The sequence below is a fragment of the Citrobacter sp. GW821-FHT02E08 genome (genome assembly GCF_059421685.1).
In genome coordinates this window covers 115344-163302 of sequence record NZ_JBWKVL010000011.1, presented here as the reverse complement: position 1 = coordinate 163302, position 47959 = coordinate 115344, and the positions used below count along the sequence as shown (strand labels likewise).

The 47959-nt window shown below is 52.8% G+C and carries 35 protein-coding genes (1 of these 35 running past the window's edge); 19 read left to right on the top strand and 16 right to left on the bottom strand.

Annotated elements, in window-relative coordinates; all coding sequences use genetic code 11:
• The 8 genes from AC07UY_RS15315 to AC07UY_RS15280 form a co-directional block, all read right to left on the bottom strand.
• The coding region (locus tag AC07UY_RS15315) for a DUF6531 domain-containing protein (protein ID WP_494701483.1) at positions 1–773 on the bottom strand (773 nt) is incomplete at its 3' end.
• Between the two features lie 819 nt (positions 774–1592).
• Positions 1593–3248, bottom strand: a complete 1656-nt coding sequence (gene mqo, locus AC07UY_RS15310) for a malate dehydrogenase (quinone) (RefSeq protein WP_494660665.1) — start codon at positions 3246–3248, stop codon at positions 1593–1595.
• A 154-nt stretch (positions 3249–3402) separates the two neighbouring features.
• Positions 3403–4839, bottom strand: coding sequence for a magnesium transporter (gene mgtE, locus AC07UY_RS15305; RefSeq protein ID WP_203360615.1), 1437 nt, complete (start codon positions 4837–4839; stop codon positions 3403–3405).
• Positions 4840–5019: 180 nt separating this feature from the next.
• The gene (locus tag AC07UY_RS15300) at positions 5020–6663 is read right to left on the bottom strand and encodes a multidrug ABC transporter permease/ATP-binding protein (RefSeq protein ID WP_494660613.1); all 1644 of its coding nucleotides are present in this window, start codon (positions 6661–6663) and stop codon (positions 5020–5022) included.
• Between the two features lie 69 nt (positions 6664–6732).
• Positions 6733–7389, bottom strand: a complete 657-nt coding sequence (alkB, locus tag AC07UY_RS15295) for a DNA oxidative demethylase AlkB (RefSeq protein WP_494660666.1) — start codon at positions 7387–7389, stop codon at positions 6733–6735.
• Positions 7389–8453: a bifunctional DNA-binding transcriptional regulator/O6-methylguanine-DNA methyltransferase Ada gene (gene ada, locus AC07UY_RS15290; protein ID WP_494660667.1), complete on the bottom strand. Its 1065-nt coding sequence runs from the start codon at positions 8451–8453 to the stop codon at positions 7389–7391. Before ada ends, alkB begins: the two co-directional genes overlap by 1 nt.
• Before the next feature lie 73 nt (positions 8454–8526).
• The gene (apbE, locus tag AC07UY_RS15285; RefSeq protein WP_494701482.1) at positions 8527–9579 is read right to left on the bottom strand and encodes an FAD:protein FMN transferase ApbE; all 1053 of its coding nucleotides are present in this window, start codon (positions 9577–9579) and stop codon (positions 8527–8529) included.
• A gap of 115 nt (positions 9580–9694) precedes the next feature.
• A complete protein-coding gene (locus AC07UY_RS15280; RefSeq protein WP_494660615.1) occupies positions 9695–10789 on the bottom strand; it encodes a porin OmpC in 1095 nt (364 codons plus the stop codon).
• Positions 10790–11532: 743 nt separating this feature from the next.
• Between AC07UY_RS15280 and rcsD the strand changes: the two genes are divergently transcribed.
• On the top strand, positions 11533–14202 hold the full coding sequence (gene rcsD / locus AC07UY_RS15275) for a phosphotransferase RcsD (protein WP_494660616.1): 2670 nt from the start codon (positions 11533–11535) through the stop codon (positions 14200–14202).
• A gap of 16 nt (positions 14203–14218) precedes the next feature.
• Entirely contained in the window at positions 14219–14869 is a 651-nt protein-coding gene (gene rcsB / locus AC07UY_RS15270) for a response regulator transcription factor RcsB (protein ID WP_203360610.1), read from the top strand.
• Positions 14870–14974: 105 nt separating this feature from the next.
• Here rcsB and rcsC read toward each other — a convergent pair whose 3' ends face one another.
• Complete coding sequence (rcsC, locus tag AC07UY_RS15265) at positions 14975–17821, bottom strand: two-component system sensor histidine kinase RcsC (RefSeq protein ID WP_494660617.1); 2847 nt, start codon at positions 17819–17821, stop codon at positions 14975–14977.
• A 168-nt stretch (positions 17822–17989) separates the two neighbouring features.
• On the opposite strand from rcsC, the gene atoS reads away from it, so the two are divergent.
• The 6 genes from atoS (at position 17990) to AC07UY_RS15235 (ending at position 25253) form a co-directional block, all read left to right on the top strand.
• Positions 17990–19828: a two-component system sensor histidine kinase AtoS gene (atoS, locus tag AC07UY_RS15260; RefSeq protein WP_494660618.1), complete on the top strand. Its 1839-nt coding sequence runs from the start codon at positions 17990–17992 to the stop codon at positions 19826–19828.
• Complete coding sequence (gene atoC, locus AC07UY_RS15255) at positions 19825–21210, top strand: acetoacetate metabolism transcriptional regulator AtoC (RefSeq protein ID WP_494660619.1); 1386 nt, start codon at positions 19825–19827, stop codon at positions 21208–21210. Before atoS ends, atoC begins: the two co-directional genes overlap by 4 nt.
• Before the next feature lie 197 nt (positions 21211–21407).
• The gene (atoD, locus tag AC07UY_RS15250; protein WP_203360606.1) at positions 21408–22067 is read left to right on the top strand and encodes an acetate CoA-transferase subunit alpha; all 660 of its coding nucleotides are present in this window, start codon (positions 21408–21410) and stop codon (positions 22065–22067) included.
• Positions 22068–22069: 2 nt separating this feature from the next.
• Positions 22070–22720, top strand: coding sequence for a 3-oxoacid CoA-transferase subunit B (locus AC07UY_RS15245; RefSeq protein ID WP_494701481.1), 651 nt, complete (start codon positions 22070–22072; stop codon positions 22718–22720).
• Positions 22717–24039 carry a TIGR00366 family protein gene (locus AC07UY_RS15240; RefSeq protein ID WP_203360604.1) on the top strand — a complete coding sequence of 441 codons (1323 nt, stop codon included), beginning with the start codon at positions 22717–22719 and terminating at the stop codon, positions 24037–24039. Before AC07UY_RS15245 ends, AC07UY_RS15240 begins: the two co-directional genes overlap by 4 nt.
• 29 nt (positions 24040–24068) lie before the next feature.
• A complete protein-coding gene (locus tag AC07UY_RS15235; protein WP_494701480.1) occupies positions 24069–25253 on the top strand; it encodes an acetyl-CoA C-acetyltransferase in 1185 nt (394 codons plus the stop codon).
• Between the two features lie 43 nt (positions 25254–25296).
• Here AC07UY_RS15235 and gyrA read toward each other — a convergent pair whose 3' ends face one another.
• Positions 25297–27954, bottom strand: coding sequence for a DNA topoisomerase (ATP-hydrolyzing) subunit A (gene gyrA / locus AC07UY_RS15230; RefSeq protein WP_490470258.1), 2658 nt, complete (start codon positions 27952–27954; stop codon positions 25297–25299).
• A gap of 158 nt (positions 27955–28112) precedes the next feature.
• Here gyrA and ubiG point away from each other — a divergent pair, with 158 nt between their 5' ends.
• From ubiG to yfaE, 4 genes are all read left to right on the top strand, one after another.
• On the top strand, positions 28113–28841 hold the full coding sequence (ubiG, locus tag AC07UY_RS15225) for a bifunctional 2-polyprenyl-6-hydroxyphenol methylase/3-demethylubiquinol 3-O-methyltransferase UbiG (protein WP_203360601.1): 729 nt from the start codon (positions 28113–28115) through the stop codon (positions 28839–28841).
• Between the two features lie 334 nt (positions 28842–29175).
• Positions 29176–31461 carry a class 1a ribonucleoside-diphosphate reductase subunit alpha gene (nrdA, locus tag AC07UY_RS15220; protein ID WP_203360600.1) on the top strand — a complete coding sequence of 762 codons (2286 nt, stop codon included), beginning with the start codon at positions 29176–29178 and terminating at the stop codon, positions 31459–31461.
• Positions 31462–31582: 121 nt separating this feature from the next.
• Positions 31583–32713 (top strand): class Ia ribonucleoside-diphosphate reductase subunit beta, encoded by a 1131-nt coding sequence (gene nrdB, locus AC07UY_RS15215; protein ID WP_203360599.1) that lies wholly within the window; start codon positions 31583–31585, stop codon positions 32711–32713.
• On the top strand, positions 32713–32967 hold the full coding sequence (gene yfaE / locus AC07UY_RS15210) for a class I ribonucleotide reductase maintenance protein YfaE (RefSeq protein WP_162379175.1): 255 nt from the start codon (positions 32713–32715) through the stop codon (positions 32965–32967). The genes nrdB and yfaE overlap by 1 nt, the downstream gene beginning before the upstream one ends.
• A 6-nt stretch (positions 32968–32973) precedes the next feature.
• Here the strand turns inward: yfaE and inaA are convergent, their stop codons facing one another.
• The 3 genes from inaA to glpT all read right to left on the bottom strand — a co-directional run bounded on the left by inaA (position 32974) and on the right by glpT (position 36349).
• Positions 32974–33624 carry a lipopolysaccharide kinase InaA gene (gene inaA / locus AC07UY_RS15205; protein ID WP_494660622.1) on the bottom strand — a complete coding sequence of 217 codons (651 nt, stop codon included), beginning with the start codon at positions 33622–33624 and terminating at the stop codon, positions 32974–32976.
• Positions 33625–33909: 285 nt separating this feature from the next.
• The gene (gene glpQ, locus AC07UY_RS15200) at positions 33910–34986 is read right to left on the bottom strand and encodes a glycerophosphodiester phosphodiesterase (RefSeq protein ID WP_494701479.1); all 1077 of its coding nucleotides are present in this window, start codon (positions 34984–34986) and stop codon (positions 33910–33912) included.
• A gap of 4 nt (positions 34987–34990) precedes the next feature.
• Entirely contained in the window at positions 34991–36349 is a 1359-nt protein-coding gene (gene glpT, locus AC07UY_RS15195; RefSeq protein ID WP_494660624.1) for a glycerol-3-phosphate transporter, read from the bottom strand.
• 270 nt (positions 36350–36619) lie between these two features.
• Between glpT and glpA the strand changes: the two genes are divergently transcribed.
• The 3 genes from glpA to glpC are packed head-to-tail and all read left to right on the top strand — an operon-like array spanning position 36620 to position 40684.
• On the top strand, positions 36620–38248 hold the full coding sequence (glpA, locus tag AC07UY_RS15190; protein WP_494701478.1) for an anaerobic glycerol-3-phosphate dehydrogenase subunit A: 1629 nt from the start codon (positions 36620–36622) through the stop codon (positions 38246–38248).
• A complete protein-coding gene (gene glpB / locus AC07UY_RS15185) occupies positions 38238–39497 on the top strand; it encodes a glycerol-3-phosphate dehydrogenase subunit GlpB (RefSeq protein WP_494701477.1) in 1260 nt (419 codons plus the stop codon). Before glpA ends, glpB begins: the two co-directional genes overlap by 11 nt.
• Positions 39494–40684 carry an anaerobic glycerol-3-phosphate dehydrogenase subunit GlpC gene (glpC, locus tag AC07UY_RS15180; RefSeq protein WP_192612870.1) on the top strand — a complete coding sequence of 397 codons (1191 nt, stop codon included), beginning with the start codon at positions 39494–39496 and terminating at the stop codon, positions 40682–40684. Before glpB ends, glpC begins: the two co-directional genes overlap by 4 nt.
• 43 nt (positions 40685–40727) lie before the next feature.
• Here glpC and AC07UY_RS15175 read toward each other — a convergent pair whose 3' ends face one another.
• Both AC07UY_RS15175 and AC07UY_RS15170 read right to left on the bottom strand, forming a co-directional pair.
• Positions 40728–41924, bottom strand: a complete 1197-nt coding sequence (locus tag AC07UY_RS15175; RefSeq protein WP_494701476.1) for a nicotinamide mononucleotide deamidase-related protein YfaY — start codon at positions 41922–41924, stop codon at positions 40728–40730.
• A gap of 128 nt (positions 41925–42052) precedes the next feature.
• Positions 42053–42595, bottom strand: coding sequence for a YfaZ family outer membrane protein (locus tag AC07UY_RS15170; RefSeq protein WP_192612876.1), 543 nt, complete (start codon positions 42593–42595; stop codon positions 42053–42055).
• 273 nt (positions 42596–42868) lie between these two features.
• On the opposite strand from AC07UY_RS15170, the gene nudI reads away from it, so the two are divergent.
• The gene (nudI, locus tag AC07UY_RS15165) at positions 42869–43294 is read left to right on the top strand and encodes a nucleoside triphosphatase NudI (RefSeq protein ID WP_192614381.1); all 426 of its coding nucleotides are present in this window, start codon (positions 42869–42871) and stop codon (positions 43292–43294) included.
• A gap of 72 nt (positions 43295–43366) precedes the next feature.
• On the opposite strand, the gene AC07UY_RS15160 is transcribed toward nudI, so the two are convergent.
• Complete coding sequence (locus tag AC07UY_RS15160) at positions 43367–43972, bottom strand: histidine phosphatase family protein (protein WP_494660628.1); 606 nt, start codon at positions 43970–43972, stop codon at positions 43367–43369.
• A gap of 281 nt (positions 43973–44253) precedes the next feature.
• On the opposite strand from AC07UY_RS15160, the gene arnB reads away from it, so the two are divergent.
• The 3 genes in view from arnB to arnA are tightly spaced (at most 2 nt apart) and all read left to right on the top strand, a layout consistent with a single transcriptional unit that may run on beyond the window.
• Positions 44254–45393, top strand: coding sequence for a UDP-4-amino-4-deoxy-L-arabinose aminotransferase (gene arnB, locus AC07UY_RS15155; RefSeq protein ID WP_494701487.1), 1140 nt, complete (start codon positions 44254–44256; stop codon positions 45391–45393).
• A gap of 2 nt (positions 45394–45395) precedes the next feature.
• Entirely contained in the window at positions 45396–46379 is a 984-nt protein-coding gene (arnC, locus tag AC07UY_RS15150; RefSeq protein WP_494660629.1) for an undecaprenyl-phosphate 4-deoxy-4-formamido-L-arabinose transferase, read from the top strand.
• On the top strand, positions 46376–47959 hold the 5' portion of the coding sequence (arnA, locus tag AC07UY_RS15145) for a bifunctional UDP-4-amino-4-deoxy-L-arabinose formyltransferase/UDP-glucuronic acid oxidase ArnA (protein ID WP_494701475.1). It continues 402 nt past the right edge of the window; 1584 of the gene's 1986 nt are visible here — the first part of the coding sequence; its start codon is at positions 46376–46378; its stop codon lies off the right edge, out of view. The genes arnC and arnA overlap by 4 nt, the downstream gene beginning before the upstream one ends.

Genomic DNA, 47959 nt, shown 5'->3' with positions numbered 1-47959 from the left:
ACGGCCGTCAGCCGGACGCCGCTGTCCTGTTCCGTGGCGGCAACCGCCTGTATCAGCACCAGCCGGTAATGCCGGCCACTGCCGTCGGTGACGCCAGTGATGCGCCCCGTAAACTCACCCTCCTGCGCCCGTTCCAGCACCATGCTGCGCCCGAAACGGTCACGCTGCATCTGCAGCAGCTGGCGGCCCGGCTGCGTCGCTCCCGCGTGATTGAATATCCACCAGGGCCCCAGCGGGTCACCGGTCACAAAGTAAAACTCAGGGTGATGCCGTGCCTCTTCCGGGAGCGTCTGCCACAGCGGTTGCAGTACGTCCGACTGCCCGCCTTCCAGGACGGCAGCCCCGCCACGGACTATCCATAATTTCTCACTGCGGCTGTAGGTCAGCTCGCCTGTGCTGAGCGGGTCGAAGGTGATGCTGCGGCCTTTATCGTCGTTGAGGATAAGCGTGTCTGGCGTGGTGAGCAGGCTGACTTCTGCCGCCTGGCTCCAGCCGGGGCCAAACAACCCCACCGGCGCCGGTGTCGGCGTCTGATAACTGGAGTAGCTGCGGCTGATAACAAAGGGCACCGGACCGGGTAGCGCAATGTCCACCTCACCGGGCAGGACTTTGGCACCGAGAACGGGGTTAACCGGGTCGCCTTCGGTGACGCCGTCCGGGCACACAGAACAGGCAATGCCGCCCTGACTGCCTATCAGAACGGTCAGCGACCCCTGCACAATCTGACCATTCGCCACGCCGTCGCTTATCCGGCTCGCGGGTTTTCCACTCATTACTGATATCCTTTTATTGTGGCGCATCTGTCCATAACTGACTGCGCTGGTCAGAATGATAAATTCTGTTCCTGTATAAAACGGATACTCTCCTTTAGAGTTTACTTTTTTGACGAATATCAATGGGGCAGGTTAATAAGAAGAATATTTAATAAAAATTAACTGTGTGGCGCTCAATATATTTTGGGATAAAATAAATACTCCTTCAGTATTCATGACGTAATTATATTTAATCTGCATAATTATTATATTCAGTGCCGACTTCCGGTAAAACTGCCTGTTGATTTTAATCCATCGTTGTATCAGTTTATTGCTGACTCTCACTGTTACTGGTTCAGGCCGCCTTAAGCTACCGCATATAAATATAGGTTGCTGTATCCTCCTCACAGCACGTATTGAAATATTCCGACCACCAGCGCATATCGCACACATCAGTTTTTGTGTCAGAGCTCATCGAACGCCGAACCAGATTGCATTCGGTGAGTCCCTACTGGGTGGCATAGTGAATAGTATTATTGAGTCCTGCGCTTCAGCCCAGAATAGAACCAAACCGCCGCCAAATCTCGTGGGTGTGGAGAAAAATGACCTTCAGCAGATCAGAGAAAAGTTGTCAGCGAATCGCTCCCGTGGCTGTTTGCAGCAACAGTCACCATTGGGATACGAACGAATGAAGCCCGCGAAAGAAAGCAAAAAAGTTCATCCTGCCGGAAAAGAGAAAACGACCCAAAGATAGGGCCGTTCGGATCTCAAAAATCCAGCATCCCGTTCACTCAAAACATATTAAGTGAACGGTGTTATGCCGAGGCAGGTTTTTTTATTTTACAGCGCGATATCCGCAACTTCTTTACGCTCTGGCTGAGCCTGAGGTTTCAGTTGCGGTTGTGGCGCAGCGTCCGCCACCTGCGGCTTGTCATATTTCAGACCCAGCACTTCGCTGGTGTACTGCAACTCTTGTTCCGTCGCCTCAACGTTACCGTTCAGTTTTGTTCCGTATGACGGCACAATCGTTTTCAGTTTCGCCTGCCATTGCGGACTGGCGACTTTATCTTTAAACACTTTTTCCATCAGATGCAGCATGATCGGTGCCGCTGTTGATGCACCCGGTGACGCGCCCAGCAGCGCCGCAATGGTGCCGTCTTTGTCGCTTACCACTTCGGTGCCCAGACGCAATACGCCGCCTTTGTCTGCATCACGCTTGATGATCTGCACACGCTGACCCGCCTGCCACAGACGCCAGTCTTCTTTCTTCGCTTGCGGATAGTACTCTTTCAGCGCCTCAAAACGGTCGTCATCGCTCAGCATGACCTGGCTCATCAAGTATTTCACCAAATCAAAGTTGTCCAGCCCCACGTTAACCATCGGCATAAAGTTCGATGTTGTGGTTGAACTCATCAGATCCCACAGCGAACCGTTTTTCAGGAATTTGGTCGAGAAGGTCGCAAATGGCCCAAACAGCACGACACGTTTGCCGTCCAGAACACGGGTATCGATATGAGGTACGGACATCGGCGGCGCGCCGACAGAAGCCTGACCGTACACTTTCGCCAGGTGGCGATTCACCACATCCGGGTTATCCGAGACGAGGAACTGACCGCCCACCGGGAATCCGGCATAGCCATCGGCTTCCGGAATACCGGACTCCTGCATCAGTTTCAGCGCCGCACCACCCGCGCCGATAAAGACAAACTTCGCTTTGATGTCGTGCTCTGCTTCACCGTTTTTCAAATCGGCAACGGTCACAGTCCAGGAGTTATCCGCGTTACGCTTAAAGCCACGAACTTCCGTGTTCACTTGCAGCGCAAAGTTTGGTTTTTTCTGTAAAGAGGCGATCATCTGACGGGTAATTTCACCGTAGTTCACGTCAGTACCGATTTCAGTACGCGTGGCGGCCACTTTCTGTTTCGGGTCGCGCCCTTCCATCACCAGCGGTGCCCACTCTTTGATCTGCGCGTGATCTTCGGAGTAACGCATACCGCGGAACAAGGTGCTCTGCTGGAGCGCCGCATAGCGGGCGCGCAGGAAGTTCACGTTCTCGTCGCCCCAGACGAAGCTCATGTGCGGAACGGTCGTGATAAAGGAACGCGGATCGTGGAGTACGCCGCTGTTGACCTGATGCGCCCAGAACTGGCGAGAAATCTGGAAGGATTCGTTGATGTCGACGGCTTTTTCAATGCTGATGGATCCATCGGCTTTCTTCGGCGTGTAGTTCAGCTCCATGAGTGCGGAGTGCCCTGTCCCGGCGTTGTTCCAGCCGTTTGAACTCTCCTGCGCAACGCCATCCAGTCGCTCGACCATGGTCATGGACCATTCCGGCTCCAGCTCCTGTAGATACGTTCCAAGGGTGGCGCTCATAATACCGCCGCCAATTAACAGTACATCCGTTTCTTGCTCTTCGGCCGCTTTCGCTTGTGCTGCCACAGAGACAACATTCAGCCCCACGGCCAGGGTGAAGAGCATGGCCGTCGCTTTTTTCATCATGTTAATGCCTTACTTTGAGTATCGCTTTTGCTTTTCGCAGGTGAAAATCAATCGGCATTAACGTTAACATTTAAGTCATAAAATTTAAATATTGTTTATAAATTATATTAAAATTTTAAAGTTATTGTTGAATATTTGAATGTTTATCAACCTAAAGGAGGAAAATCGTCGCCAGTCCCAGAAAAATGAAGAAGCCACCAGTGTCCGTTAGCGCCGTGATCATCACGCTGGAACCCACCGCCGGATCGCGGCCAAACTTCAGCATCGTCATGGGTATGATGACCCCCATCAACGCGGCGACCAGCAGATTGAGCACCATGGCTAAGGTCATCACCGCCCCCAGCGCCATATCGTCATACAGCCACCAGGTCACGCCCCCCATGATCCCGCCCCAGACCAGCCCATTGATCAACGCGACGCCCATCTCGCGCAGGATCAGGAAGGTTAAATTCCCCGGCTGAATATGCTGCAACGCCAGCGCCCGCACGATCATCGTGATGGTCTGATTCCCGGTATTCCCCCCGATCCCGGCGACAATCGGCATCAGAGAGGCCAGCGCGACCAGTTGCGAAATGGTGTGTTCAAAACCATCAATCACGCGGGAGGCGATAAACGCAGTACACAGATTGATCGCCAGCCACGCCCAGCGGGTTTTCACCGCTTTCGTGACCGGGGCAAAGACGTCTTCCTCCGCGCTTAATCCCCCCATGCGCCGCAGGTCGGTATCCGTTTCTTCATACACCACATCGACAATTTCATCGATGGTTAAGCGGCCCATTAACTTACCGGACGTATCCACCACCGCGGCGCTGACCAGGTTGTCACGCTCGAAGGTACGCGCCGCGTTCTCGGCTTTGTCTTCCGGGGCGAAGGTCATGGGGTCATCATCCATGACCTCACTCACCTTTTTCTGCGCATCATTGAGCAAAATACAGGTTAACGTCAGCTCGCCGACAAGCGTTTTTTTCCGATTGATAACAAAGAGTTTATCGGTGTTTTCCGGCATTTTTCCCAAACGGCGTAAATAGCGCTGCACCACTTCTAAGGTCACGTCCGGGCGCACCGTAATGACTTCGAATTCCATGATCGCGCCAACGCGATTTTTCTCGTAGTGCATGACCTGGCGAACGCGGGCGCGTTCTTCCGGCGGCAAGGTCGCCAGCAGCCGCCCGGTGAGATTACGCGGCAAATGCTGCACCAGATAAATCTGTTCATCGATGTCGAGATACTGCAACGCATCCAGCAGCGCGCGGTCGGTCATTTCGTCAATCAAATCGTCCCAGACGTTTTCTGAGGCTTCAATCAACACTTTGCCGCGTTTTTCACTTTCAACCAGTCGCCACAGCGCGTGACGCTCTTCGGAAGGCAACGCCTCCAGGGTATCGGCGAGATCGGCAGGCGGCAGGTGAGCGACCAACGCCCCTACCTCAGCAATATCGTCGGATAACGTACCGACGTCATATTGCTCAGCCAGGGTGAGTTTGCCTAACAGGGTGGAAATAACGGCTTTATCAGTGGTCAGCAACCAGATGAGGCGGGCACGCTCTTCATCACGTTGCCTGGCGGTATTTTTCGTTGTTACGGTCATTAGTTATAAATCCAGATTATGGAATGCCAGTAAGGATGGCCCCCAAAAATGTAAATAACAATAAACGGTCAACGTGGTTGGATAAAAAAGCGGCGTTATACAGGGGATAGACGGCCCGATACGCGTAGCGCTATCGGGCAATTAGGCCGGATGAGGCTACGCCTCATCCGGCCTTGGTGGTCAGGCGGTACGCGCTACCGCATCGCGTGACGCGGCATCACGCTCATCACCCACCAGCTCGCTAAGCTGTCCATTGCGCATTTCGAGCAGACGGTCGGCGTGAATAAAGTAGTGATCATCGTGGCTGATGGCAAAAATGGTTTTTCCCATTTCCTGCATTAGCGGCAGCAGCACCTGGTAGAATTCGCGGCGGAAATGCGGATCCTGATCGGCGGCCCACTCATCCAGCAGGATGATGTCACGCTCTTCCGCCAGCGCCAGCAGCAGCGCCACGCGTTTTTTCTGCCCTTTTGACAGCTTCAGGTTCAGAATACGCCCATCGCTTAACTCAAGTTTGTGCGCCATTTTCAGGTGCTCAAGCCACTTCTGCACCAGCGCGGGATCGGCGGGTTTTCCTTCCGGCCCCAGCAACTGATCAAACAGCCAGACATCGGTAAATACGGCGGAAAAGAGCTTACGATAGTCTTCAGGTTTATCCACCGGGACCGCTTCGCCATCCAGCAGAATTTCGCCGGATTGCGGCTGGTATAACCCGGTCAACAACATCGCCAGCGTTGATTTTCCGCTCCCGTTACCGCCAATCAGGAACAGCAACTCCCCCCGATGAATAGTCAGATTGACTGGCCCCACCGAAAACGCATTGTCCTGGTAGTGGAACATGACATTACGCAACTCCAGCGTTTTCCAGTTCGGAAATGCGTTGGGGCGTGGGAACTCGGCTTTAAACGGCGCCAGAGAAAATTTATTGAGCTTATTGAACGCCACCTGAGCGGTGAGCAAGGTCGGGAGCGCCCCCACCGCAGATAACAGCGGCGTGCGCAGGAAAAGCAGCGTCAGAGAGTAGGTTGCGGCCACGTTAGTGTCTGCCCAACCGAGGCTATTTGCCATCCAAAAGACCAGCCCAATCGCCCCCAACATCATGATATTCGACCAGTTGACGGCACTGAGATGGAAGGTGTCAGCGCGAATAATGTGATGACGGTACTCTTTGGCATCCGGCACATACAACTGATTAAAAATATGTTCCGCGCGCTCACGGTTCAGGGTCAGTTCTTTACGCCCTTCCAGCACGGTCTGATAGTCGTTATACAGTTTGTCTTCCGTTTCGCGCAGCGTCGCCATATGCCGGTAAACACGCGCCACCAGCACGAATCCGCCCCAGATGGTTACCGCCACCCAGATTGCAGTGACCAACAACATTTTGGTTGAGAGCATGGCGAGATAGGCCGCAGACCCGAGGGTCAGGATGATGCCCTGCACCAGTTCAGGCAGGCGCACAAACGCAATGGTGATGTTGCGGATGTCGCTGGTTAAACCGGCGAGTAACGAAGCGCTGCCCAGTTGTTCGATACGTTCAACACGAGTATCCAGAATACGTTTGATAAACTCGCTGCGCAGACGGTAGACAAAATGGTGTCCCAACGTCGTCAGCGCCAGTTGTGATCCAAGCGTCACCGCCATCAGCAACACCAGCAATCCGAGAAATTCCGGTAATACCATCAGCGAGGCGTCGGCCGTTTCGATCAAACGTTGATTGATAAAGGCAATCAACCCAATACCCAGCGCCGCACTGGCGAGGCTGAGCGCCATGACGCTGATAAATGGCCAGCGATACTGCCGCCAGACAAGAAGAAGAAGTTCCATGCAGACAACCCGGACAAGTAATGACAGCCCGCAGTTTAAACATCTCAACGCCGACAGCAATAATAATTCTTATTTTAATTCCCTTTTACCCGCCTGCCGGAATGTTAGATTGTAGCGACAGTCGGCGGTTAACGGATGAAAACCCGATTTAAGCGGTTGTATACCATGATAAAACAACCGGGATTCTCCGCCCCAGACCACAACATCGCCATGCTCAAGTAAAAGCCGTTTTAACGGGTCATTGCGGTGCAAGCCACCAAACTGGAAGACAGCGGGCAACCCAAGCGAAACCGAGACAATGGGGGCGCGCAGGTCAGGCTCATCTTTATCCTGATGCAGCGACAACTTCGCCCCTGGCGCATAACGGTTGATAAGACAAGCGTCTGGCATAAAGTCGGGGTAGCCTGCCGCCGTTGCGGCCTGTTGGCACAGGCTGGCGAAAGATTCAGGCAAGGGTGGCCAGCGCTCACCCGTCAACGGGTCGACGGGCGAGTACAGATAACCGTGCTGATCGGTGGTCCAGCCCAGCGGGCCGCAGTTGGTCATCGCCACTGACATGGTGTACCCGCCGGGTGTGACCATATGGCGAAACGGTGACTGACTGGCAATCGCCAAAATATCCTGCAGCAGTCTCTGCGACGCGCTGAAAGCAAAACGACGCAGGATAACCGCGCCTGGCGCCAGTGGCTCTTGCCAGGGCTCAGCGTCCACAAACAGGTCCAGCATCATGACTCCTCACGTTGCGTCTCGCGCTTGAGCAATTGCGCCTTACGCGCCACGCCCCAGCGATAGCCGGAAAGCGAGCCATCGCCCCGCACCACACGATGACAGGGGATCACTATCGCCAGTTTATTTGCCCCACAGGCGCTGGCAACGGCACGCACCGCTTTCGGTTTTCCAATGGCGTTGGCGACCTGCTGATAACTGACCGTTTCACCGCAGGGAATGGCGCGTAATGCCTGCCAGACCTGTTGCTGAAATGCGGTCCCCTGGATGTCCAGCGGTAAAGCCAGCGGCGTGTTGCGGGCATTGATGCTGGTAATCACCTGCTGTACCCGTTGCTGAAAATCCGCATCCGCAGGTTCATCCCGTGCGGCGGGAAACATTTCATGCAATCCGGCGATAAGCCCGGCATCGTCGTCACCTAACAGGATCGCACAGATCCCGCGTTCACTTTCCGCCACCAGGCAGCGCCCCAGCATACAGTCCGCTATGGTAAAGCGAACGGTCACCTTGTCGCCCCCTTTGCGAAACTGCTTCGCCGTCATACCTAGCGTTTCATCGGCTTTACGGTAGTAACTGCTGCTATCAGGATAGCCGGCGTTAAGGAGTGCCTGCGTTACCGTCTCCCCTTTTACCAGCGCGTCGCGCAAACGGCGGGCACGATACGACTGCTGCCACGCTTTCGGGGTCATTCCCGTCGTTGCTTTAAACAAACGATGTAAATGAAACGGACTCATGGCAACGTCCTGCGCCAGAGCCTCTAATGTGATGGGTGTATCCTGTTCCAGCAAATGGCACGCGCGGGTGATTTTATCCAGCCGCTGTTGATGGGCGTTTTCTTTGTCAGGCTGACAACGTTTGCAGGGACGGAATCCTGCGCTCAGCGCTTCAGTGGCATCCCCGAAAAAACGGACGTTTTTACGCAGGGCATGCTTCGCCCGACAGGAGGGTCGACAGAAGATCCCAGTCGTCGTCACCGCAAAGACAAACTGGCCGTCGGCATTGGGATCGCGTTCCACTACCGACTGCCAGCGTTGATCATCGTTTACTCGTAAGACATTTTTCATCATGGACTCCTTCGGTAAGCATAGTGCTTAGTGTGTCCACAAACCATCGAACGAAAACCCGCAATCTTGCTTTTTAATTTTTCTCGCTGATGAGAAAGCCCTGGAACTGCGGAGACATCCAGGTCTTAAAGCCGTCGCCTTCTTTGACGATCATATAAACGGCCAGCCCTTCACGGCGAACCACCTCTTTCGCTTTTTCGGTGCCGAGCACCATCAGTCCTGTATCCCAGCCATCGGCTTCCAGCGCCGTCGGGGCTATCACCGTCACCGACACCAGGTTGTGCTCAATAGGACGTCCGGTTTGCGGATCAATAACATGAGAGACGCGTTTACCGTCCAGCTCATAATAGTTGCGATAGCTGCCGGACGTGCTGATGCCATGCCCGTTGATATCGACAATCGCCTGCACCGCATTTTCCTGGTCTGTCGGTTTCTGGATAGCCACCCGCCACGGATGCCCTTCGGCATTCATGCCACGACTGCTCAGCGCGCCGCCAACCGAAACCAGATAGCGGGAGAGACCTTCCTGTTCCATCAGATACGCCAGGTGATCCGCTGCATATCCCTCACCAACGGTGGAGAGATCGACGTACAAGTCCGCGATATCTTTTTGCAGATACTGTTGCCGTGCCTGCTCAATAACCGTCAGATGCGCCAGGCCGGTTTTGGCTTTTGCGACATCAATCTGTTCCTGAGTGGGGATCTTCACCGGCTGTTGATCCGGGCCAAAACCCCACAGATTGACCAGCGGACCGACGGTAATGTCCATCGCCCCGTCCGTTTTTGCGCCAATACGCAACGCGGAGGTGACTATATCGGCCATCGCTTCACTGACGGGCCAGGGCGAGAGACTTTGCGACTGGTTAAAGCGCATTAATGCGGAATCATTTTTATAGGTGGAGAGCAGTTGATCGTCAGCATCAAGCTGAGTCTGAATCCGGACCTGTAGATCCTGGAGGCGTTTGGCATCGACGCCCACAACACTGACGCGCCAGAAGGTTCCCATCGTTTTACCTTCCAGCACCTGCGCTTCGGGAACTGGCTTAACTGGCTGTGGGGCGTTATCGCATCCCATAAAAAAGAGCGTGGCCGCCAACAGGACCGCCCGAAAAGAAGTCATATCCATACGTGATTATCCTCATGCGAACGGGCGCAAGAGTACACCAAAAACAGTTATTTGTACGCCGGAATAAAGGCATTAAAAAAGGGCCCGCAGGCCCTTTAGGTGACAAAACCGACAATTAGAACTGGTAAACCAGGCCCAGAGCGACGATGTCATCGGTGCTGATACCGGCATCGTTGGTAAAGCGGTTGTCATCCAGCAGGTTGATTTTGTAATCAACATAGGTGGACATGTTTTTGTTGAAGTAGTAAGTCGCGCCAACATCAACATATTTCACGATGTCCTGATCGCCGTAGCCACGGCCCAGGTCTTTACCTTTGGACTGCAGGTAGGCAACGGACGGACGCAGACCGAAGTCGAACTGGTACTGTGCAACCACTTCGAAGTTCTGTGCTTTGTTAGCCCAACCCAGATCGCCAGTGCGAGTCGCGTTGTAAGTCTGGGTGTATTGTGCAGCCAGGTAAACGTTGTTGGCGTCATATTTCAGACCACCGGTGTAGGTTTCAGCACGATCGCCGGTACCGATAAAACCAGAGTTGTTCTGATCAAAGGTACGGTTAGAACCAGAAACCGCAGCACCGATACCGAAGCCTTCACCGATATCATAAGTGATAGAACCGCCAACACCTTCGTCGTTCTGTCTCAGAGCATCGCGACCGTTGTTCGTCTGGTCTTCACCGCTTGGGCTACCGTTTTTACCCTGATACTGAATGGCGAAGTTCAGACCATCAACCATACCGAAGAAGTCAGAGTTACGGTAGGTCGCGAAGCCGTTACCACGCTGTTGCATGAAGTTGTCAGAACCGTAGGTGTCGCCGCCGAATTCCGGCAGAACGTCGGTCCAGGAGGTCACGTCGTAAACCACACCGTAGTTACGACCGTAGTCGAATGAACCGGCATCACCGAATTTCAGACCGGCAAACGCCAGACGGGTCCAGGAATCATTTTGGTTTTCAGACGTGTTACCCTGAATCTGGTATTCCCACTGGCCGTAACCGGTCAGTTGGTCATTTACCTGGGTTTCGCCTTTGAAGCCAAGACGCATGTAGGTCTGATCGCCATCAACGCTGTCGTCATCGGAGAAATAGTGCAGACCGTCGACTTTACCGTACAGATCTAATTTGTTGCCGTCTTTGTTATAAATTTCGGCCGCATTTGCGGTACCCGCTACCAGCAGAGCCGGTACCAGGAGGGACAGTACTTTAACTTTCATTTTGTAAACCCTCTGTTATATGCCTTTATTTGCTTTTTTTATTGCCACTGCATACTGGTTAACCCTCATTAACCAGTCGGCAACTTCATTCTCCTCAAAATGACAGAATAATCCAACACGAATATGATACTAAAACTTTTAAAATGTTTCATTTATCGGCATAGATGTTTCCAAATGTTAATTTCGTGGAACTTTTTTTAAATCGGAAAATGCAAAAAATAAGCACGAATTAACAAGATGCATTAATTTTCACCTTAAAAACAGAATGTTACGCACATATAATTCATAGCACTGAATGACAAAACAAAAAACTCGCCGATCACTAAAATAAAGACGCTATCATCATTAACTTTATTTATTACCGTCATTCATTTCTGAATGTCTGTTTACCCCTATTTCAGCCGAATGCACTGCATTCGGTTTTTTTTTACCCTTCTTTACACTGTTCCCTTTCACATTGTGCTACGACGTAAAAAAGAGTCACGGAAATTCAGCGTTTTCTTCCACGCACGCTCAGAATTAATGTCAAAAATATTATCTTGTTATTTAATGCTGCATTTTTCAGTATTTTCCTAAATATCTGTACCCCATTTCATGCGATGTACACATTTATACAGTAGCAATGCTTATCCCTCAGGCAGACGGAAATGCAGTGTCGGTAAGAGGCGAGAGTCTGGAAATTCACACATTACCCTTTATACTGCCCTATCTCCTTTCGCCTTGTTAACAGGTCATAAACACGAATGCGTCAGACTGACACAACGGTTTCTACCCGATTCTCCCTTCTGCCGGGAAGCATTACCCGTTTCTTCTTATTACTGATCATTGTGTTGCTGGTGACGATGGGTGTTATGGTGCAAAGCGCCGTGAATGCCTGGTTGAAAGATAAGAGCTATCAGATTGTCGATATCACCCACGCGCTGCATAAGCGGGTCGATACCTGGCGCTACGTAACGTGGCAAATTTATGACAACATCGCCGCAACCGCTAACCCTTCAACAGGGGAAGGTCTGCAAGAAACGCGGCTGAAACAAGATGTCTACTATCTGGAGAAACCGCGTCGTAAGACCGAGGCCCTCATTTTTGGCTCCCATGACAGTTCAACGCTGGAAATGACCCAGCGTATTTCAACCTATCTGGATACGTTGTGGGGTGCCGAGACCGTACCGTGGTCCATGTATTACCTGAACGGACAGGACAACAGCTTAATCCTCATCTCCACATTGCCGCTTAAAGATCTTGCGTCCGGCTTTAAAGAGTCGACTATTGGTAATATCGTCGACTCACGACGCGCGGAAATGCTGCAACAAGCGAACGCGCTTGATGAAAGAGAAAGTTTCTCTTCTCTGCGTCATCTGACATGGCAAAACGGGCATTACTTCACGTTACGCACCACCTTTAACCAACCCGGACATCTGGCGACCGTGGTCGCATTCGATCTGCCGATTAACGATCTGATCCCACCTGGCATGCCGCTGGACAGCTTTCGTCTTGAGCCTGACGCCACGCCAACGACCGTACATAATAATGAAAAAGAGTCGCCAGACAGCGTCAGCATCAGTTTTAACAGCGCTAAAATTGAAATTTCATCAGCCCTGAACTCAACCGATATGCGTCTGGTCTGGCTGGTGCCTTTCGGGACGCTGCTGCTTGATACGCTGCAAAATATCCTGCTGCCGTTGCTGCTCAATATTGGTCTGCTCGCGCTGGCGTTGTTTGGTTACACCACCTTCCGCCACCAGCCAGGTCGCTCGACGGAGGTTGCGCCCAATACCGCGGCAAATAATGAACTGCGTATTCTGCGTGCAATAAATGAAGAGATTGTCTCCCTGCTGCCTCTCGGTCTGTTGGTTCATGACCAGGAAGCCAATCGGACAGTGATCAGCAATAAAATTGCCGATCATCTGCTGCCACACTTAAATTTGCAGAACATCACCAGCATGGCGGAACAGCATCAGGGGATCATTCAGGCCACTATCAATAATGAGCTGTATGAAATTCGCCTGTTTCGTAGCCAGATTGCGCCGCGCACCCAGATCTTTATCATCCGCGATCAGGATCGTGAGGTGCTGGTCAATAAGAAGCTTAAGCAAGCACAGCGGTTGTATGAGAAAAACCAGCAGGGTCGTGCCGCATTTATGCAGAATATCGGCGCGGCATTGAAAGAGCCGGTACGGATGCTGGCGGTTAACGCCGCCGCATTGAATACCCCTGACAGCCAAAAACTGGCTAATCAGGCTGATGTGCTGGTACGTATGGTGGATGAAATTCAACTCGCGAACATTCTGGAGAATGATAGCTGGAAGAGTGAATCGACACTGTTCTCTGTTCAGGCGCTGATCGACGAAGTCGTGCCGGAAGTCCTGCCGGTAATTAAGCGCAAAGGCCTGCAACTGTTGATCAATAACCACCTTAGCGCCAGCGACGAGCGCCGTGGCGATCGCGACGCTCTACGCCGGATCTTGCTGCTGCTCATCCAGTACGCCGTCACCACGACTCAGATCGGTAAAATCACCCTTGAAGTTGATCAGGACGAGTCCGCAGAAGAACGTCTGACCTTCCGCATTCTGGATACCGGTGAAGGTGTGGCACCGAATGAAATAGATAATCTGCATTTCCCGTATATTAATGAAACGCAGGGCGACCGTTACGGCAAAGCGAACCCGCTCACCTTCTGGTTGTGCGATCAGTTAGCCCGCAAACTCGGCGGTCATTTGAATATCAAAACGCGGGAAACGCTCGGTACGCGCTATACCGTCCATGTTAAAATGACGCCGCACGACCAGCATGCTGAAGTCGAAGAGCGCCTGCTTGATGACGTTTGTGTGATGGTTGATGTCACCTCTAACGACGTGCGCAACATTGTGGTTCGCCAACTGGAAAACTGGGGCGCGACTTGCCTCACTCCGGACGAACGGCTGGTAAGTCAAGAATATGATCTCTTTTTAACGGATAATCCGTCTAATCTTACTGCCTCGGGCTTGCTTTTAAGCGATGATGAGTCAGGCGTGCGAAAAATCGGCCCTGGCCAACTGCGCGTCAACTTTAATATGAGCAATGCTATGCAGGAAGCTGTCTTACAACTTATCGAAGAGCAACTGGCGCAGGAAGACATTCCTGAGTCCCCTCTGGGAGGAGATGAAAACGCCGAACTTCATGCCAGCGGTTATTACGCGCTATTTGTAGACACAGTACCGGATGATGTTAAGAGGTTGTATACTGAGGCGGAAACCAGCGATTTTGCTGCGCTGGCCCAAACGGCCCACCGCCTGAAAGGGGTGTTTGCCATGCTTAATCTGGTACCCGGCAAGCAGTTATGTGAAACGCTGGAACATCTTATTCGTGAGAAAGATGCTCCAGGTATAGAAAAATACATCAGCGACATTGACGCTTACGTCAAAAGCTTGCTGTAGCAAGGTAGCCCAATACATGAACAATATGAACGTAATTATTGCCGATGACCATCCGATTGTACTGTTCGGTATTCGCAAATCACTTGAACAAATCGAGTGGGTGAATGTTGTCGGCGAATTTGAAGACTCCACAGCACTGATCAACAATCTCCCTAAACTGGATGCGCATGTTTTAATCACCGACCTCTCAATGCCGGGAGATAAATACGGTGACGGGATCACCTTGATCAAATATATCAAGCGCCATTTCCCGAGCCTGTCGATCATTGTTCTGACCATGAACAACAACCCGGCGATCCTGAGCGCCGTGCTGGATCTCGATATTGAGGGCATCGTCCTGAAACAAGGCGCCCCTACCGACTTGCCAAAAGCGCTGGCCGCGCTGCAAAAGGGCAAAAAATTCACCCCGGAAAGCGTTTCTCGCCTGCTGGAAAAAATCAGCGCGAGCGGTTACGGTGACAAACGTTTGTCACCGAAAGAGAGTGAAGTCCTGCGTCTGTTCGCCGAAGGTTTCCTGGTGACGGAGATTGCCAAGAAGCTAAACCGCAGCATCAAGACCATCAGTAGCCAGAAGAAATCGGCGATGATGAAGCTGGGCGTGGAGAACGATATCGCGCTGCTGAACTACCTCTCTTCGGTAACGCTGAGTCCAAACGACAAAGATTGATAATTATTGAGCGTCACGAGCCTGATGGCGCGATGCCTGTCAGGCTTAGATGTTGATAATATCAGACCCAAAAGCCGGAGAAGGCGAAACCGCCCTCCGGCATTTTTATGTCCGCATTTTTCTGACCCGCTCAGCATAGAGCGCCAGCGTCTGTTGCAATACATCCAGGGTGACCGGTTTCGACAGGCAGCTATCCATACCCGACTCCAGACAACGTTGCTTCTCTTCCGCCAGCGCGTTGGCCGTTACGCCAACCACCGGCAGCGTCAGCCCTAACTGACGAATACGCTGTGTCAGGCGATAGCCATCCATATTCGGCATATTGACGTCGCTAAGCACAATATCGATAGCGTTTTTACTCAGTACATTCAGGGCATCAACACCGTCATTTGCCGTTTTGCACTGATATCCAAGCGATCCTAACTGATCGGCCAGCAGACGGCGGTTGATAGGATGATCGTCCACCACCAGAATCATCATATCGTCATTGGCATCGCCCACTTTCTCCGGTGCCGTCAGCGCCGTTGAGGCGTTTTCACTGTCCAGCTCAATACTGTAAATACGCGCCAGTAAACCCGGTAATTCGTGCGGCGACGCAACGCTATGCACCCACTCGCCCGCCGCTCTTTCCACCGGGATCCCGATATGGCGACGGCAGAAGATCACTGCGGCACGTCCCTGCCACGGCTGCTCCAGCGCATCATCGGTTATCAACACGTCATCTGGCGCGGGTTCCTGACCGTCATAACGGAGCACCTGCACGCCGTTACGCGCCAGACTGGATTCTACAAAATGGGCCAACGAGGCGTTACGCACCGCCAGCCAGCAGCGGGTTTGTGCAAGGCCGTCCACGGCTTTTCGCACCGGGAATTGCGCGCCATACAGAGGAATACGCAGCGTAAACTGGCTTCCCATGCCGGGTTCAGAATCCACGGAGATATCGCCGTCCATCATGCTGATCAGTTTTTCGCAGATAGCCAGCCCCAGGCCAGTTCCCTGGAAATTCCGCTGCACCCCGGTTCCCACCTGGAAGAAGGGATCGAACAAGCGCACCACTTCTTTCGCCGGAATCCCCACTCCCGTGTCGCGCACCCGAATGCTGAGATAGTCGCCGTTACACTGCACATGCAGCACAATGCAGCCCGTATCGGTGAATTTAATGGCATTGCTGAGCAGGTTGGAAATCACCTGCTGCAGACGCATCGGATCGCCATTCAGCGTGACCGGAACATCCGGTTCGATAAAGCAATACAGTCCTAGCTGTTTACGCACCACCAGCGGCAAATAGTTTGCCGTAATATGGCTCATCACTTCCCGGGGGGAAAACTCGCGTGGCTCAATCTTCAGTTGCTCAGACTCGATTTTTGAGAAATCGAGAATGTCACTAATGATTTTTAGCAGCAGGCTGGAGGAGTTGTTCATCGCCGTCACCAGGCGATCCACCCCTTTCGGCAGCTCTTTGGTTTGCAGCAGATCGAGGTTACCGATAATTCCGTATAACGGTGTGCGCAGTTCATGGCTGACCGTGGCGAGGAACATCGATTTAGACTGGCTGGCCTGTTCAGCCGCCTGCGCCATCTCCTGCAACGATTCTTCCATCTTCACGCGGGCACTCACATCCACCAGCACGCAAATCGCCACGTTTTCATTGCGATAGCGTGAATGCACAAAGCTAATTTGCAGGTTCGTGTTATTGCTGGTCAACACGTCCACAAAGTTGACCTGCTGCCCGCAGATGATTTGCGTCAGCCTCTGGCGATCCTCATGGGTGAGCATATTAAGGTAAGTATGCGCAAGTTCATTACTGAGGATATTGATGCCGTCGATGGTGCGCAAAATACAGATCCCCACGGGCGCGGAGGCAACAATTTTGCGGTTGAACTGTTCATGTTCTTCCAGTCGCTGGGCGTCACTTTCTGCTGGAATGAAAATCCGCCGTTCATACATGCGCGCCAGCGTAAACAAGGCTGCGCCGACCAGCACATTCAGTATAATTGCGTTAAGGATCAGCATACGGATGCGTTCGAGCACCAGATCGACAGGCACCGAGTAGACAATACTCAGGGACGACGGCGGCAAATTTTTCTTCAGCACCAGCTCGCGAAAACCTGGCGTGTAGCCAAACCAGGAGCGCTCCTGCATCCAGCGGGGTTCCGCTTTGATATTGCCATCCGGACCGGTCAGTGAAATTAAGGCATGGCCATTCTCATCCAGAATCGTTACCCCCATGGGGAGACTGCCTGGCGTGAAAAAGTTTTCCATGCGAATAGACTGTTCAACGCCGAGCAGCCCCTGCAGACGATTTGCCAGATAGACTGGGGTCAGCGCATAAAAATAACCGATGCCCGGCCGCGGTCCCTGACCTATCCAAAAGAGGTTATTCCCGCTCTCTTCCTGGGGCGCGTTACGGTACTTAACGATACGCTCGTGCAGCGCTTTCAACGCCGCATCACGCTCAACAGGCATATCGCGCAGACCAAAATTCGCCATACAGAGGTTATCGCTACCGATCAGAAATACGCGATTCAGGTCGTAAGCAGCGGAGAAATTGTCGCGCCAGTAGCGCATAAACCAGGACAGCGACTCCAGCGAACCCCGCCACATATTGCTCATGGCCGCGCAGTCGGAGTCAGCGAAAAGTGGTTCGAAAGTGGGCACTTCGGCCTTTTCGTCCCGCGCCCGCGAAGACATCACGCCGTTTTCCGCCGTGAGGCGATTTTCAGCAATGTACTTCAGCTCTTTCATCACGTCTGAGGTACGCTGAATGTAGCGCTGGGCTTGATCGGAACTGAGGTTAAACTCCTGACGAATTTCGGACTCTCGCTGATGCAGCGCATTCACGATGTAAAACACCGAAGCAAACGCAATCAAAAGCCAGATTAATAACGCCAACGCCCTGAACAGGTAGCGCGACACTTTCAGGGTGGTGCGGAAGGAAGCAAGGTATTTCAAAAGGGCGAAGCTCCGCCTCAGGATGTAAATAGAGTGTGATTAAGGTAGCGGTAAATGACCGACGTCGCAATGATCTCTCATGACGGGAATATGATGCACCGCTGAGAAACTTACGCCCTAATCACCGATAATCGGCGTTTGCCTGAAAAACACAACATGGAATTCAGCATGCGCTATCTACAATGGGTAATTCGCCGCTTATACCCACGACGCTTGCGAAACCAGATGATCCTGGTGGCCATATTGATGGTCATTATACCCACTGTTTCTATTGGTTATATCGTAGAAACTGAAGGCCGTTCAGCAGTATTGTCCGAAAAAGAGAAAAAACTGTCGGCCGTCTTAAGCCTTCTTGACGATGCATTAGGCGATCGTTTTAATCTCTACAGTGACCTGCCGCGAGAGGAACGCATTCGCGCGCTTAATGCTGAGTTAGGCCCCATCACAGAACGTATTACTGCCGCGTTTCCCGGAATTGGCGCTGGGTATTACAACCAGGCGTTAGACGCCGTTATCACCTATGCGCCCGCTGCGCTTTATCAACATAATGTCGGCATCACAATATCCCCCGATCACCCAGGCCGTGACGTCATGAGTAGCCATTCTGCGCTGGTGTACTCAGGAAAGCAGGTACGGGGCGATATTCTTAACTCCATGATCCCCATTGAGCGGCAGGGTAATGTTCTCGGCTATATCTGGGCCAACGAACTGACCGAAGACATTCGCCAACAAGCGTGGAAAATGGACGTCAGGATCATCACGGTGTTGGCCGCAGGCCTGATCGGTAGCCTGTTGCTGATCATCTTTTTTTCACGGCGGCTCAGCGCTAACATCGGTGTAATTACCGATGGCCTGTCGCTTCTTGCGCAAAATAGCCATATGCGTCTCCCCTCTCTGCCCGGTGAACTGGGGCAAATCAGCCAGAGTGTCAACGCCCTGGCGCAAACCTTGCGGGAGACCAAAACCCTTAATGATCTGATCATTGAAAACGCCGCCGATGGCGTTATCGCTATCGACCGACAAGGCGATGTCATCACGATCAATCCCGCCGCAGAACAAATCACCGGCTATACGCAACAGGAATTGGTGGGTAAATCTTATGCCAGCCTGTTTACGCACTCGCAATTTTACAGCCCGGTACTCGACACCCTGGCGCACGGAACGGAGCATCTGGCCCAGGAGATCAGTTTCCCTGCCCGCGATCGCACCATTGAGATCCGCGTCACCACCAGCCGAATTCATAATGCCTGGGGCGAGTTAATCGGTGCTCTGGTCATTTTCTCCGACTTAACGGCTCGTAAAGAGAAACAGCGTCGGCAGGCGCAAACGGAAAGACTCGCCACTCTCGGAGAACTGATGGCGGGCGTAGCGCATGAAGTGCGCAACCCGCTAACGGCTATTCGTGGCTATGTGCAAATCATCCGCCAGCAGACAACTGAGCCGCTCCACCAGGAATACCTCTCCGTGGTGCTGAATGAAATCGACTCCATCAATAAAGTCATCCAACAGCTGCTAGATTTATCCCGACCCCGACAGAGCCAGTGGCAACAAATCCAGCTCAATGCACTGGTCGAGGAGACGCTTATCCTGGTACAAACCGCTGGCGTCCAGGCACGGATTTCATTCCACGTGGACTTAGATAACCAACTGTCTCCGATAGTCGCAGATCGTGAATTGCTCAGACAGGTGATTCTGAACGTATTAATTAATGCGGTGCAGGCGATCAGCGCCCGAGGGGAAATTCGTATTCGTACCTGGCAATACACGGCGTCACAACAGGCGGTGACGGTTGAAGACAATGGCTGTGGTATTGATATCGCCATGCAGAAAAAGATTTTTGATCCCTTTTTTACGACGAAAGCCTCAGGAACCGGTCTTGGACTGGCGCTAAGCCAGCGCATCATCAATGCGCATCAGGGCGATATCCGCGTTGCCAGCATGCCTGGCTGTGGGGCAATTTTCACGCTGATTTTACCGATTAACCCGCAGGGAACCGTCCCGGAATGAATTCCACCTACCGTATTCTCATCGTTGACGACGAAGACAATGTTCGCCGTATGCTGACCACCGCCTTTTCGCTGCAAGGGCATGAAACACTCTGTGCCAGCAACGGTAAGGCCGCACTGCACTGCTTTGAAGAAACAGAGCCGGACGTGGTGTTGATGGACATCCGTATGCCGGAAATGAGCGGTATCGAAGCGCTGAAAATCATGAGAGCCCAGCAGCCCCGAATCCCCATCATTTTGATGACGGCCTACGCTGAAGTAGAGACAGCCGTCGAGGCGCTCCGCAGCGGCGCATTTGATTATGTCATCAAACCCTTCGATCTGGACGAGCTCACTTTAGTGATTCAGCGAGCGCTACAACTCCAGGCCATGAAGCAAGAGATCCGCAGTCTCCACAAAGCGCTGAGTAGCAGTTGGCAGTGGGGACATATCCTGACCAACAGCCCTGTCATGATGGATATCTGTAAAGATACTGCCAAAATCGCCCTCTCCCAGGCCAGCGTACTGATCAGTGGGGAGAGTGGAACGGGGAAAGAGCTGATTGCCCGCGCGCTCCACTATAACTCCCGCCGGGCGAATGGCCCGTTCATCAAGATTAACTGCGCAGCGCTGCCGGAATCGTTACTGGAAAGCGAACTGTTTGGCCATGAAAAAGGGGCATTTACCGGCGCGCAAACATTACGCCAGGGGCTGTTTGAACGTGCTCATCAGGGAACGTTATTGCTTGATGAAATCGGTGAAATGCCGCTCGTTCTCCAGGCCAAGCTGCTGCGTATTTTGCAGGAACGAGAGTTTGAACGCATTGGCGGGCACCAGACCATTCAGGTCGATATCCGCATTATTGCCGCCACCAATCGCGATCTCCACGCCATGGTAAAAGAAGGCGCTTTCCGCGAAGATCTGTTTTATCGGTTAAATGTGATCCATCTGATGCTACCTCCCTTAAAAGAGCGCCGGGAAGATATCCCCTTACTCGCCAACCACTTTTTACAAAAATTTAGCTCAGAAAATCAACGCGATATTATAGAGATCGACCCTACGGCAATGTCGATACTCACCGCATGGCCGTGGCCAGGCAATATCCGTGAGTTATCGAATGTGATTGAGCGTGCGGTTGTCATGAATACTGGCGCGGTTATTTTTGCTGAGGATTTACCCGCTCAGTTTCGCCTGCCGGTGAGCCCCGCCAGCGAAGTCAAAACACCCCAACCGGGAGAGCGCAATCTGAAAGAAGAGATCAAGCGCGAAGAAAAACGCATTATCGTTGAGGTGCTTGAACAACAACAGGGAAACCGTACGCGCACCGCCCTTATGCTGGGGATCAGCAGACGCGCCCTGATGTACAAACTGCAGGAGTATGGTATTGACCCGGCTGATAATTGATACCGGAATCTGCTATGCAGAATTTTGCACAGTGCGCAAAATTCTGCCTATTCCTCCTCGTCTCACATACCCACCCACTCAAAAATAAACCTTCATAATTAATGCCTTAACTAATATTTTCGTTATTCCTCGCTTCTGGCATTCCGCTTGCTATTCCCTATGCGTACCCAACATGGAGTATGCAAAAGGGAAACATAATGAAAACAAAACTGATTACCTTACAGGACGCACCCGATTTTTTTCGTGACGGCATGACCATCATGGTTGGCGGTTTTATCGGCGTTGGCACCCCGCCCCGTCTGATCGAGGCCCTCCTTGATTCCGGCGTCAGGGATCTCACGCTAATCGCCAACGATACCGCCTTTATAGATACCGGTATTGGCCCGCTTATCGTCAATGGCCGGGTGAGTAAAGTTATCGCCTCGCATATTGGCACCAACCCCGAAACCGGTCGGCGAATGATTGCCGGAGAAATGGAGGTACAGCTGGTTCCACAAGGAACCCTGATAGAACAAATCCGCTGTGGCGGCGCGGGTCTCGGCGGTTTTCTGACCCCGACGGGCGTCGGCACTGTGGTGGAGGACGGTAAACAGACCATGACGCTCGACGGAAAAAAGTGGCTGCTTGAGCGTCCACTGCGTGCCGATCTGGCGCTGATCCGCGCCCACCGTGCCGACCCCCTCGGCAACCTGACCTACCAACTCAGCGCCCGCAATTTTAACCCCCTGATTGCCCTCGCCGCCGATATCACGCTGGTGGAACCTGACGAGCTGGTCGAAACAGGCTGTCTGTTGCCGGACCAGATTGTCACCCCAGGCGCGGTTATCGACCATATCGTTATTCCACAGGAGCGTTAATCATGGATGCTAAACAACGTATTGCGCGCCGCGTGGCGCAAGAACTTCGTGACGGTGACGTCGTTAACTTAGGGATTGGTCTACCAACACTGGTCGCCAATTATCTTCCCGCCGATATCCATATCACGCTGCAATCCGAGAACGGTTTTCTTGGGCTGGGTCCCGTCACCACTGCACATCCCGATTTAGTGAATGCTGGCGGGCAACCGTGCGGCATATTACCCGGCGCCGCGATGTTTGATAGCGCAATGTCGTTTGCACTGATTCGCGGTGGCCATGTTGATGCCTGCGTCCTCGGCGGATTGCAGGTGGATGAGAAGGCCAACCTCGCCAACTGGGTCGTTCCCGGCAAACTGGTGCCCGGTATGGGGGGAGCGATGGACCTGGTCACTGGCGCGCGCAAAGTGATCATTGCCATGGAGCACTGCGCGAAAGACGGTTCAGTCAAAATTCTGCGTTACTGCACCATGCCGCTAACCGCCCAGCACGCGGTACATATGCTGGTCACTGAGCTCGCCGTATTCCGTTTCATCGACGGCAAAATGTGGCTTACCGAAATCGCTGAAGAATGTGATATCGCCACGCTTCGCGCGAAAACCGACGCGCATTTTGACGTTGCAGCCAACCTGATAATCCAACGAGGTGATGCATGATTGGTCGTATCTCACGCTTTATGACGCGCTTTGTCAGCCGCTGGCTCCCCGATCCGCTGATCTTTGCCATGATGCTGACGCTGCTGACGTTTGGGATTGCGCTCTGGTTAACGCCACAAACCCCCATCAAGATGGTGAAATTTTGGGGTGATGGTTTCTGGAATCTGCTGGCATTCGGGATGCAGATGGCGTTAATCATTGTCACCGGACATGCGCTGGCCAGTTCCGGGCCGGTTAAAAGCCTGCTGCGTACCGCCGCGTCGGTCGCCAAAACCCCGGCACAAGGGGTGATGCTGGTGACGTTCTTTGGCGCGGTCGCATCCGTCATCAACTGGGGTTTTGGTCTGGTGGTGGGGGCGATGTTTGCCCGCGAAGTCGCCCGCCGGGTACCCGGCTCCGACTATCCTCTGCTCATTGCCTGCGCCTATATCGGCTTTATCACCTGGGGCGGCGGCCTCTCCGGCTCAATGCCGCTGCTCGCCGCGACGCCAGGCAACCCGGTCGAACATATTGCAGGGTTAATTCCGGTCGGGGACACCATTTTCACCGGATTCAATATCTTCATTACGCTGAGTCTTATCGTGGTGATGCCGTTCATTACCCGTTTGATGGTGCCAAAACCGTCTGATGTCGTCTCCGTTGATCCCAAATTATTGCTGGACGACACTGATTTTCAGAAAACATTACCGGCTGATGCCCCGCCGTCTGAGAAACTGGAAGAGAGCCGCATTCTGACGCTGATCATCGGTGCGTTGGGTATTGCTTACCTGGCGTTCGACTTTGCAGAGAAAGGGTTCAATATCACGATTAACACCGTCAATCTGATGTTCCTGATTGCCGGGTTGTTACTCCACAAAACCCCCATGGCCTATATGCGTGCCGTCAGCGCAGCCGCCCGCAGTACCGCAGGTATTCTGGTTCAGTTCCCTTTCTACGCGGGAATTCAGCTGATGATGGAACACTCCGGCCTCGGGGGGCTTATCACCGAGTTCTTCATCAACGTCGCCAACAAAGACACCTTCCCCCTCATGACCTTCTTCAGCTCTGCGCTGATTAACTTTGCCGTGCCGTCGGGCGGCGGACACTGGGTCATCCAGGGCCCCTTCGTGCTTCCGGCCGCCGAAGCGCTGGGCGCCGATCTTGGCAAGTCGGTAATGGCGATTGCCTACGGCGAGCAGTGGATGAACATGGCGCAGCCGTTCTGGGCGCTACCTGCGCTGGCCATCGCCGGGCTTGGGGTGCGCGACATCATGGGTTACTGCATCACGGCCCTGCTCTTTTCCGGGATCATATTCGTCATTGGCCTGAGCGTGTTCTGACGACAACCTTTCACAGTAAGGAACAGAAGATGAAAAACAGTGTCATCGTCAGTGCGGCACGTACCGCCATTGGCAACTTTAACGGCGCGCTGGCAGCCACCAGCGCCATCGATCTTGGGGTAACGGCGATCAAAGCTGCGCTTGAACGTGCGCAACTCGATCCTCAACGGGTTGATGAAGTGATCATGGGCAATGTGCTTCAGGCGGGTCTGGGGCAAAACCCGGCACGCCAGGCGTTGTTAAAAAGCGGTCTTGCCGATACGGTTTGCGGTTTTACCGTCAACAAACTGTGCGGCTCTGGCCTGAAAAGCGTCGCGCTGGCCGCACAGGCGATTGCGACCGGGCAAGCGCAGGCCATCATCGCGGGCGGCATGGAGAACATGAGTCAGGCGCCCTATCTGCTGGATGCAAAAGCCCGTTGGGGCTATCGCCTCGGTGACGGACAATTATCCGACTCCATTCTGCATGATGGTCTGCTCTGCGCCATCCACGGTTACCATATGGGGATCACTGCGGAAAACATCGCACGGGAATACGATATCAGCCGCGAGATGCAGGATGAACTGGCGCTCCACTCCCAGCGTAAAGCCGTAGCGGCGATGGAAAGCGGCGCGTTTCAGAAAGAGATCGTCCCCGTCACCATCACATCGCGCAAGAAAACCCTGGTTTTTGACCGTGATGAATTTCCGAAAGCCGAAACAACGGCGGAAGGCCTCGCCGCGTTGCGTCCCGCTTTTGACAAAGAGGGTACAGTGACTGCCGGTAACGCCTCGGGGATCAACGATGGCGCTGCGGCTCTGGTGGTGATGGACGAATCTGCCGCCCTGGCGGCGGGGCTGAAGCCGCTTGCGCGTATTAAAGCCTGGGCCAGCGGCGGCGTCGCACCCGCATTGATGGGGATGGGGCCGGTTCCTGCCACCCAAAAAGCGCTGCTACAGAGCGGGCTCCAGCTTTCTGATATCGATCTCATCGAAGCCAATGAGGCATTTGCCGCGCAGTTCCTGGCGGTGGGTAAAGTCCTTGGCTTTGATCCTCAGAAAGTGAATATCAACGGCGGTGCTATCGCGCTTGGGCATCCTATCGGGACCAGCGGCGCACGTATTCTGGTCACGCTGCTTCACAGTCTGGAGGCGCACGATAAAACGTTGGGGCTGGCGACATTGTGTGTGGGTGGCGGTCAGGGGATCGCGATGATTGTTGAACGGATGAACTAAACGAAAAAGGGCCGGAATTCCGGCCCTTTGCATATCAAGGTGATTACTCGTCAGCGTCTTCCGCGGAGTCGTCGGCATCGTCTGCGACGTCATCATCGCTTTCCACTTCCGGGGCGATGTCTTCGTCCCCTTCTGCGGCGCTACCGTCGATAGAATCCAGTTCTTCATCATCGACAGGCTCAGCAACACGCTGCAGACCCACCACGTTTTCATCTTCCGCAGTACGGATGAGGATAACGCCCTGGGTGTTACGACCCACAATGCTGATTTCCGACACGCGAGTACGCACCAGCGTACCGGCATCCGTGATCATCATAATCTGATCCGCATCGTCGACCTGCACCGCGCCGACAACAGAACCGTTACGTTCGGTGACTTTGATAGAGATAACCCCTTTCGTCGCACGCGACTTGGTTGGGTACTCTTCTACCGCCGTACGTTTACCGTAACCGTTTTGTGTTGCCGTCAGGATTGCGCCTTCACCACGTGGGATGATCAGCGAAACCACTTTGTCGCTCCCGCCTAAGCGAATACCGCGAACACCGGTGGTGTTGCAACCCATCGCACGAACCGAGGCTTCCTTAAAGCGAACCACTTTACCTTCGGCAGAGAACAGCATGACTTCATCATCACCGCTGGTCAGATCCACGCCAATCAGTTCATCGCCTTCGACCAGTTTGATCGCCACTTTACCGGCGGTACGCAGACGATTGAACTCGGTCAGAACGGTTTTCTTCACCGTACCGTTGGCGGTCGCCATGAAGACTTTCACGCCTTCTTCAAACTCAGTCACCGGCAGAATCGCGGTAATACGTTCATCCTGCTCAAGCGGCAGCAGGTTGACGATCGGACGGCCACGGGCGCCACGGCTTGCTTCCGGCAACTGATAGACTTTCATGGAGTAGACGCGGCCACGGCTGGAGAAGCACAGAATATGATCGTGCGTATTCGCCACCAGCAGTCGGTCAATAAAGTCTTCTTCTTTAATACGTGCGGCAGATTTACCTTTCCCGCCACGACGCTGCGCTTCGTACTCAGAAAGCGGCTGATACTTCACATAACCCTGGTGAGACAGCGTCACAACCACATCTTCCTGGTTGATCAGATCTTCAAGGTTAATGTCCGCGCTGTTGGCAGTGATTTCAGTACGACGCTTATCGCCAAACTGCTCGCGAATCAATTCCATCTCTTCGCGAATCACTTCCATCAGACGGTCGGCGCTGCCCAGAATGTGCAACAGTTCCGCGATCTGCTCCAGCAGCTCTTTGTACTCATCGAGCAGTTTTTCGTGCTCAAGGCCGGTCAGTTTCTGCAAACGCAGATCCAGGATCGCCTGTGCCTGCTGTTCGGTCAGATAGTATTGACCGTCACGCACGCCGAACTCTGGCTCCAGCCATTCAGGACGTGCCGCGTCATCACCCGCACGTTCCAGCATGGCAGCCACGTTGCCCAGATCCCAGGAGCGCGCGATCAATGCCGCTTTTGCTTCCGCAGGCGTTGGCGCACGACGGATAAGCTCAATGATCGGGTCAATGTTCGCCAGCGCAATCGCCAGTGCTTCGAGGATATGCGCACGATCGCGGGCTTTACGCAGTTCAAAAATAGTACGGCGAGTCACCACTTCACGGCGGTGACGCACGAACGCAGAAATAATGTCTTTCAGGTTCATGATCTTCGGCTGGCCATGGTGCAAGGCAACCATGTTGATACCGAAGGAGACCTGCAACTGCGTCTGGGAATAGAGGTTATTCAGTACCACTTCCCCGACCGCATCGCGTTTGATTTCAATCACGATGCGCATACCGTCTTTATCAGACTCGTCACGCAGCGCGCTGATACCTTCAACGCGTTTTTCTTTCACCAGTTCAGCAATCTTTTCGATCAGGCGCGCTTTGTTCACCTGGTAAGGGATTTCATGAACGATGATGGTTTCGCGACCGGTTTTCGCGTCAGCTTCCACTTCCGCACGCGCGCGGATGTACACTTTACCGCGACCGGTACGATAGGCTTCTTCAATGCCGCGACGGCCGTTGATGATCGCCGCTGTCGGGAAGTCCGGGCCAGGAATATGTTCCATCAGGCCTTCGACGGTGATGTCTTCGTCGTCGATATACGCCAGGCAGCCGTTGATCACTTCCGTCAGGTTATGTGGCGGGATGTTGGTCGCCATACCAACGGCGATACCGGACGAACCGTTCACCAGCAGGTTAGGAATTTTGGTCGGCATAACATCTGGAATTCTTTCGGTGCCGTCGTAGTTATCGACGAAATCCACCGTCTCTTTTTCCAGGTCTGCCATTATCTCGTGGGCGATTTTCGACATACGGATTTCCGTATAACGCATCGCTGCGGCGGAATCGCCATCGACAGAACCGAAGTTACCCTGGCCGTCAACCAGCATGTAACGCAAGGAGAATGGCTGCGCCATACGAACAATAGTGTCATAAACGGCAGTATCACCATGAGGGTGGTATTTACCGATTACGTCACCAACGACACGGGCAGATTTTTTGTAGGCTTTGTTCCAGTCATTGCCCAATACGTTCATGGCGTAAAGAACGCGACGGTGTACCGGCTTCAGGCCATCTCGGACATCCGGAAGCGCACGGCCAACAATGACCGACATCGCATAATCCAGATAGGAGCTCTTCAGCTCTTCCTCAATGTTGACCGGTGTAATTTCTCTCGCAAGGTCGCTCATCTAACCGCTATCCCTCTACTGTTTCCCGGATTCAAAGGTCGCAAATTATAACACAACCACGCTAATACAGGTAAACGGATTGCCTCCTCGAGAGGCTTTATTCGTCCCGTCAGGCTGATATACTCATCTGTCTTGCCAAATAAGGAGTAGAAGCACCCATGAATGCCGAAAAACCCCCGGTAACCCACAACGTTGACCATGAAGAAATTGCCAAGTTTGAAGCAGTCGCGTCGCGCTGGTGGGATCTTGAGGGAGAATTTAAGCCTCTGCACCGCATTAACCCTTTGCGTCTGGGCTACATTACCGAGCGCTCAGGCGGCCTGTTTGGTAAAAAGGTGCTCGATGTCGGTTGTGGCGGGGGCATTCTGGCAGAGAGCATGGCGCGTGAGGGCGCAACGGTCACTGGTCTCGATATGGGCTTTGAGCCGCTACAGGTGGCAAAATTGCATGCGCTGGAAAGCGGCATCCAGGTGGAATACGTGCAGGAAACCGTCGAGGAACATGCGGCGAAACATGCGCATCAGTACGATGTCGTGACCTGTATGGAAATGCTGGAGCATGTTCCTGATCCGCAATCGGTCGTCAGGGCGTGCGCGCAGTTAGTGAAACCCGGCGGCGAGGTCTTTTTCTCCACGCTGAATCGCAACGGGAAATCCTGGTTAATGGCCGTTGTGGGCGCTGAGTATATTTTGCGCATGGTGCCCAAAGGTACGCACGATGTGAAAAAATTTATTAAACCGGCTGAACTGTTAAGCTGGGTTGATCAGACGGAACTCAAAGAACGTCACATGACCGGGTTGCATTACAATCCGATCACCAATTCGTTCAAGTTAGGCCCAGGCGTTGATGTTAACTACATGTTGCATACAACGGCCAAAAACGACTAACGTCATCAACTATTCTTATAAAGATTGCGCTGCGTCATAAGGCGCAATCTTTTTCTTAGCCGAAGAAATCAGCACTCGATCAAATTTTCATTTTTTTTCGCGAAATCTTGACATGGCCTCCAGGCCTTATAAGACGCGCACTTAGCGTTTCTTACCCTTTTGCAACCTCAATTTAACCTCAAAATCAACTCTTGTACTGAAAAGAATCCCTACTAGAATACTCACCATATAGCGTTTCATTTAACACCCAACCCCTATATATAGTATTTATCCACAGAGTTAGTCACAAGTGGATAAGCCAGGGGATATTTTTTCTTTCACGGACAGGTAAAACATGAATCAGAGTCTGCTGGTGACAAAGCGTGATGGTAGTACAGAGCGCATCAATCTCGACAAAATCCACCGAGTTCTGGATTGGGCGGCAGAAGGACTGAATAACGTATCGATTTCTCAGGTTGAACTGCGCTCCCACATTCAATTTTACGACGGTATTAAGACCTCCGATATTCACGAAACGATCATCAAAGCTGCTGCGGATCTGATCTCGCGCGACGCTCCGGATTATCAGTATCTGGCTGCGCGTCTGGCGATCTTCCATCTGCGTAAGAAAGCGTATGGTGAGTTTGAACCGCCCAAACTGTTCGATCATGTCACTAAAATGGTTGAGATGGGTAAATACGACAATCATCTGCTGGAAGACTACACGGAAGAAGAGTTCAAGCAGATGGATTCGTTTATCGTGCATGACCGCGATATGACCTTCTCCTACGCCGCAGTGAAGCAGTTAGAAGGTAAATACCTGGTACAAAACCGCGTCACCGGTGAAATCTACGAAAGCGCGCAGTTCCTCTATATTCTGGTTGCGGCTTGCCTGTTCTCTAACTATCCGCGTGAAACCCGTCTCGAATACGTCAAACGTTTTTACGACGCGGTCTCCACGTTCAAGATTTCTCTGCCAACGCCGATCATGTCTGGCGTGCGTACCCCGACGCGTCAGTTCAGCTCCTGTGTGCTGATCGAGTGCGGCGACAGCCTGGATTCCATCAATGCCACCTCCAGCGCGATTGTGAAATACGTTTCCCAGCGTGCCGGTATCGGTATCAACGCCGGTCGCATCCGTGCGCTGGGTAGCCCGATTCGCGGCGGTGAAGCCTTCCACACCGGTTGTATCCCGTTCTACAAACACTTCCAGACGGCGGTGAAATCCTGCTCTCAGGGCGGCGTGCGCGGCGGTGCGGCAACGCTGTTCTACCCGATGTGGCATCTGGAAGTCGAAAGCCTGCTGGTGCTGAAAAACAACCGTGGCGTTGAAGGCAACCGCGTGCGCCACATGGACTACGGCGTACAAATCAACAAACTGATGTATACCCGTCTGCTGAAAGGCGAAGACATTACCCTGTTCAGCCCGTCTGACGTCCCGGGTCTGTACGATGCTTTCTTTGCCGATCAGGATGAATTTGAGCGCCTGTACACCCGATACGAAAAAGACGACAGCATCCGTAAGCAACGTGTTAAGGCTGTTGAGTTGTTCTCACTGATGATGCAGGAGCGTGCTTCTACAGGCCGTATCTATATTCAGAACGTCGACCACTGCAACACCCACAGCCCGTTTGATCCTCAGGTTGCGCCGGTACGCCAGTCTAACCTGTGTCTGGAAATCGCACTGCCGACCAAGCCGCTGACTGACGTCAACGATGAGAACGGCGAAATTGCGCTGTGTACCCTTTCCGCATTCAATCTGGGTGCAATCAATAGCCTGGATGAACTGGAAGAGCTTGCCGTGCTGGCCGTCCGTGCGCTGGATGCGCTGCTGGACTATCAGGACTACCCGATCCCGGCCGCCAAACGCGGTGCGATGGGCCGTCGTACCCTCGGTATTGGCGTGATCAACTACGCTTACTGGCTGGCTAAAAACGGAAAACGTTACTCTGACGGCAGCGCCAATAACCTGACGCACAAAACGTTTGAAGCCATTCAGTATTACCTGCTGAAAGCCTCTAATGAACTGGCGAAAGAGCAAGGCGCCTGCCCGTGGTTTAACGAAACCACCTACGCGCAAGGCATCCTGCCGATCGACACCTATAAGAAAGATCTCGATGCGGTCGTCAATGAACCGCTGCACCTTGACTGGGAAGCCCTGCGCGAATCCGTCAAGACGCACGGTCTGCGTAACTCCACGCTTTCAGCTTTGATGCCGTCCGAGACCTCTTCGCAGATCTCCAATGCCACCAACGGCATTGAGCCGCCGCGCGGTCATGTCAGTATCAAGGCCTCGAAGGATGGCGTTCTGCGCCAGGTAGTCCCTGATTATGAATCGCTGAAAGACGCGTATGAGCTGCTGTGGGAAATGCCGAATAACGACGGTTACCTGCAACTGGTCGGCATCATGCAGAAATTTATCGATCAGGCGATTTCAGCCAATACCAACTACGACCCGACGCGTTTCCCGTCTGGCAAAGTGCCGATGCAACAGTTGTTGAAAGACCTGCTTACCGCCTATAAATTTGGCGTGAAAACGCTGTACTATCACAACACGCGTGACGGTGCAGAAGATGCGCAGGACGATCTGGCGCCTTCTATTCAGGATGACGGCTGCGAAAGCGGCGCATGTAAGATTTAATTTGTTGCCTTTTGCCGGATAAAGCGTATACGCCTTATCCGGCCTACAAAACATTTCGAGGCGTTGTAGGCCGGGTAAGCGAAGCGCTACCCGGCATTACACTCCTACAGGACTCACTTCAATGGCATATACCACATTTTCACAGACGAAAAACGACCAGCTCAAAGAGCCGATGTTTTTCGGTCAGCCGGTCAACGTGGCACGCTACGATCAGCAAAAATATGACATCTTCGAAAAGCTGATCGAAAAGCAGCTCTCGTTTTTCTGGCGTCCGGAAGAAGTTGACGTTTCTCGCGATCGTATCGACTACCACTCCTTGCCCGATCACGAAAAACATATTTTTATCAGCAACCTGAAGTATCAGACATTGCTGGATTCTATCCAGGGACGCAGCCCAAACGTGGCGCTCCTGCCGCTCATCTCCATTCCTGAGCTGGAAACCTGGGTAGAAACATGGGCCTTCTCCGAGACGATCCACTCTCGTTCGTACACCCATATTATTCGTAATATCGTTAACGAGCCGGCCGTTGTTTTTGATGACATCGTCACTAACGAGCAGATTCAGAAACGTGCGGAAGGTATTTCGCATTACTACGACGAATTGATTGAAATGACCAGCTACTGGCATCTGCTGGGCGAAGGCACCCACAACGTGAACGGCAAAACCGTGACCGTCAATCTGCGCGCGTTGAAAAAACAGCTGTACCTGTGTCTGATGAGTGTTAACGCCCTGGAAGCCATCCGTTTCTATGTCAGCTTTGCCTGCTCTTTTGCCTTTGCAGAACGCAAATTGATGGAAGGTAACGCCAAAATCATTCGCCTGATCGCCCGTGATGAAGCGCTGCATCTGACCGGAACACAGCATATGCTTAATCTGCTACGTAGCGGTGTCGACGATCCGGAAATGGCGGAAATTGCTCAAGAGTGCCAGCAAGAGTGCTATGACCTGTTTGTGCTGGCCGCACAGCAGGAAAAAGAGTGGGCCGATTATCTGTTCCGCGACGGCTCAATGATTGGTCTGAATAAAGATATTCTGTGCCAGTACGTCGAGTACATCACCAATATTCGTATGCAGGCGGTTGGGCTGGATCTGCCCTTTAAAACGCGTTCAAACCCGATCCCCTGGATCAACACCTGGCTGGTCTCTGATAACGTGCAGGTTGCGCCGCAGGAAGTCGAAGTCAGCTCTTACCTGGTCGGGCAGATCGACTCCGAAGTCGACACCGACGACCTGAGCAACTTCCAGCTCTGATGGGACGCGTTACTCTTCGCATCACTGGCACACAATTGCTGTGCCAGGATGAACATCCTTCCCTGCTCACCGCGCTCGAATCGCATAACGTCAACGTAGAGTATCAGTGCCGGGAAGGTTATTGCGGTTCCTGCCGAATTCGACTGGTCGCAGGTCAGGTTGACTGGATTGCAGAGCCTCTGGCCTTTGTTCAACCAGGGGAAATCTTGCCCTGCTGTTGCAAGGCAAGAGGAGATATCGAACTTGAAATGTAGTGTGCGTTACAGCGTGTAGTAATGCGCTTTCACGTGTTCCCAATCCGCTTTCGGGATCGGATCAAGATACTTTTCCAGCTGTGAAAAATCATGATTAGCCGCTTTATGGCGACGTAAACGACGACGGCTTTTCTCAAGATCCAGGAAACCGGCCTCAACCGTACCGTCAGTTTTCACGTAGATATGACGAACGTAGCAGCACCCGTGCTGGCGATTCACGCTGTGCATCTTTTTAAAGGCGACAGCAACGGCTTTCAGCATGGCTTCACGCACATCATCAGGAAATGGCGTCTCGGCATGTTGATGATACCAGTCAGCGATACTGATAAAGCCCGCCATGTCTTCTGTGACCAGCAGTGCACGCCATTCACCCTCTACTTTTGTCGCTTCGCCAAAGATTATCTCAGGCACGATAACGCCCGCGCTTTTCAACTTTTTGATTACCGCGATTTCACGAACAATGGTCGGGCGACCGAAAGGATAACGGACAGAGTGGAACAGGTGTTGGGTCATGCGTTTAACATAAACTTTCTTGCCGTTACGCTCCACGCACTGCACACCACTCATTCCATTACGACGGTAGTTAGGTTCTTCGACCCAATCGCCTTCTGTTGCCCACCAGCGCTCAAATTCGTTGTGTGTTGCTGACAATGTCATACCCTACCGCCCGTTATTCTGACCCGATAATATTTCAGGCGATAATATAAATGTTTAAGTTAAGTAAATCTTAAGATATTCGTGCTGAATGGTGGATTTCTGCGTAAAACACCAATGTGTCGCCATAATTCATTTCATTCATAATCAAAACACACTTCAAATGATGATTTATTTCCGACTAACTCAGAGAATTCATTAGCAACCTTTGAGTAAAAAAAACTGCACCTGACTCAGTGGACTTTCCACCTTTGGGGTGCAGTTTCGATGCGCTATCCGCGCGAGCCGTTATTTTTTATTCAGGAACATGACCGCTTTGTCCGGGAAGTCGGTGAACAACCCGTCAACACCGGCCTGGTTATACAGAATGTCGTAAAGCTGGTTTACGTCAGTCGCATAGTCCGGAAGCTGGTCAGCACGAACGGTAAAAGGATGCACTACCATCTTATTCTGATGAGCGTCCTGTACCATGCCTGTCAGCCGGATATTCCCTTTCTTAGACTTTTCATCAACCAGCATATGGTAGTCTGGGCCGATGCCATCAGCATATTCCGCGATTTGCTTCATCGCACCTGGCTTAAACATCCAGTCGTAGCTGTAATTCACCCAACTGCCATCCGCCTGTTTCTGCTGTGTTTCGTTCCAGTCAGTGTACGCAATCAGCTGAACCAGGTTGAGATCCATCCCCATTTTCGGTTCCAGCTCATGTTTGATGCGTTTCAGTTCCGCCACATCAAAACACTGCAAATAGACGTTATCCTTTTTACCGGTGTAACCGTACTTTTTCAGTACTTCCAGCGTCTTCGCCGCGATGTCCTTCCCTTCCTGGTGATGGAACCACGGTGCTTTCATTTCCGGATAAATACCGATGTTCTTACCGGTCGAGTGATTCAATCCCTGAACAAACTCGATCTCTTCTTCAAAGGTATGAACACGGAAATCAGATTTACCCATCGGGAAACGCCCTGGATAAGTCTGCACTTTCTTACCGTTTTCAATGTCGAAGCCTTCGGTAAATTTCAGCGACTTAATTTCATCCAGCGTGAAGTCGATGGCGTAGTAACGACCATCTTTACGCGCACGGTCTGGAAAGCGTTCGGCAACATCGGTGACCCGGTCAAGATAATGGTCATGGAGGACGACTAAACGGTCGTCTTTGGTCATCACCAAATCTTGTTCCAGATAATCTGCGCCTTGCGCATACGCCATCGCTTTAGCTGGCAGCGTATGCTCAGGCAGATAGCCACTGGCGCCGCGATGCGCGATCACAATTTTGTCGCTGCTGTCGGCCGCAATAGCACTGCTTCCCATCACCATTCCGGCCATCATCAGCGCCATGCTCAGGTTCTTTAGCGTCGTTTTCATTTGATTAACTCCCGCTGCGTTTCAGCGTCAGCTCTTCGTGATGACGTTTTTCGCCAATCATCACAACAACGAGCAGAATCACCGCCAGCACGCTGCCGCCGATCATCACCATGAAGCCGCCGTCCCAGCCGAAGAAGTCAACGGTGTAACCCACAATGGCGCTCGCCGCCACGGAGCCACCCAGATAACCGAACAAGCCGGTAAAGCCCGCCGCTGTACCTGCCGCTTTTTTCGGTGCCAGTTCCAGAGCGTGCAAACCAATCAGCATGACCGGGCCATAGATAAGGAAGCCGATAACGATCATACATGCCATATCCACACCTGGATTACCCGCCGGGTTCATCCAGTAGACGATAGTGGCGATAGTCACCAGCGTCATAAAGAACACGCCGGTTGCCCCACGGTTACCACGGAAGACTTTATCCGACATCCAGCCGCACAGCAGCGTGCCCGGAATACCGGCATATTCATAAAGGAAGTAAGCCCAGGAGGATTTATCCAGCGCGAAATGTTTCACTTCCTTCAGATAGGTCGGCGACCAGTCGAGGATGCCGTAGCGCAGCAGATAGACAAACACGTTAGCAATCGCGATGTACCACAACAGTTTGTTCGGCAACACGTACTGCATAAAGATTTGCTTCGCCGTCAGCTCTTCTTCTGCATTTTCGTTGTAATCGTCCGGGTAGTCGTTTTTGTACTCTTCGATAGGCGGTAAGCCACAGGATTGCGGGGTATCGCGCATCATGGCAAAGGCAAAGAGCGCGATAACAATCGCACCGAACGCCGGCATGTAAAGCGCCGCTTTCCAGTCGTTAAACCAGGCCATACCCAGCAGGAACAGCAGCGGTGGAATACCGCCGCCCACGTTATGCGCGCAGTTCCAGACAGAAACAATACCGCCACGCTCTTTCTGTGACCACCAGTGCACCATCGTGCGGCCACACGGCGGCCATCCCATCCCCTGGAACCAGCCGCAGAGGAACAACAGAACGAACATAATGGCGATACTGGACGTTGCCCACGGTACAAAGCCCATGAACAACATGACTGCTGCCGCCAGTATCAGGCCCGCAGGCAGGAACACGCGTGGATTCGAACGGTCAGAAACTGACCCCATGATGAACTTTGAAAAACCATAAGCGATAGAGATCCCGGACAAGGCAAAACCAAGATCGCCACGGGAAAAGCCCTGCTCGACCAGATACGGCATCGCCAGAGCAAAGTTTTTACGTACCAGATAGTACGCAGCGTAGCCAAAGAAAATCCCCAAAAATATTTGCCAGCGCAATCGACGATACGTCGGGTCGATCTCCGCCGCTGGCAAACGCGCACTGTGCGACGCGGGTTTAAAAATACTTAACATATGTAGCCTCCGTGGCCGTATTTAGTTTGAGATAGACACCGCAGTTCGTTCAAACAGCCCCTCTGCTCCCAGTGTGGCCGCGATGTTAAGGAAAGATACATGTCGTTAATGTGAATTACAGCACATATTGTTACGGAATTATGACAAATGTTCAAAAAGGCGCACGAAATCACGTTTCATTTTCGAATAATGCGCGATTATGCGCGAAATCAAACAAACCATGATTTTTATGTGGCTAAATGATAAAAAAACGAACAATGAGGAAAAACAATGAAAACGCGCGACTCGCAATCAGGTGACGTGATTATCATTGGCGGAGGGGCCACGGGTGCAGGGATCGCCCGTGACTGTGCGCTGCGCGGATTGCGCGTCATCTTAGTAGAACGCCATGACATCGCGACTGGCGCAACAGGCCGTAACCACGGGTTGCTGCACAGCGGCGCGCGTTACGCGGTGACGGATGCCGAATCCGCGCGCGAGTGTATTAGCGAAAATCAGATCCTGAAAAGGATCGCCCGCCATTGCGTAGAGCCGACTGATGGCCTTTTCATTACTCTGCCAGAAGATGAATTATCCTTTCAGGCCACCTTTATTCGCGCCTGTGAAGAGGCTGGGATCCGCGCTGAGGCGATTGATCCCCAACAGGCGCGAATCATTGAACCTGCGGTAAACCCCGCGCTGATCGGTGCCGTAAAAGTGCCGGATGGCACGGTTGATCCTTTCCGTTTGACCGCCGCCAACATGCTGGACGCGAAAGAGCATGGCGCAACTATTTTGACGGCGCACGAAGTGACCGGGTTAATTCGCGAAGGGGCAACGGTGTGTGGCGTCAACGTGCGCAACCATCTGACAGGCGAAACCCAGTCTCTGCACGCGCCGGTCGTGGTGAACGCCGCCGGAATTTGGGGTCAGCGCATCGCCGAGTATGCCGACCTCAGTATCCGCATGTTCCCGGCGAAAGGCTCGCTGCTGATCATGGATCACCGTATTAACCAGCATGTGATCAACCGCTGCCGTAAACCGTCCGATGCCGATATTCTGGTCCCCGGCGATACCATTTCACTCATCGGTACGACCTCGACACATATCGATTACAACGAGATTGACAGCAACCGCGTGACCGCCGAAGAGGTTGATATCCTGCTGCGCGAAGGTGAGAAGCTGGCACCAGTAATGGCGAAAACGCGCATTCTACGCGCATACTCCGGTGTGCGCCCGCTGGTCGCCAGTGACGATGATCCGAGCGGGCGTAACGTCAGCCGTGGCATTGTGCTGTTTGACCACGCCCAACGTGATGGACTGGACGGCTTTATCACCATTACCGGCGGGAAGCTGATGACCTACCGCCTGATGGCGGAATGGGCAACCGACGCCGTTTGCCGCAAACTGGGCAACAGCCGTCCCTGCGTCACGGCGCAAACAGCGCTGCCTGGCTCGCAGGAACCCACTGAAAATACGCTACGCCGCATCATTTCCCTGCCCGCACCGTTGCGCGGTTCTGCCATCTATCGCCATGGCGATCGTACGCCAGCATGGCTCAGCGAAGGGCGTCAGCATCGCAGTCTGGTCTGTGAATGCGAAGCGGTCACTGCCGGTGAGGTTCAGTACGCAGTCGAAAATTTAACGGTGAACAGCCTGCTGGATTTACGTCGCCGTACCCGTGTCGGGATGGGGACCTGTCAGGGCGAGCTGTGCGCCTGTCGTGCCGCCGGTCTGCTACAACGTTTTAATGTCACCACCGCCGCGCAATCTATCACCCAGCTTTCTGAATTCCTCAACGAACGCTGGAAAGGGGTACAACCTATTGCCTGGGGTGACGCACTGCGCGAGAGTGAATTCACCCGCTGGGTATATCAGGGATTATGCGGCCTGGAGAAGGAGCAGCAGAATGAAATTTGATACGGTCATTATGGGCGGTGGCCTCGCCGGATTACTGTGCGGCCTGCAACTGCAAAAAAGCGGATTACGCTGCGCTATCGTCACCCGTGGTCAAAGCGCGCTGCATTTTTCCTCCGGTTCGTTGGATCTCCTGAGCACGTTGCCGGATGGTCAGCCCGTCACCGATATCAAAACGGGTCTGGAATTATTGCAGGCGCAAGCACCAGCTCATCCCTACTCCACCATCGGCTCGCAACATGTGCTGAATCTGGCACAACAAGCGCAGGACTTACTGGAGGCGTGCGGCGCACGTTTACACGGCGACGTTTTGCAAGCGCATCAGCGTGTCACACCACTGGGCACCTTGCGCACGACCTGGCTCAGTTCGCCGGAAGTGCCCGTCTGGCCGCTTGCCGCCCAACGCATTCGTGTGGTGGGGGTAAGCGGCCTACTGGATTTTCAGGCGCACCTTGCGGCAGCCTCTTTGCGCCAACTCGGCCTGGAGGTCGAAACCGCAGAAATTGAACTCCCCGAACTGGATGTCCTTCGCGATAACCCGACCGAATTTCGCGCGGTGAATATCGCCCGTTTGCTGGATAACAAAGAAAAGTGGCAGCTTTTGTATGAAGCGTTGCTGCCGGTAGCGAAATCCGGCGAGATGATCATTATGCCAGCCTGCTTCGGACTGGTGGACGATACACTCTGGCGCTGGCTTAATGAACAGCTACCCTGCTCGCTGACGCTACTTCCTACCCTACCGCCTTCCGTTCTGGGAATGCGTCTGCACAACCAACTGCAGCGTCAGTTCGTGCGCCAGGGCGGGATCTGGATGCCGGGTGATGAAGTGAAAAAAGTGACCTGTAAAAATGGCGTCGTGAGCGAAATCTGGACCCGCAACCATGCCGATATTCCTCTGCGTCCTCGCTTTGCGGTGCTCGCCAGCGGCAGTTTCTTTAGCAGTGGCCTGGTGGCCGGTCGCGAGGGTATTCGCGAACCTATTCTCGGGCTGGATGTTCAACAAACGGCAACCCGCGCCGAATGGTATCAACGTGATTTCTTTGACCCGCAGCCATGGCAACAGTTTGGCGTTACCACCGATAGCGCGCTTCGTCCATCGCTTGCCGGTAAAACAGTAGAGAACCTGTTTGCCGTAGGTTCAGTGCTCAGTGGTTTCGACCCTATCGCCCAGGGCTGTGGCGGCGGCGTATGCGCAGTCAGTGCATTACATGCCGCTCATCAAATAGCAGAACGTGCAGGAGGCCAGCAATGAGCGACACGCGTTTTGAAAGTTGTATCAAATGCACGGTGTGCACCACCGCGTGCCCAGTGAGTCGGGTCAATCCCAGCTATCCTGGCCCCAAACAGGCCGGGCCGGACGGTGAGCGTCTGCGCCTGAAAGACGGTGCGCTGTATGACGAAGCGCTGAAATACTGTATCAACTGCAAGCGCTGTGAAGTGGCCTGCCCGTCGGACGTCAAAATTGGCGATATCATCCAGCGCGCACGCGCGAAATATGACACCACGCGTCCATCGCTGCGTAACTTCATTCTGAGCCATACCGACCTGATGGGCAGCGTCTCCACGCCGTTCGCGCCGGTAGTGAATACGGCCACATCGTTGAAGCCCGTACGTCAGTTGCTTGATTATGCGCTGAAAATCGATCATCGCCGCACTCTGCCGAAATACTCTTTTGGCACTTTCCGTCGCTGGTACCGCAGCGTGGCGGCGCAACAATCGCAATACAAAGATCAGGTCGCTTTCTTCCACGGCTGTTTCGTTAACTACAACCATCCGCAGCTGGGTAAAGATTTGATTAAGGTGCTCAATGCGATGGGCACCGGCGTACAATTGCTAAGTAAAGAGAAATGCTGCGGCGTGCCGCTGATCGCCAATGGTTTTACCGACAAAGCGCGCAAACAGGCGATCAGCAATGTTGAGTCGCTGCGCGAAGCCATCGGTGTGAAAGGCATTCCGGTAATTGCCACCTCTTCAACCTGTACCTTTGCCCTGCGCGATGAGTATCCCGAAGTGCTGGACGTGGATAACGCGGGCTTGCGTGAGCACATTGAGCTGGCGACCCGCTGGCTGTGGCGCAAACTGGATGAAGGGAAAACCCTGCCGCTGAAAACACTACCGCTCAAAGTGGTCTACCACACGCCGTGCCATATGGAAAAAATGGGCTGGACGCTCTACACGCTGGAGTTGCTGCGCAAAATTCCGGGTCTGGAGTTAACCGTGCTGGATTCCCAGTGTTGCGGGATTGCCGGTACATACGGTTTTAAAAAGGAAAACTACCCGACATCGCAGTCTATCGGCGCCCCGCTGTTTCAGCAGATTGAAGAGAGCGGCGCAGATATCGTGGTCACCGACTGCGAAACCTGTAAATGGCAAATCGAGATGTCCACCAGCAAACGCTGCGAACATCCGATCACGCTGTTGGCACAAGCGCTGGGTTAACGGCGTTTTACCCGATGGTGCTACGCCATCGGGTATTACAGAGCTAAACCGTCAGCGATTCAACCACCTCAATCCAGCCATGTTCACTGGCGATGTCCATCCCGTTTAACCAGCGACGTAACATGTTCAACGCCATCATGGCGCAGACCTCCTGACGCACCTGCAAACTGTGCCGATTGGCGCTGAGATGTACACGTAAAGCAAACGTGCCTTCCGGTGTCGCCAGCGCAAAATTGAGGTGTTCGTTTTCGAGCCCTGAAACGGCTAATGCCAGCCCGGCGTAATGCTTGCTGCGTCGCTCCGTTGTCCAGTGTGCGGTCTGATCCAGCGTTTCTTCCTGAGAGGGCACCACTTCGCTGGCAAGCAACGGCGCGCCCGCTCGTGATAGCTGAAGCGCTAACAGGCCGCCGGTATATTGCTCACTCAGGGTCAGACTCAGTTGACTCTCCTGTAAGCAATGGGCAATTTGCGCAGGTAATCCTTCGGTGCCTTCAAAAATCATGCTTTGCCCGGCGACACGTTTGACCTGCGGCCATATCGCCTGCATCGCGGCACGCTGCGAGTCCGGTCCAGTGAGTTTCAGCTCAATAATCGGCATCGACGATCGATACCCCATCGTGACTCCAGGCGGCAGCGTCAGCGAATCAAGACTCTGCGCGAGGTCGCTTTCCGAGCGCCCGAACGTGGTCAAACGCAGACAAAGCGGAGGTTCAGACAGTGAAAAACGCTCACGCAAACGCGGCAGAATTTCATGTTCAACCATCACCTTAAATTCAGACGGGACGCCTGGCGTAAAAAACATCAGACAACGATTGAGCTTCAGGGCGAATCCGCACGCCGTCCCCACCGGGTTATTGATAAACTCGGCGCTGGCAGGCAGTTCAGCTTGCTTGCGGTTGGCGGGAGCCATGACTCGCCCGCGATCGCGGAAGAATCGCTCCATTTCGGCAAGCCATGCCTCATGAAGCACAAGCCCTTCACCTTTTGCCGTCGCCGCGGCCAGCGCACTCAGGTCATCGCTGGTAGGCCCCAGACCGCCGTTGACGATCAGCACATCGGCATGTTCGCTACGTTCACGTAATACCGCCACCAGATCGTCAAGGTTGTCACCCACCGTATTTCGGCGTGATAACGGCACTCCCTGGTTAAAGAAAAAATCAGCCAGCCAGGCGGCATTGGTGTCCACGATTTGTCCGTGCAACACTTCATCCCCGGTGGATAACATCTCCACGTTTAACATCGTGTTCTCCTGCAACTTGAAGTATGAGGAGTATATAACGCAAAGCGCACAGAGAGGGGGTAAGAAACAAAGAGGAGGGAAAGGGTGAACAGGATAAAGCAGGCGCGACAGGCGTCGCGCCATCAGGATCAGAAGCTGGCACTCACACCTACATACGGGCCATCAGCAATCGTGTTATCAGGCGCACCGTCTTTACCTGTGAGGGTCAAATAACGGTATCCAGCCTCGATGCTCAGCGGACGCAGAATGTTTAAGCGCGCCCCTGCATTTGCCTCTTCATAGCTCTCAATTCCGCTGGAGAGCGAGTCCGGAGAGTAGTAGTACTCGCCAAACAAGTTAAAGTTTTGGCCGATCTTCCACTGTAAACCACCGCCTACCGCAGCAGCATAACCTTCATCGTTATCTTGCGGGTTGGTCCAGAGACCTTTCCCACCAACTGTTGCCATAAACGGTCCCAACGGGATGTTCACACCAAGGCCAAGGCCTGCCGTATCGCCGTCGTCGTCGCTATGCATCCAGTTACCGCTCAACGCCAGTCCGGAAGATTCAGTACCGATACCAACAGCGAGGTTAGTGTACTCTTCGCCAGCCTGGCCGCTAATACTGATTGCATTCGCCGACGCAGAAACAAACAGTATCCCAGCAAGACCGAATAACACGCTTTTTTTCATTTTTTCCCTTTCCAGCAAGCAAATAAATTGAAGAACCCAAAACCGCAGGATTGTACTGCCAGTGCTTCAGGAATCAATGATCTAAAAAAGCGATCCGATGGCATATTGTAACCAAATACTACTCATAACGTTTCTAAATGGTTACAAACTTTAAATTGCCAGAAACAATAATCGTGTTGAGGCTCGCTTTATGGCTAAATAACTTCTTCCACAGGTGCACCGGGTCCCGTATTCTTTATCTGCCCTTCTCCCTCTCCTGCAAGGAATATATCGATGCGTCAAAGGACTATTGTTTGCCCGTTAATTCAGAATGATGGCTGTTATCTATTATGCAAAATGGCCGACGACCGTGGTGTATTTCCCGGTCAGTGGGCGCTATCCGGCGGCGGCGTTGAACCCGGTGAACGGATCGAAGAAGCGCTGCGCCGGGAAGTCAGGGAAGAACTTGGCGAGAAGCTAATCCTGACCGATATTACCCCGTGGACGTTCAGCGATGATATTCGAACCAAGACGTATGCGGATGGTCGTCAGGAAGAAATCTATATGATTTATCTTATTTTTGACTGCATTTCAGCGAATCGTGATGTGCAGATTAATGAAGAGTTCCAGGACTGGGCGTGGGTAAAACCGGAAGACCTTGCAGGCTACGACCTCAATGTCGCCACCCGTAAGACGTTATCGTTAAAAGGTCTGTTGTAATTAGACCAGACATATTTAAAGGTTATTATGGCGACATTCCCCACGCTGTCATAATAACCTCATACAGTCTACTTATCTGGAAACGAGTTCACCATCCAGGATTAACTTTCCATTCTCAGAATGCATCACCAGCGCATCCAGATAGTCAGGTTCAAATTTGACGCCGCGTTTATCCTTCGCAATATAAGATAAACAATGATTGTGCGTAAATATCACCACATTTTTATTTTTTGACTTCTCCTGTAATGCTTCAATTGAACCATAAATACTGTGCCCACATTTTTGCATATTTTTATCGACAGTGACCTTCTTGTCAGCGGAAAACCAGGTCGCAGACTGGATTGTACGTACGGCATCGCTGGAATAGAGATCGTAATCTGCAATATTGGCACTAAACATTTTGCCACGCTCTCTGGCGTTATGCGCGCCGTTGACGGTGATCCCGGTTTGATCCGACAGACATTTATTATCAGAGCGATCGCAGCGCTCAGCGTGGCGATATAGCACCACTACGGGATGATGCTGGGCGATGGCCGCGAGCGTCTCGCTATCGATCCGTGGCAATCCATTACTACTCCAGGCTAAACGGGTGCTGAGACCAGCCAGAAGCGCGAACACCATCATCATGATAGTGACAATTTTTTTAGATTTTACTGAACTTAGGGTTAATGCTAACACGATAATTTCCACTCATTATAACTGATAAACCACGTTACCAGGCCAGCTCAAAAATAAATCCAGGAATGTGCGCAAAATGCCTTAAAAAAACGATAAAGGCAAAAGATAAATAGATAAAAACAAAAATATTTTATTATTTTTCATTCATCTTAAGTTCTTAAGGTTAAATTAATATTCAATCTTTAATCTGCATGACCAAATGAAATAACTACCCTTTCGTTCTGCTCTTTATCCTCTTTGAATATAAGGGGTGACAGCGATTTATGGCTAAAGGAAATATGATGTCTGACTTTTTGCCTTTTTCTCGCCCAGCGATGGGTGAGGAAGAACTTACCGCTGTCCGGGAAGTTCTTGACTCTGGATGGATAACGACCGGTCCCAAAAACCAGGCGTTAGAAGACGCCTTCTGTACGCTAACCGGAAACCAACACGCCATTGCCGTGAGTTCTGCCACCGCCGGAATGCACATCACGCTCATGGCGCTTGGCATCGGTGCAGGCGACGAGGTGATTACACCGTCAATGACCTGGGTTTCCACACTCAACATGATTGTGTTGCTGGGCGCGACGCCCGTGATGATCGATATTGACAGCGACACGTTGATGGTCACGCCGGAGCAAATCGAATCCGCGATCACGCCCCGTACTAAAGCCATTATCCCGGTACATTACGCAGGCGCACCGGCCGATATGGACGCTATTTACGCGATTGGCGAGCGTTATGGTATTCCGATTATTGAAGACGCCGCCCATGCTACAGGCACCCGGTATAAGGGGCATCATGTCGGCTGGCGCGGCACCGCCATTTTCTCCTTCCACGCCATCAAAAACGTCACCTGCGCCGAAGGCGGGTTAATTGTGACGGATGATAAACATCTCGCTCAACAGCTTCGTAGCCTTAAGTTTCACGGTCTTGGCGTTGATGCCTATGACCGACAAACCTATGGCCGGGCGCCGCAGGCTGAAGTCCTCGCTCCCGGTTTTAAATACAATTTGACCGATATTAATGCAGCTATCGCTCTGGTGCAGTTGCGTAAGCTGGAGCAACTTAATGCCCATCGGGCGGAGATTGCCCTGCGCTATCAACAGGCGCTGGCGAATACACCCTTTCAGCCGCTGGCTCAGCCTTCCTGGGCGCACGTTCATGCCTGGCATTTGTTTATCATCCGCGTAGATGAAACGCGTTGTGGAATGGGTCGGGACGCGTTAATGGAAGCGCTTAAGTCCCGCGGAATTGGTACGGGTTTACATTTCCGGGCCGCACACACGCAAAAATATTACCGTGAGCAGTTCAAAAATCTGCAGCTGGCGAATACCGAATGGAACAGTGCCCGCATCTGCTCACTGCCGTTATTCCCTGATATGACTTCCGATGATACCGACCGCGTCATTACGGCGCTTCAACAGCTGGTGGGACAATAATCATGTTTGACGCTGCCCCCATTAAGAAAGTGTCTGTTGTAATTCCTGTCTATAACGAACAGGAGAGCCTGCCTGAACTGATCAGACGAACCAACGCCGCATGCCAACAGCTCGGCAAAGAGTACGAAATTTTGCTGGTGGATGACGGCAGCAGCGACAACTCTGCAGAGCTGCTGATCAACGCGTCTCAGGGTGAAGAGAGCCACATCGTAGCCGTCTTATTGAATCGCAACTATGGTCAACATTCCGCCATTATGGCCGGTTTCAGTCACGTCACAGGGGATTTGGTGATCACGCTGGACGCCGATTTACAAAATCCGCCGGAAGAGATCCCGCGTCTGGTGGCCACCGCAGAGGAAGGATTTGATGTCGTTGGAACGGTGCGTCAAAACCGGCAGGACAGTCTGTTTCGCAAAACAGCCTCCCGAATGATCAATAATTTGATTCAACGGACAACGGGCAAAGCCATGGGAGACTATGGTTGCATGCTGCGTGCTTATCGTCGGCACATTGTCGACGCCATGCTGCATTGCCAGGAGCGCAGTACGTTCATCCCCATTCTTGCCAATATTTTCGCCCGCCGGGCCACAGAAATTCCGGTGCATCACGCAGAACGCGAATTTGGCGATTCCAAATACAGCTTCATGCGCCTGATCAATTTGATGTACGACCTGGTGACCTGCCTGACAACCACGCCGTTACGCATGTTAAGCCTGTTGGGCAGCGTGATCGCCGCTTCCGGCTTTATTCTGGCGGTACTTCTCGTCGTGCTTCGACTGACGCTCGGACCTCAGTGGGCCGCAGAAGGGGTCTTTATGCTGTTTGCCGTCCTGTTTACGTTTATCGGCGCGCAGTTCATCGGTATGGGGTTACTCGGTGAATATATTGGACGCATCTATAACGATGTACGCGCCCGTCCCCGCTATTTTGTTCAGCACGTTATCCGTCCACAAAACCCGCAGTCAACTGAGGAAAGTCACGCATGAAAGCCGTCGTCTTCGCGTATCACGATATGGGATGTCAGGGAATTGAGGCATTACTGGACGCAGGTTATGAAATAACCGCCATTTTTACCCACGCTGATAACCCCTCAGAAAAAGCGTTTTTTGGCTCGGTTTCCCGCCTGGGTGCTGATGCCGGTATCCCGGTTTTTGCTCCGGATGACGTCAACCATCCTATCTGGACTGAGCGTATTCGCCAGCTCGCCCCTGAGGTTATTTTCTCATTCTACTACCGCCATTTGCTCAGCGATGACATTTTGTCCCTCGCGCCGACAGGTGCATTCAATCTTCACGGTTCACTGCTGCCCAAATACCGGGGGCGCGCGCCGCTGAACTGGGTGCTGGTCAATGGCGAAACTGAAACCGGCGTAACGCTTCACCGGATGGTGAAATGCGCTGATGCGGGGGCGATTGTCGCTCAGCAACACGTTATCATCGCACCGGAAGACGTCGCGATTACCTTGCACCGAAAATTATGTCAGGCTGCCCGCCAGTTACTGGCAAACATTCTGCCCGCCATTAAAAACGGGCACATTGAAGAGATGCCCCAGCGGGAATCCGACGCCAGTTGCTACGGCCGTCGCACGCCAGAAGACAGCCGCCTTGACTGGAATAAACCGGCAACAGAATTACACAATATGGTTCGTGCGGTGTCAGATCCCTGGCCTGGCGCGTTTAGCTACGTCGGCACCCAAAAGTTCACGGTCTGGTCATCACGCGTACATCCCAGGATGGCAGTTAACCATCCGGCGGGAACGGTGATTTCCATCGCACCGTTGCTTATCGCCTGCGCGGATGGCGCACTGGAGATTGTCACCGGGCAAGCTGGCGACGGTATCTATATGCAAGGCTCGCAGCTGGCGCTGGCATTGGGCCTGGTGGCGGGTTCTCGCCTGAATACGCAGTCTGTTTCAACCGCTACACGGCCTACCCGCGTGCTGATCCTCGGTGTGAACGGTTTTATTGGTAATCATTTGACCGAACGATTGCTGCGGGAAGAGAACTACAAAGTTTATGGTCTGGACATTGGCAGCGATGCGATTGGCCGTTTTCTCAATCATCCGCGCTTTCATTTTGTGGAAGGTGACATCAGCATTCATTCCGAATGGATTGAATACCATGTCAAAAAATGCGATGTCGTGCTGCCACTGGTGGCGATTGCGACCCCGATTGAGTACACCCGTAACCCGCTGCGCGTCTTTGAGCTGGATTTTGAAGAGAACCTGAGAATCATCCGTTACTGCGTGAAATACCGTAAGCGGATTATTTTCCCGTCAACATCTGAAGTCTACGGCATGTGTACGGATAAGATGTTTGATGAGGATAGTTCGAATCTCATTGTCGGCCCGGTGAATAAACCGCGCTGGATTTACTCGGTTTCTAAGCAATTGCTGGACCGCGTGATTTGGGCATACGGCGAGAAAGAAGGATTACGGTTTACCCTCTTTCGTCCTTTCAACTGGATGGGCCCGCGCCTGGACAGCCTCGATGCCGCCCGCATCGGCAGTTCGCGCGCCATCACCCAGTTGATCCTGAACCTGGTCGAAGGTTCTCCCATTAAGCTC

Bases quoted from the DNA above. Each gene is read 5' to 3' on its own strand.
- rcsB (WP_203360610.1), top strand. From the start codon at position 14,219: ATGAACAATATGAACGTAATTATTGCCGATGACCATCCGATTGTACTG.
- rcsD (WP_494660616.1), top strand. From the start codon at position 11,533: ATGCGTCAGACTGACACAACGGTTTCTACCCGATTCTCCCTTCTGCCG.
- AC07UY_RS15170 (WP_192612876.1), bottom strand. From the start codon at position 42,595: ATGAAAAAAAGCGTGTTATTCGGTCTTGCTGGGATACTGTTTGTTTCT.
- inaA (WP_494660622.1), bottom strand. From the start codon at position 33,624: ATGACATTGTCAGCAACACACAACGAATTTGAGCGCTGGTGGGCAACA.
- nudI (WP_192614381.1), top strand. From the start codon at position 42,869: ATGCGTCAAAGGACTATTGTTTGCCCGTTAATTCAGAATGATGGCTGT.
- glpA (WP_494701478.1), top strand. From the start codon at position 36,620: ATGAAAACGCGCGACTCGCAATCAGGTGACGTGATTATCATTGGCGGA.
- AC07UY_RS15245 (WP_494701481.1), top strand. From the start codon at position 22,070: ATGGATGCTAAACAACGTATTGCGCGCCGCGTGGCGCAAGAACTTCGT.
- AC07UY_RS15280 (WP_494660615.1), bottom strand. From the start codon at position 10,789: ATGAAAGTTAAAGTACTGTCCCTCCTGGTACCGGCTCTGCTGGTAGCG.
- atoD (WP_203360606.1), top strand. From the start codon at position 21,408: ATGAAAACAAAACTGATTACCTTACAGGACGCACCCGATTTTTTTCGT.
- arnB (WP_494701487.1), top strand. From the start codon at position 44,254: ATGTCTGACTTTTTGCCTTTTTCTCGCCCAGCGATGGGTGAGGAAGAA.
- nrdA (WP_203360600.1), top strand. From the start codon at position 29,176: ATGAATCAGAGTCTGCTGGTGACAAAGCGTGATGGTAGTACAGAGCGC.
- AC07UY_RS15175 (WP_494701476.1), bottom strand. From the start codon at position 41,924: ATGTTAAACGTGGAGATGTTATCCACCGGGGATGAAGTGTTGCACGGA.
- mqo (WP_494660665.1), bottom strand. From the start codon at position 3,248: ATGAAAAAAGCGACGGCCATGCTCTTCACCCTGGCCGTGGGGCTGAAT.
- glpT (WP_494660624.1), bottom strand. From the start codon at position 36,349: ATGTTAAGTATTTTTAAACCCGCGTCGCACAGTGCGCGTTTGCCAGCG.
- glpQ (WP_494701479.1), bottom strand. From the start codon at position 34,986: ATGAAAACGACGCTAAAGAACCTGAGCATGGCGCTGATGATGGCCGGA.
- atoS (WP_494660618.1), top strand. From the start codon at position 17,990: ATGCGCTATCTACAATGGGTAATTCGCCGCTTATACCCACGACGCTTG.
- AC07UY_RS15300 (WP_494660613.1), bottom strand. From the start codon at position 6,663: ATGGAACTTCTTCTTCTTGTCTGGCGGCAGTATCGCTGGCCATTTATC.
- alkB (WP_494660666.1), bottom strand. From the start codon at position 7,389: ATGCTGGACCTGTTTGTGGACGCTGAGCCCTGGCAAGAGCCACTGGCG.
- ada (WP_494660667.1), bottom strand. From the start codon at position 8,453: ATGAAAAATGTCTTACGAGTAAACGATGATCAACGCTGGCAGTCGGTA.
- AC07UY_RS15240 (WP_203360604.1), top strand. From the start codon at position 22,717: ATGATTGGTCGTATCTCACGCTTTATGACGCGCTTTGTCAGCCGCTGG.
- arnC (WP_494660629.1), top strand. From the start codon at position 45,396: ATGTTTGACGCTGCCCCCATTAAGAAAGTGTCTGTTGTAATTCCTGTC.
- apbE (WP_494701482.1), bottom strand. From the start codon at position 9,579: ATGGATATGACTTCTTTTCGGGCGGTCCTGTTGGCGGCCACGCTCTTT.
- AC07UY_RS15235 (WP_494701480.1), top strand. From the start codon at position 24,069: ATGAAAAACAGTGTCATCGTCAGTGCGGCACGTACCGCCATTGGCAAC.
- glpC (WP_192612870.1), top strand. From the start codon at position 39,494: ATGAGCGACACGCGTTTTGAAAGTTGTATCAAATGCACGGTGTGCACC.
- yfaE (WP_162379175.1), top strand. From the start codon at position 32,713: ATGGGACGCGTTACTCTTCGCATCACTGGCACACAATTGCTGTGCCAG.
- ubiG (WP_203360601.1), top strand. From the start codon at position 28,113: ATGAATGCCGAAAAACCCCCGGTAACCCACAACGTTGACCATGAAGAA.
- gyrA (WP_490470258.1), bottom strand. From the start codon at position 27,954: ATGAGCGACCTTGCGAGAGAAATTACACCGGTCAACATTGAGGAAGAG.
- mgtE (WP_203360615.1), bottom strand. From the start codon at position 4,839: ATGACCGTAACAACGAAAAATACCGCCAGGCAACGTGATGAAGAGCGT.
- glpB (WP_494701477.1), top strand. From the start codon at position 38,238: ATGAAATTTGATACGGTCATTATGGGCGGTGGCCTCGCCGGATTACTG.
- atoC (WP_494660619.1), top strand. From the start codon at position 19,825: ATGAATTCCACCTACCGTATTCTCATCGTTGACGACGAAGACAATGTT.
- nrdB (WP_203360599.1), top strand. From the start codon at position 31,583: ATGGCATATACCACATTTTCACAGACGAAAAACGACCAGCTCAAAGAG.